At 72.9% G+C, this 55621-nt stretch carries 49 protein-coding genes and 2 pseudogenes (1 of these 51 cut by a window edge); 22 read left to right on the forward strand and 29 right to left on the reverse strand.

What is annotated here, in order from left to right:
• The 4 genes from U8525_RS02335 to U8525_RS02350 all read left to right on the forward strand — a co-directional run.
• The coding region (locus U8525_RS02335; protein WP_374260553.1) for a hypothetical protein at positions 1–2507 on the forward strand (2507 nt) is incomplete at its 5' end.
• Positions 2504–4882: an alpha-2-macroglobulin family protein gene (locus U8525_RS02340; protein WP_374260556.1), complete on the forward strand. Its 2379-nt coding sequence runs from the start codon at positions 2504–2506 to the stop codon at positions 4880–4882. The genes U8525_RS02335 and U8525_RS02340, both read left to right, overlap by 4 nt.
• A 208-nt stretch (positions 4883–5090) precedes the next feature.
• Complete coding sequence (locus tag U8525_RS02345) at positions 5091–6128, forward strand: trypsin-like peptidase domain-containing protein (protein WP_374260558.1); 1038 nt, start codon at positions 5091–5093, stop codon at positions 6126–6128.
• 198 nt (positions 6129–6326) lie between these two features.
• Positions 6327–8669 (forward strand): hypothetical protein, encoded by a 2343-nt coding sequence (locus tag U8525_RS02350; RefSeq protein ID WP_374260560.1) that lies wholly within the window; start codon positions 6327–6329, stop codon positions 8667–8669.
• Positions 8670–8672: 3 nt separating this feature from the next.
• On the opposite strand, the gene U8525_RS02355 is transcribed toward U8525_RS02350, so the two are convergent.
• From U8525_RS02355 to U8525_RS02365, 3 genes are read right to left on the reverse strand one after another with little or no spacing between them, the layout of a single operon-like run.
• A complete protein-coding gene (locus tag U8525_RS02355; RefSeq protein ID WP_374260562.1) occupies positions 8673–9482 on the reverse strand; it encodes an SDR family oxidoreductase in 810 nt (269 codons plus the stop codon).
• A gap of 20 nt (positions 9483–9502) precedes the next feature.
• The gene (locus U8525_RS02360) at positions 9503–10297 is read right to left on the reverse strand and encodes a ZIP family metal transporter (RefSeq protein ID WP_374260565.1); all 795 of its coding nucleotides are present in this window, start codon (positions 10295–10297) and stop codon (positions 9503–9505) included.
• Positions 10279–11058: an alpha/beta fold hydrolase gene (locus U8525_RS02365; RefSeq protein WP_374260567.1), complete on the reverse strand. Its 780-nt coding sequence runs from the start codon at positions 11056–11058 to the stop codon at positions 10279–10281. Before U8525_RS02365 ends, U8525_RS02360 begins: the two co-directional genes overlap by 19 nt.
• 88 nt (positions 11059–11146) lie before the next feature.
• Here U8525_RS02365 and U8525_RS02370 point away from each other — a divergent pair, with 88 nt between their 5' ends.
• Positions 11147–11686 carry a nuclear transport factor 2 family protein gene (locus tag U8525_RS02370; RefSeq protein WP_374260570.1) on the forward strand — a complete coding sequence of 180 codons (540 nt, stop codon included), beginning with the start codon at positions 11147–11149 and terminating at the stop codon, positions 11684–11686.
• 133 nt (positions 11687–11819) lie between these two features.
• Entirely contained in the window at positions 11820–12221 is a 402-nt protein-coding gene (locus U8525_RS02375; protein WP_374260573.1) for a hypothetical protein, read from the forward strand.
• 32 nt (positions 12222–12253) lie between these two features.
• On the opposite strand, the gene U8525_RS02380 is transcribed toward U8525_RS02375, so the two are convergent.
• Positions 12254–13930 carry an amidase gene (locus U8525_RS02380; protein WP_374260575.1) on the reverse strand — a complete coding sequence of 559 codons (1677 nt, stop codon included), beginning with the start codon at positions 13928–13930 and terminating at the stop codon, positions 12254–12256.
• Between the two features lie 237 nt (positions 13931–14167).
• Between U8525_RS02380 and U8525_RS02385 the strand changes: the two genes are divergently transcribed.
• Positions 14168–15298, forward strand: coding sequence for a BMP family protein (locus U8525_RS02385; RefSeq protein WP_374260578.1), 1131 nt, complete (start codon positions 14168–14170; stop codon positions 15296–15298).
• Between the two features lie 319 nt (positions 15299–15617).
• Here the strand turns inward: U8525_RS02385 and U8525_RS02390 are convergent, their stop codons facing one another.
• The gene (locus tag U8525_RS02390) at positions 15618–16145 is read right to left on the reverse strand and encodes a YkgJ family cysteine cluster protein (protein WP_374260581.1); all 528 of its coding nucleotides are present in this window, start codon (positions 16143–16145) and stop codon (positions 15618–15620) included.
• A gap of 269 nt (positions 16146–16414) precedes the next feature.
• Here U8525_RS02390 and U8525_RS02395 point away from each other — a divergent pair, with 269 nt between their 5' ends.
• A complete protein-coding gene (locus U8525_RS02395) occupies positions 16415–18964 on the forward strand; it encodes a hypothetical protein (protein WP_374260584.1) in 2550 nt (849 codons plus the stop codon).
• 33 nt (positions 18965–18997) lie between these two features.
• Here U8525_RS02395 and U8525_RS02400 read toward each other — a convergent pair whose 3' ends face one another.
• The 3 genes from U8525_RS02400 to U8525_RS02410 are packed head-to-tail and all read right to left on the reverse strand — an operon-like array spanning position 18998 to position 20781.
• Positions 18998–19762: a glucose 1-dehydrogenase gene (locus U8525_RS02400; protein ID WP_374260587.1), complete on the reverse strand. Its 765-nt coding sequence runs from the start codon at positions 19760–19762 to the stop codon at positions 18998–19000.
• A gap of 33 nt (positions 19763–19795) precedes the next feature.
• The gene (locus U8525_RS02405) at positions 19796–19939 is read right to left on the reverse strand and encodes a hypothetical protein (RefSeq protein ID WP_374260589.1); all 144 of its coding nucleotides are present in this window, start codon (positions 19937–19939) and stop codon (positions 19796–19798) included.
• 53 nt (positions 19940–19992) lie between these two features.
• Entirely contained in the window at positions 19993–20781 is a 789-nt protein-coding gene (locus tag U8525_RS02410; RefSeq protein WP_374260591.1) for a zinc-dependent alcohol dehydrogenase family protein, read from the reverse strand.
• Positions 20782–21062: 281 nt separating this feature from the next.
• Between U8525_RS02410 and U8525_RS02415 the strand changes: the two genes are divergently transcribed.
• A complete protein-coding gene (locus U8525_RS02415) occupies positions 21063–22139 on the forward strand; it encodes a lysylphosphatidylglycerol synthase domain-containing protein (RefSeq protein ID WP_374260594.1) in 1077 nt (358 codons plus the stop codon).
• On the opposite strand, the gene U8525_RS02420 is transcribed toward U8525_RS02415, so the two are convergent.
• Positions 22136–22423 (reverse strand): LysR substrate-binding domain-containing protein, encoded by a 288-nt coding sequence (locus tag U8525_RS02420; RefSeq protein ID WP_374260595.1) that lies wholly within the window; start codon positions 22421–22423, stop codon positions 22136–22138. The two genes, U8525_RS02415 and U8525_RS02420, sit on opposite strands and share 4 nt — an antisense overlap.
• On the opposite strand from U8525_RS02420, the pseudogene U8525_RS02425 reads away from it, so the two are divergent.
• Positions 22386–22760: pseudogene (locus U8525_RS02425) on the forward strand (SDR family NAD(P)-dependent oxidoreductase); the annotation flags it as partial. The gene U8525_RS02420 and the pseudogene U8525_RS02425 overlap by 38 nt on opposite strands.
• 29 nt (positions 22761–22789) lie before the next feature.
• Complete coding sequence (locus U8525_RS02430) at positions 22790–23794, forward strand: homocysteine S-methyltransferase family protein (protein WP_374260598.1); 1005 nt, start codon at positions 22790–22792, stop codon at positions 23792–23794.
• 291 nt (positions 23795–24085) lie between these two features.
• On the opposite strand, the gene U8525_RS02435 is transcribed toward U8525_RS02430, so the two are convergent.
• Together U8525_RS02435 and U8525_RS02440 are read right to left on the reverse strand one after the other, a co-directional pair.
• On the reverse strand, positions 24086–24505 hold the full coding sequence (locus U8525_RS02435) for a hypothetical protein (RefSeq protein WP_374261511.1): 420 nt from the start codon (positions 24503–24505) through the stop codon (positions 24086–24088).
• 37 nt (positions 24506–24542) lie between these two features.
• Positions 24543–25073, reverse strand: a pseudogene (locus tag U8525_RS02440) (molybdopterin-dependent oxidoreductase); the annotation flags it as partial.
• 217 nt (positions 25074–25290) lie between these two features.
• On the opposite strand from U8525_RS02440, the gene U8525_RS02445 reads away from it, so the two are divergent.
• The 4 genes from U8525_RS02445 to U8525_RS02460 all read left to right on the forward strand — a co-directional run bounded on the left by U8525_RS02445 (position 25291) and on the right by U8525_RS02460 (position 30371).
• On the forward strand, positions 25291–25893 hold the full coding sequence (locus U8525_RS02445; protein ID WP_374260601.1) for a chalcone isomerase family protein: 603 nt from the start codon (positions 25291–25293) through the stop codon (positions 25891–25893).
• A gap of 116 nt (positions 25894–26009) precedes the next feature.
• A complete protein-coding gene (locus U8525_RS02450; RefSeq protein ID WP_374260604.1) occupies positions 26010–26822 on the forward strand; it encodes an OmpA family protein in 813 nt (270 codons plus the stop codon).
• A gap of 32 nt (positions 26823–26854) precedes the next feature.
• A complete protein-coding gene (locus U8525_RS02455; RefSeq protein WP_374260606.1) occupies positions 26855–29473 on the forward strand; it encodes a TonB-dependent receptor domain-containing protein in 2619 nt (872 codons plus the stop codon).
• A 4-nt stretch (positions 29474–29477) separates the two neighbouring features.
• Complete coding sequence (locus U8525_RS02460) at positions 29478–30371, forward strand: hypothetical protein (protein ID WP_374260609.1); 894 nt, start codon at positions 29478–29480, stop codon at positions 30369–30371.
• Positions 30372–30489: 118 nt separating this feature from the next.
• On the opposite strand, the gene U8525_RS02465 is transcribed toward U8525_RS02460, so the two are convergent.
• Positions 30490–31746 carry an Hsp70 family protein gene (locus U8525_RS02465; protein ID WP_374260612.1) on the reverse strand — a complete coding sequence of 419 codons (1257 nt, stop codon included), beginning with the start codon at positions 31744–31746 and terminating at the stop codon, positions 30490–30492.
• A gap of 155 nt (positions 31747–31901) precedes the next feature.
• Between U8525_RS02465 and U8525_RS02470 the strand changes: the two genes are divergently transcribed.
• Complete coding sequence (locus U8525_RS02470; RefSeq protein WP_374260615.1) at positions 31902–32675, forward strand: hypothetical protein; 774 nt, start codon at positions 31902–31904, stop codon at positions 32673–32675.
• A gap of 97 nt (positions 32676–32772) precedes the next feature.
• Here U8525_RS02470 and U8525_RS02475 read toward each other — a convergent pair whose 3' ends face one another.
• The 9 genes from U8525_RS02475 to dps all read right to left on the reverse strand — a co-directional run bounded on the left by U8525_RS02475 (position 32773) and on the right by dps (position 40364).
• A complete protein-coding gene (locus U8525_RS02475; protein WP_374260618.1) occupies positions 32773–33660 on the reverse strand; it encodes an RNA polymerase factor sigma-32 in 888 nt (295 codons plus the stop codon).
• A 584-nt stretch (positions 33661–34244) separates the two neighbouring features.
• Positions 34245–35132, reverse strand: coding sequence for a CHAD domain-containing protein (locus tag U8525_RS02480; RefSeq protein ID WP_374260621.1), 888 nt, complete (start codon positions 35130–35132; stop codon positions 34245–34247).
• A gap of 6 nt (positions 35133–35138) precedes the next feature.
• On the reverse strand, positions 35139–35678 hold the full coding sequence (locus U8525_RS02485; protein WP_374260624.1) for an inorganic diphosphatase: 540 nt from the start codon (positions 35676–35678) through the stop codon (positions 35139–35141).
• Positions 35679–35736: 58 nt separating this feature from the next.
• Positions 35737–36093 (reverse strand): hypothetical protein, encoded by a 357-nt coding sequence (locus tag U8525_RS02490; RefSeq protein WP_374260627.1) that lies wholly within the window; start codon positions 36091–36093, stop codon positions 35737–35739.
• Positions 36094–36144: 51 nt separating this feature from the next.
• Positions 36145–36645, reverse strand: coding sequence for a hypothetical protein (locus U8525_RS02495; RefSeq protein ID WP_374260629.1), 501 nt, complete (start codon positions 36643–36645; stop codon positions 36145–36147).
• A 91-nt stretch (positions 36646–36736) separates the two neighbouring features.
• On the reverse strand, positions 36737–38203 hold the full coding sequence (locus tag U8525_RS02500; RefSeq protein ID WP_374260631.1) for a YdiU family protein: 1467 nt from the start codon (positions 38201–38203) through the stop codon (positions 36737–36739).
• 18 nt (positions 38204–38221) lie between these two features.
• The gene (locus U8525_RS02505; RefSeq protein ID WP_374260633.1) at positions 38222–38839 is read right to left on the reverse strand and encodes a glutathione S-transferase family protein; all 618 of its coding nucleotides are present in this window, start codon (positions 38837–38839) and stop codon (positions 38222–38224) included.
• Entirely contained in the window at positions 38836–39711 is an 876-nt protein-coding gene (locus U8525_RS02510; protein ID WP_374260635.1) for an SDR family oxidoreductase, read from the reverse strand. Before U8525_RS02510 ends, U8525_RS02505 begins: the two co-directional genes overlap by 4 nt.
• A gap of 92 nt (positions 39712–39803) precedes the next feature.
• Positions 39804–40364, reverse strand: a complete 561-nt coding sequence (gene dps / locus U8525_RS02515) for a DNA starvation/stationary phase protection protein Dps (protein ID WP_374260638.1) — start codon at positions 40362–40364, stop codon at positions 39804–39806.
• 291 nt (positions 40365–40655) lie between these two features.
• On the opposite strand from dps, the gene U8525_RS02520 reads away from it, so the two are divergent.
• Positions 40656–41186 (forward strand): DUF4442 domain-containing protein, encoded by a 531-nt coding sequence (locus tag U8525_RS02520; protein WP_374260642.1) that lies wholly within the window; start codon positions 40656–40658, stop codon positions 41184–41186.
• On the opposite strand, the gene U8525_RS02525 is transcribed toward U8525_RS02520, so the two are convergent.
• Positions 41187–42329, reverse strand: coding sequence for an esterase/lipase family protein (locus U8525_RS02525; RefSeq protein WP_374260644.1), 1143 nt, complete (start codon positions 42327–42329; stop codon positions 41187–41189). It abuts the gene before it with no gap.
• Between the two features lie 130 nt (positions 42330–42459).
• On the opposite strand from U8525_RS02525, the gene U8525_RS02530 reads away from it, so the two are divergent.
• On the forward strand, positions 42460–44538 hold the full coding sequence (locus U8525_RS02530; protein WP_374260646.1) for a S46 family peptidase: 2079 nt from the start codon (positions 42460–42462) through the stop codon (positions 44536–44538).
• Positions 44539–44595: 57 nt separating this feature from the next.
• Here U8525_RS02530 and U8525_RS02535 read toward each other — a convergent pair whose 3' ends face one another.
• Positions 44596–45426: a hypothetical protein gene (locus U8525_RS02535; RefSeq protein ID WP_374260648.1), complete on the reverse strand. Its 831-nt coding sequence runs from the start codon at positions 45424–45426 to the stop codon at positions 44596–44598.
• 303 nt (positions 45427–45729) lie between these two features.
• Here U8525_RS02535 and U8525_RS02540 point away from each other — a divergent pair, with 303 nt between their 5' ends.
• The gene (locus U8525_RS02540; protein ID WP_374260650.1) at positions 45730–46341 is read left to right on the forward strand and encodes an adenylate/guanylate cyclase domain-containing protein; all 612 of its coding nucleotides are present in this window, start codon (positions 45730–45732) and stop codon (positions 46339–46341) included.
• Positions 46342–46380: 39 nt separating this feature from the next.
• On the forward strand, positions 46381–47031 hold the full coding sequence (locus tag U8525_RS02545; protein ID WP_374260652.1) for a glutathione S-transferase family protein: 651 nt from the start codon (positions 46381–46383) through the stop codon (positions 47029–47031).
• Between the two features lies 1 nt (position 47032).
• Here the strand turns inward: U8525_RS02545 and U8525_RS02550 are convergent, their stop codons facing one another.
• The 3 genes from U8525_RS02550 to U8525_RS02560 form a co-directional block, all read right to left on the reverse strand.
• Complete coding sequence (locus tag U8525_RS02550) at positions 47033–47641, reverse strand: HAD family hydrolase (protein ID WP_374260655.1); 609 nt, start codon at positions 47639–47641, stop codon at positions 47033–47035.
• Between the two features lie 16 nt (positions 47642–47657).
• Positions 47658–49550 (reverse strand): methyl-accepting chemotaxis protein, encoded by a 1893-nt coding sequence (locus U8525_RS02555; protein ID WP_374260657.1) that lies wholly within the window; start codon positions 49548–49550, stop codon positions 47658–47660.
• Positions 49551–49628: 78 nt separating this feature from the next.
• Complete coding sequence (locus tag U8525_RS02560) at positions 49629–50066, reverse strand: host attachment protein (RefSeq protein WP_374260660.1); 438 nt, start codon at positions 50064–50066, stop codon at positions 49629–49631.
• A 406-nt stretch (positions 50067–50472) separates the two neighbouring features.
• On the opposite strand from U8525_RS02560, the gene U8525_RS02565 reads away from it, so the two are divergent.
• Complete coding sequence (locus tag U8525_RS02565; RefSeq protein ID WP_374260662.1) at positions 50473–51999, forward strand: serine/threonine-protein kinase; 1527 nt, start codon at positions 50473–50475, stop codon at positions 51997–51999.
• Positions 51968–52690 (forward strand): tetratricopeptide repeat protein, encoded by a 723-nt coding sequence (locus U8525_RS02570; protein ID WP_374260664.1) that lies wholly within the window; start codon positions 51968–51970, stop codon positions 52688–52690. Before U8525_RS02565 ends, U8525_RS02570 begins: the two co-directional genes overlap by 32 nt.
• A gap of 270 nt (positions 52691–52960) precedes the next feature.
• Here U8525_RS02570 and U8525_RS02575 read toward each other — a convergent pair whose 3' ends face one another.
• The 3 genes from U8525_RS02575 to U8525_RS02585 all read right to left on the reverse strand — a co-directional run.
• On the reverse strand, positions 52961–53494 hold the full coding sequence (locus U8525_RS02575; protein ID WP_374260667.1) for an FHA domain-containing protein: 534 nt from the start codon (positions 53492–53494) through the stop codon (positions 52961–52963).
• A gap of 89 nt (positions 53495–53583) precedes the next feature.
• Entirely contained in the window at positions 53584–54438 is an 855-nt protein-coding gene (locus U8525_RS02580; RefSeq protein ID WP_374260669.1) for a RimK family alpha-L-glutamate ligase, read from the reverse strand.
• A gap of 75 nt (positions 54439–54513) precedes the next feature.
• Positions 54514–55621, reverse strand: the 3' portion of a protein-coding gene (locus tag U8525_RS02585) for a serine/threonine-protein kinase (protein ID WP_374260672.1). It continues 500 nt past the right edge of the window; the window shows 1108 of its 1608 coding nt (coding positions 501–1608); its start codon lies beyond the right edge, outside the window — the gene reads right to left on this strand; the stop codon is at positions 54514–54516.

Consider the following 55621-nt stretch of genomic DNA (forward strand, 5'->3'; position numbering starts at 1 on the left):
CGGGGACGTGGACGGTGATGGACCCCTCCGGGGAGGTGGTGCTGGAGGAGCGCGCGCCCGCGGGCCCCTGGGGCGTGGTGGCGGGGGACTTCCCGTTGGACCGGGGCGCGGCCACGGGCACGTGGACGGTGTCGTGGACCAGCGGTGGCGCCTCCGGCGGCGCCACCTTCACGGTGGAGCCCTTCACGCTGCCGCGCCTGCGGCTGGAGGCGAAGAGCTCGCGGCCCTTCTGGCGCGCCAACGACGCGCCGGAGGTGACGGGGCAGGTGTCATACGCGTCCGGCGCGCCGGTGGCGGACACGGACGTGACGCTGGCGTGGCGCCACGCGGGCGCGTGGCCTCCGCCGACGGAGTGGCTCCGGGGCGAGCTGCCGACGAAGGCGCGCACGGACGCCGCCGGCCGCTTCCGCGTGACGCTGCCGCGCGTGCCCCAGGACCTGCGCGGGCAGGTCACGCTGAGCGCGAGCCTGGAGGCGAAGGACCCCACGGGCGAGCCGGTGCGCGGCGGCGTGTCGCTCCTGCTGTCCGAGGACGCGCTGGCCGTGTCCTCCGTGACGGAGCTGGAGGACGGGCTGGTGGCGGGCTTCAGCAACCGCGTCTACCTGCGCGCCACCACCGCCTCGGGCCAGGTGCTGCCGGGCGCGGAGGTGACGGTGACGCGCGCGTGGGACCCGCGCGATCCGGGCGTGAGCGCGGTGGCGGACGAGGACGGCGTGGCCGCCTTCCAACTGGACCCGGGCCCCGCGGTGAACGTGGTGGTGCCGCCCTTGCCGGTGCGCGTGCCGCCGCGTCCGCCGCCCGTGTCGCTGCTGTCGTCGAGGAACCTGCTGAGCGCGCAGGCGGGCTCGTCGTCGCTGGAGGATCAGCTCGCGCTGGAGCGGCTGCTGCCCGCGCTGCACCCCTGCGCGCGCTTCGTCCCCGCGAGCGCGACGGTGACGGACTTCGCGGTGCGGGTGGGCGCGTCCGGGCAGGTGCTGGACGTGGCCGGCGCGGACGAAGGGCTGGAGGCGTGCATGGCGTCGGCGCTGCGCGCGAAGGGGCTGCCGGCGGGCGCGGAGCGGATGCTCCAGCTGCGCTTCCAGGTCATGGAGCCGGGCCTGCCCTCGCTGCGGTGGAACACGGTGGTCGCCATGGGGGATGACCAGGGCCTCGGCGAGGGACTGAAGGTCGCCGTGCTGGACGCGCGGACGTGCCTGCCGCCCACCCTGGACCGCGTCGTGGCCGTGCCCGCCGCGCTGACGTGGCGGCGGTGGGCGGACAGGCCGGAGCTGGCGCTGTCGTGGCTGTCGGAGCCCACGGGCGAGGCCGCGCTGCCCGCGGCGACGCTGGCCTGCATGAGGGAGCGCCTGGCCCGCCTCCGCGTTCCGGCCCAGACGCAGGCGGACCTCCAGGCTGGGCGGCGACCGTCGGAGGCGATGGGCGTGGTGCGCTTCAGCGCGCAGCCCGCCTACGGTGGGAGCGGCATGCCCCGCCCGCCCCAGGCCACCACGTTCCTGGGCTATGAGCTGAAGGTCCGGGCGAAGTGGGACGGCCGGGACATGGGGGAGACGAAGCTCGTGCTGCGCCCCGCGCGCCTGCCGCCGCTGCGCCTGCGCGCGACGCCGGTGCTGGCGAAGGCGGGCGAGCCCGTGAAGGTGGAGCTGCTGCGCGGCCCCGGCTTCACGGGCGAGCTGCCCTCGACCCTGGAGCTGGTGGCGGGACCGACGCGGCTCAAGGAGAAGGTGGATCCGGCCACGCGCTCCGCGCGCTTCACGCTGCCCCAGGACTTCGAGGGGTGGGCGGCGGTGGAGGGCGTGGCGGCGACCGCGCGCGTGTACGTGGCGCCGCGCGCGTCGCTGGCGGTGGAGGTGTCGCCGGACAAGCCCGCGTACGCGCCCGGGGAGCTGGCGCACCTCCAGGTCCGCACGCGCGTGGACGGCAGGGACGGCGAGGCGGCGGTGGGTCTCTTCGGCGTGGACGAGACGCTGTCCCAGCTGGCTCCGCTGCCGGACGCGGACGCGCTGGACGGGCTGAGGCCGTCGCCCTCGGTGGCCACGCCGGCCTTCGGCGTGCTGGACGGCCAGGCGCTGGCCATGGGGCGCATCCGGGGCGCGAACGCGGCCGCGGCGGCGCTGCTGCGCGTGACGGCGGTGCCCTCGCTGGAGGACGTGGAGACGCCCGTGACGGCCAGCGCCACCAGCCCCTTCTCGCCGGACGCGGAGCTCACGGAGCCCTTCTACGCGGTGCTGACGGAGCTGCACGCGCGCACGCGCAAGTGGGAGGAGACCGCGCCCGCGGGTGAGACGTTGGACCCCTCGGGGCTCGCGCGGCTGTGGGCGGAGTCCCTGGCCGCGTGCGAGCAGCGCGGGCAGAAGGTGACGGATGCGTTCGGCCGCAAGCTGCGGCTGTCGCGGCTGCCGGAGGACCTGCTGGCCCTGACGGATCCTCGCGCGGTGGTGGTGAACGGAACGCGGTTGCCGGAGGACGTCGTGAACTGGGGCGCGTGGGTCGCCCGGGAGGCGCCATGAAGTCGCGCTCGTGGTTGTCCGGGGCCGTGGGCCTCGCGGTGGGGTTCGTGCTGGGCATCTTGTCGTTCGCGGTGGTGGCGGGGGACCGCGTCCGCAGCCTCATGGGGCAGTCCGCCGCCGCGCTCGCGGGCGATGCAGCGCCCATGACCTTGAGCGCGCCAGGCTACGGCGGGGCGGAGGCCCTGAAGCGCAAGGCGATGAAGAGCTTCGGCGCGTCAAACGCCTATGACGACGAGGGCGGGGCGATGGGGGGCGGGCGGGCCGAGGCCCCGATGGCCGCCGCGCCCGTGGTCGAGGAGCTGGCGGCGCCCCCGGAGCCGGAGCGGGACGAGGCGGCGAAGGACCGCGGCGGCGCCCAGGACGGCGCGGCCGCGCCCACCCGCGCGTGGTTCCCGGAGACGTTCCTCTTCGAGCCGCTGGTGGTGACGGACGCGAGCGGCGCGGCGACGGTGCCGGTGCGCGTGCCGGACCGGCTGACGCAGTGGCGGGTGCTGGCGCTCGCGCACTCGCGCTCTGGCGCGCAGGCGGGGGCGGTGACGTCCTTCGCGGGCACGCTGCCCACCTACGTGGATCCGGTGCTGCCGCCCTTCCTGCGCGCGGGCGACACGGTGCGCCTGCCGGTGCAGGTGGTGAACACCACCGACAAGGCGGTGGAGGCCGCGCTCAAGGTGGACGTGAAGGGCGCGCAGGTGGAGTCCGGCGCGCGCACGGTGCGGGTGCCCGCGCGCGGCAGCGTGGTGGAGCTGGTGACGGTGAAGGCCGCGGGCGCGGGGCCGGTGACGGTGCGCGCGGCGCTGGGGGACACGGACGCGGTGGTGCGCGACTTCGCCGTGTGGGCCACCGGGCAGCCCGTGGTCCAGACGCGCGGCGGCTCGCTGGCGGCGCCGCGCACGCTGTCCCTGGCGGGCCCCTCGGACGCGCAGGCCGGCAGCGAGCGGGTGCGCCTGCAGGTGTACCCGGGCGCGCTGGGCGTGGTGCGCGCGGAGCTGGCGGCGGTGGAGCGCCGGCCGGTGGACGTGGCAGGGGACGCGTACGCGCTGCTGCTCGCAGGCCAGGCGCCGGAGCTGCTGAAGGCGCTGGGCGAGACGGCGGACCCCGCGGCGCTGAAGGCGCTGGCGCTGGTGGCGACGCAGCGGGTGCTCCGCGCGGCGCGGGCGCCGTCGGTGGACGTGGCGACGCGGCTGGCGGAGGGCGCGCTGGCCCACCCGGACAACCCGGTGCTCGCGAGGCTGGGCGAGCGGCTGGTGGCGCAGGTGGCCCAGGCGCAGCGGCCGGACGGCACCTGCCAGGGCGGTGACGGCTGGCCGCTCCAGCGGCTGCTGGTGGCGACGGCGGACTGCGCCCGCACGGTGCGCGCGGCGCAGGGCACCCCGGAGGGCAGGCAGCGCGCGGCGGCCTTCAGCGTGCGCGCGTCCGGCGTCTTCGAGCGCTACCTGCCGCAGGTGAAGGACGGCTACACGGCGGCGGTGCTGCTGGCGGAGGGCGCCGCGGAGGGCAGCGTGGCGGACACCCTGCGCGCCCGCGTGCGCGAGGCGCTCAAGTCCGCGCCGGACGGCACCGCGTGGCTGCCGGTGGAGCCGGACACGGCGCGCGCGGACGGGGAGGTGCCCTCGGAGGCGGAGGCCACGGCGATGGCGGTGCTCGCCCTCCAGGGCGATGCGAAGGCGCCGCTCGCGGACCTGGGCGCCTGGCTGCTCGCGCACTACACGCCGGGCCTGGGCTGGGGGGACGGGCAGGCCAACCGCGTGGGGTTGCGCGCGGCGCTGGTCCTCTTCAAGGACCCGCTGCCGCCCCAGGTGCGCGTGACGGTGGCGCGCGACGGGCAGGTCGTCACGGAGGGCACCTACGACACGAAGGCGCTGCGCGAGGTGCTGGCCCTGGAGGCCGCCGCGCCGGGCTCGGCGGGGACGCACGCGTGGACCGTGCGCGCGGAGCCCGCGGTGCCGGGGCTGGGCTTCTCGCTGGCGCTGTCCGCGGCGGTGCCGTGGAAGAGCGAGGCCCGGGGGGGCCTGCAGCTGGCCGTGACGGGGCCGAAGGAGGCGCGCGTGGGACAGCTGACGAACGTGCGGGTCCAGGTGGGGGCGCCCTCCTCGCTGCCGCTGCGCTTCCAGCAGGACCTGCCCGCGGGCGTGCAGGTGGACCCCGCGAGCCTGGCCGCGCTCGTGGACTCCGGCCAGGTGACCTCCTGGGATGTGAGGGATGGCGCGGTGTCCCTGGACCTTCCGCCCAGGGAGCAGGGTGCGCCGGTGCAGGTGGAGTTCCGCGTGCTGCCCACGCTCGCCGGGACGTTGCAGGCGGGCGCGGCGCGACTGGACGTGCCCGGCCGGCCGGACCTCACCGCGTCGCTGCCGCCCGCCACCTGGGCGGTGCGCTGAGGCCCTCCGGCGCCGTGGGGTCATTCCTCACTCACGGCGCCGGTGCAGGCCCCTTCCGTCCGGCCCGGGGGGCGGGTGGAATGCGCGCCGGGATCGCGGCAGGGGCCCGGCCGCCAGGCGCTTCAGGCCCGGTGCAATCGCGGCCCTCGTGCGTACACTGCTAGGCGCATGGCGGGCGCGGACCGCGCGTGATCGCGAGAGGAAACGGATGGAGCTTGAAGGCTCCGAACAGGAGGAGTTGACCCACGCCCTCCTGGGCGCGTTCACCTCGGTGGAGGAGCTCCACCGGATGGTCGAGGTGAAATGCGGCCGCAGCCTGGTGCCCCCCGTCGAACGGGAGGGGGCGGCGCGGGCCCGGGCGCTCGTGCGCACGGCGGAGGCGGAGGGGTGGACGGACGTGCTGGTGCGCGGCGCGCACGCGGCGGCGCCGGGCCATCCGCGCATCCGCCGGTTCCTGCAGGGCTACCTGTCCTCCGTGCAGCGCAGCGTGTCCGGCAGTGCCCTGGCGCGCATCGTCCAGCAGTCCAGGCTGGCCCTGTCGCCGGCGGCCTGGCGGGACCGGCTGACGACGCTGTCGCGGCGCGTGTGCCGCGTGGAGCTGGAGGGGGGCCGCGCGCTCGGCACGGGCTTCCTGGTGGCGCCGGACGTGGTGCTGACGAACTCGCACGTCATCGAGCACCGGCTGCTGGAGGCGCTGCGCGTGCGCTTCGACCTGAAGGTGCTGCCGGACCGCATCGCGGTGCACCCCGGCCGGGTGTACGCGGTGACGGCGTGCCTGGCGCAGAGCCCGCACAGCCCGGCGGACCTGATGCACCCGCGCCCGCGCGAGGCCACGCGCGACGAGCTGGACTACGCCTTCCTGCAGATCCAGGACGCCCCCGGCGAGGACCGGGTGGGGGACCGGCCGCGCGGGTTCATCCCGCTGGCCCCGCCGTCGCCCACGGCGTTCGAGCCCGGCGCGCTGGCGCTGGTGGTGCAGCACCCGAAGGGCCGGCCCATGCAGGTGGCGCTGGACACGTTCCAGGCGCTCAACCGCTCACACACGCGCGTCACGTACTGCACCAACACGCACCCGGGTTCGTCCGGGTCGCCGTGCTTCACGCCGGACCTGGAGCTGGTGGCGCTGCATCACAGCGGAGACCCGCGCCCCGGCCACGAGTCCGCCGAGGACGACGAGGGCATCCCCCTGGACACCATCCGCTCCAGCCTGTCCTCCAGCGTGCTGCGCCGCCTGGGCTGGGAGTGACGGGGGCGGGCCGCGCTCCTCCAGGACCTGTCCGGCCGTCGGGCCGGTGCGCGCGGCGCGCCGCCCACCGCGAGCCAGGAGGCGGAGGTGCTACACCCCTGTGCCGGGGCCGCGGCGCCGCGCGCCTGGACGTGCATGCAAGCGCGGAGGAGGGGGCTGCTATCGTCCGCGCGCATGAGCCTTCCCGCTCGAAGCCCCATGGCCGCGAAGGTCCTGCGCCCCACGGGCGTGACGCTGGCGTGCGCCATGCTCTGGTTGCTGCCCGTGCTCGCGGGCGCGGCGCCGCGCTTCGGCCTCGCGGGCCTGTCCTCCAGCAACGAGGTGCGCCTGCGCACGTCCACCGCCCACCTGGAGACGGTGCTGCGCGTGGACCTGCTGCCCGACGCCCCGGAGGCGCCGCGCGAGGCGGGCGCGGAGACCACGCGGGTGACGGTGCTGGTGGATCCGCTGCTCGCGGCGGATGGCACGCAGGTGCCGGTGACGGTGCGCGTGGGCACGGAGGAAGGCGCGGCGGAGCAGCCCATCTCCGTGCGGCGGCCGGTGGTGGTGACGCTGTCCGCGGACCTGCCCGCCGCGGGTGACTACCACGGCCGCGTGGTGCTCCTGGGCGACGGCGCGCGGGAGGTCACCCCGCTCCTCGTGCAGCGCGTGGCGTCCGCGCCCACGGTGCAGTTCTACCCGGTGGCCCCCGCGCGCGGCTGGACGCTGGGGCCGTTCTCCGGGAAGGCCACGGTGCGGCTCACCTTCCGGGAGACCTCGGGCGTGGGCGGCGCGGTGGGGCCCGCGGCGGTGGTGCAGCTGGACCGCAAGGCGGGCGGCACCGGGGATGGCACGGCGCCCGTGCAGGCGCAGGACGCGAAGTGGACCTTCCTCGGGCCGGACGGCCAGCCGCAGGGCCCGGGAAAGGAGGGCGCCTTCCAGCTGCCCGCCTACGGCACCGGCCTCCTCAGCCTGGACGTGGGCGACCTGCCGGAGTCCGGCGAGTACACCGGCACCGTGCGGCTGCTCGTGCCGGAGGGCGCGGCGGTGGAGCAGGCCTTCACCGTCTGGGTGAAGACGCCCGCGCTGTTCGGCGCGTTCCTCATCTTCCTGGGCGTGGTGACGTCCGCGGCGGTGCGCTTCTACGTGCAGCGCGTGCGCCCGCGCGTGAACCTGCGCGACCGCGCGGAGGCCGCGCGCCAGAAGCTGCAATCGCTGGTGCCCGCCCGGCCGCTGGAGCAGGAGGCCACCGTGGCCGCGTCGCTGCGCCGCCAGGTGGACGCGCTCCTCGCGGACATCCAGCGCCCCCTGAGCGGGCTCGTCGTGCAGGACTCCGTGCTCGCGCTCTTCGAGGCGCGCCTCCAGCTCTTCTCCCTCTGGTCGGTCCTGCTGCGGCAGCTGGAGGGGCTCAAGGGCGTGGCGCTGCTGGAGGCGGAGCGCAAGCTCAAGGCCGTGGAGACGCTGCTCCAGAATGATCAGGCCACGTCCGCGGACTTCACCGAGCAGGCGCAGCTGCTGCGCACGCTCGACCTGGAGTCGGTGGCCCGCGCGGTGCTGGAGGCGCGGCTGACGGAGCTGGAGCAGCAGTCGCGGACGCTGGCCTCCCAGCGCGGGGATGACCCGGTGAGCCGCCGGCTCCAGGGCGAGCTGCCCCTGTACGTGCTGCGCGCGCGCCAGCAGCTGCCGGGCCCCGACCTGGAGGCGTCGCACCGGCTGGTGGAGACCGCGCGCCAGGCGTTCCTCGAGATCCTCGTGACGGACCTGGAGGACGCCCTCGCCGCGAAGGAGCTGCCCGGCGGCTTCACGCAGGAGGAGTGGGCGGTGCTGCGCCTGCGCGTGGGGGAGCAGCTGGCCCGGGCGCGCGCCCGCGTGCACTCCAGCGTGGACGAGGCGTACCTCTACTACCAGGCCGCCTACGCGCTGTACCTGCGCGAGCTGGTGGACAACATGGGGGAGGCGCTGACGCAGCTCCAGGCGCAGTCCGGCGGGGAGCTGAACGCGAGCGCGGACTGGCGGACGGAGGTGGAGGCGCGGCTGGCGGCGGCGCGCGCCTACCTGGACAAGGGCGAGGCGAACCTGGCCGCGCCGGCGTACCGCGCGGCCCGCGAGGACTTCGCGCGCCACGTCACGGCCCCGCCGCCCGCGATCGCCATGGGCGGCCGGATGGCGCTGGAGCGCGTCCCCACCGCCGTGACGCTGGACCCGTTCTCGCAGCCGCCCGCGGCGCCTCCGTCGCCACCGCCGCTGCCCGGCGGGCCCGCCAGCGGGAACCTCTCTCCGCTGCCGCCGTCGTCCACCAAGGCGAGCACCGACGCGCTGGTGAACCTGGACTGGATCCCCCTGCCGCGCTCGCGCGACCTGTGGAAGGTGGAGCTCGCGGTGCTGGGGATGATGTCCCTCATCGCGGTGCTGCTGGGGCTCCAGGTGCTGGACGTCTTCGCGCCCACGTGGGGCGGCTCCGGCGCGTGGATGACCGCCTTCCTCTGGGGCTTCGGCCTGCACCAGGTGGGCAACGCCACCTTCGACGGCCTGTGGGGCCTGGTGTCGCGGCTGGAGAAGTAGCGCTCAGGCCCTCCCGCCGCGGATGGCGCGCGCGGCCAGCCGGTCCACCAGCGACGGCGCCACCAGCTTGAGCACCTGCCCCACGCGGCCGGCGAGCGTCATCACCAGCTCGCGCTCGCGGCGCTCCATGGCGCGCAGGATGAGCGCCACGCAGGTGTCCACGTCCATGGTAGCGCCGGACTCGTCGCGGGGACTTCGCCCCAGGGGCTGGCCCTCCGGGCCCAGCGCGTGCGCGCGGATGTCCGTGGCCACGAAGCCCGGCGACACCACGAGCACGTCCGTGCCGGTGCCCAACAGCTCGATGCGCAGCGAGTCGAAGAAGCCCTGCATGGCGTGCTTGCTGGCGGCGTAGCCGGTGCGCATGGGCACGCCCGTCTTGCCCGTCAGCGACGACACGGCGACGAGCAACCCCTTGCGCGCCTTGAGGTGCGGCAGCGCGTGGAAGGTGCAGTGCACCGCGCCCAGGTAGTTGATGCGCATGAGGCGCTCGTAGAGGCCCAGGTCCTTCACGTCCTCGAAGCGCGAGTGCATGGTGAGGCCCGCGTTGTTGACGAGCACGTCCACGCCGCCGAACGCCTCCACCGCGCGCTCCACCAGCCGGCGGCACGCCTCCGGGTCGCCCACGTCGGTGGGCACCGCCAGCGCCCTGCCGCCCGAGGCCTCGCACCGCGCCTTCACGCGCTCCAGCGCCTGGGCATCCCGCGCCGCCAGCGCCACGTTCGCGCCCCGGCCGGCCAGGGCCACCGCCAGCGCCTCGCCGATGCCCGCGGAGGCGCCGGTGACAATCACGGTCTTTCCTTGCATGCCGTCCATCCTCTCAGGGGCGCGGCCCTTCAGCCATGGCCTCCCGTGAAGGCCTCCGCGAGGTGCAGCCCGCCGATGAGCAGCAGCCCGCAGAGGAAGCCCACCACGCGCTGGCGCGAGTCCGGGCCCCGGCGCAGCTCCGGCAGCAGGTCCACCGCGCCGATGTAGAGGAACGAGCCTCCGGCGATGGCCAGCACCGTGCCCTGGAGCGACGGCAGGTACCGGGTGCCCAGCAGCACGCCCGCCGCGCCCGCCGCGGCGGTGAGCTGCACCCCCGCCAGCGCGACGAGCGCCCCCGCGCGAGACCAGCCCGCGGCGCGCAGGAGCGCGTAGTCGCCCACCTCCTGCGGCAGCTCGTGGACGATGACGGCGAACGCGGTGGCGAAGCCCGCCTCCGGCGACACGAGGAAGGCCGCCGCCACCGCCGCGCCGTCGCCCACGTTGTGCAGCGCATCCGACGCGAGCAGCGTGGCCGGCAGCGTGGGCGCGCCCGGGTGCGCGTGAGGGCCGTGCGCGTGGCCGGCGGCGGCCTCCGCGTGGTGGTGGTGGTGGCCCAGCGCCCACTCCAGGAGCGCCAGCGCGACGAAGCTGGCGAAGGCCCACGTGAAGGCCGTGTTGCCCCGGGCCTCCACCGCCTCCGGCAGCACCTCCAGGAACACGGCGCTCAACAACGTGCCGGCGGCGAAGGCCACCAGCGCGGGCAGCCGCCGCTGGAGCCAGCGCTCGGACAGCACCCCGCCCGCGAGCCCGGCCAGCCCGTCCAGCCCCACGGCGATGAAGACGAACAGGACGGTGTGCGCTTCCATCAGGTCGCCATCAGCCACGCGAGCACGCCCTGGGGACTGTCCACGTGCACGAAGTGGCCGGCGTCCGGGAGGAGGGCCACGGGACAGCCGCCCTCCTCCAGGCGCCGGGCGCTCTCCTCGGACACGTACCGGCTGCGCCCGCCCCGGAGGCAGCGCAGGGGCGGGTGCACGGGGCGCTCCACGGCGGGCCAGAGGTCCTCGCCGTTGACGCGGCGGTGGAGGCGCTGGAGGGCGTCGCGGTCGAAGCGCCAGCGCACGCCGTCACCGTCCGGCGCGAGGTTCATGAGGAGCCAGTCCGACAGCGACTCGGACAGGCCGTTGCCGGTGAGGCTCGCGCGCAGGGCCTTGCGGCTGTCGGCGCGCGGCGGGGCCTTCAGGAGGATGTCCAGCACGTAGCCGCTCTCCGACAGGTCCAGCGGCACGGGGCCCGGCGCGATGTCGAGCAGCGCCACGCCGCGCACGCGCTCGGAGGCCTCCAGGCTGGCGGCGAGTGACACGCGGCCGCCCAGCGAGTGGCCCACCCAGTCCACGGGGCCCGTGAAGCCCTGGGCGTCGAGCGTGTCCACGACATCGCGCGCGAGCGTGGTCAGGTCCGCGTCCGGGGGCAGGGCGGGCGAGGTGCCGTGGCCGGTGAGGTCGGGCAGCAGGATGCGGCGGCGCGGATCCGCCTTCGTCCACGCGACGGCCAGCGAGCGCAGGTTGCGGCCCGTCCCGAGGAAGCCGTGCAGCATCACCGTGGGCACGTCACCCGCGCCCACCTGGAAACTATCGAGCACCACGCCACCACCACCTTGTGTCGCATGCCTTGACCTGGGGGCATGTCTGCCGCTTCATACCGCGAACCCCCCTTTCGTCGAGGTGAACCCGATGGCATCCGTCACCTGGTTGTTGCTGGCGCTCGGCGCCAACCCCGTCGCGGCGCCGGCCCCGGCCCAGGCGCCGGCCGATCCGAAGGCCGCGGTGGCCAGGGTGCTGGACGACTGGCACCGCGCGGCGGCGGTGGCGAACGAGGCGCGCTACTTCGCGTTCTTCACGCCGGACGCGGTCTTCATGGGCACGGACGGGGGAGAGCGCTGGACGGTGGACCAGTTCCGCGCCTGGGCGAAGCCCTACTTCACGAAGGGCCAGGCCTGGTCGTTCCAGTCGGTGTCCCGCAACGTGTTCTTCTCCAAGGACGGCCAGGTGGCTTGGTTCGACGAGGCGCTGGACACGCCCAACCTGGGCCCCGCGCGCGGCAGCGGCGTGCTGGTGAAGGACGCGTCCGGCTGGAAGATCGCCCAGTACAACCTCTCCGTCCCCATCCCCAACGACCTGATGGGCGAGGTGACGAACCGCATCGCCACCTACTCCAAGGCCAAGGCCGCCACACCGCCCGCGCCGGCGCAGCCTCCGGCGAAGAGGCCCTGACGCTTGCCTGCCTGCGTCAGGGCCCTGATCCATGACAGAACCATGACAAACGCATGGAGGAGCTGAGGCCTTCCGTGACTTCCTACGCTGTAGGTTGGAGTCCTTCGTCGCTCTGTACCGGAGGCCCCAACGCATGCGTGTCATCACCCCCGACCTTCTTGTCGCGGCCGTGACGGAACTCTCCCGGGGATCGAAGCTGGTTCGACTGAAGGACGTGCTGGCGTGGTGTGAGTGGAACGGGGTGGATGCCCAGGGGGACGGCCTGCGGAACCAGGCGCTCTGGGAAGCGGAGCGCGCCGAGGCCCGGGGGCAGCGCCGGCTGCTGAAGTTCAAGAGCGGCGAGTGCAAGCAGTCCCGGCTGGGCTGGGCGCTCATCGCCCATGGCGCCAAGGCGCGGGAGCTGGCCACGGACCTGCGCTGGTGCGAGCAGCTGTGGAATGGCGTGGACTGGGAGTGGCAGGGCGGCGTCGCGCCCGTCCCCGAGCGCCGTCCCAACCGCGTCCGGAGCGTGGAAGAGGCGCCTGCCTCCCTGTGACCCTGGGGCGGCGAGCTCCTGGCGAGGGGGGCTCAGCCCAGGACGCGGACGTGGATGCCCGGCGTGCGGTGCTCCGCCGCGCGCTCCACCACGCGGCCCAGGCGCAGCAGCAGGTGCTCCTCGTAGGGGCGCCCCGTGAGGTGCACGCCCACGGGCAGGCCCGCGCGGTCGAAGCCCGCGGGCACGGAGAGGGCCGGGCAGCCGGTGAGGTTCGCCAGGCGGATGAAGCGCATCAGCGCGTCCACCACCGGCAGGTTCGACTCGCCGGCCGGGAGCGTCGCTTCGGGGATGACGGGCGCGGTGCTCGCCGTCGTCGGCGTGACGAGCACGTCCACGTCCGCCATGAGCGCCAGCAGCTCGCGCGTCAGCCGGTGGCGGTGCCGCAGCGCGTGGATGAGGTCCGTGGCGCGGAAGTGACGCCCCAGCGCCAGGTTGGTGCGCGAGTCGAGCCCGAACACCGACGCGCGCGCCTTCACCTGCGGCAGCATCGCCTCCGCCATCTCGCTCAGGATGATGCAGCTGTGCGTCCAGAGAATGGTGTTCAGGTCCGGCGGGGGGAGCTCCACCACCGTGGCGCCCGCGTCGGTGAGGGCGCGCACGGCCTCGCGGCACCGCGCCACCACGTCCGGCTCCGCGTCCTCGAAGTACGGCGTGCAGATCCCCAGGCGGACGCCCTTCAGCGCGCCGTCCTCGTAGCCTGACAGGTGATGCGGTGGCTGCTGTCGGGCGACGACGTCGTGTCCATCAGGCCCGGCGACAATCGCATACACCGCCGCGACGTCGTCGACGGTGAGGCCCAGGGGCCCTACGTGCGCCACGTTCCAGCACAGCGGCGGCACGCCCGTCTCCGGGATGCGGCCCCACGTGGCCTTGAGCCCGACGATGCCGCACAGCGCGGCGGGGATGCGGATGGAGCCGCCGCCGTCCGCGCCGATGCTCGCCGGACACAGGCCCGCCGCCACCACGGCCCCGGAGCCGCTGGAGCTGCCGCCGGTGATGTGTCCCCGGCTCCACGGGTTGCGCGCGGCGCCGTGGTGCGGGTTCAACCCGATGGGGTTGATGCCAATCTCCTGCATGTTGGCCTTGCCCAGGATGACGGCGCCCGCGGCCTTCAACCGGGCCGCCACCGTGGAGTCGCTCCGGGCCGGCTCGGTGCGGAACGTGGTGCCCAGCGTCGTGGGGAAGCCCGCCACGTCCAGCTCGTCCTTGATGACGACGGGCACGCCGTCGAGCACGCTCCAGGGTGCGCCCTCGCGCAGCCGCTCCGCGGACGCCTCCGCCGCCCGCAGCACCTCCTCCGGCTTGCGGGCGATGAAGAGGCCCAGGCGGTCCGCGCCGCTGTCCATTCGTTCAATCGCTTCATGGACCTTCCGCGTCACGGCCACCGGCTCCGTGCGCCCATCGCGGTAGGCGCGAGCGAACGCCGCGACCGTCTCCCGCTCCGGCGTCACGGCCGACGCGGCGACCGCGCGTGCGGCCTGCTCCAGCGGTGTCTGTGTTTCAGCGGCGGGCGCACCCGGAGGCAGGGGGTACTGGATGGGCGGGGCATCCCCGGCGGTCAGCGCGCGCCATGCTTCGATGCCGCTGTCCCGCATCAGCTTCTCCACCAGCGCGGGGCCCACGCCGCCCCGCTCCAGCGTGTTGACCATGGCCTTGAGGGCCATGCCTGAGAGTCGCGGAGCCTTCACCGGAGCGCGTCGGTAGGTCATGGCGGACAGCCTACCGCCGCGCCGCGTGGGCACGCAGGCCGCGCCCCCATGAAACGCCTCCAGGCGTCATCCAGGGAGGTGGGGTTGCCCAGGCCTTCCCCCGAGCCCGCGTCGAGGCGGGGACGCGGGTCCCTCCGCGCGGCCGTCATCGAGGCCGTGAAGGCGAAGCGCTCCATTGGCATGGATGGCGATGACGCCTGAGGCGCTGGAAGGCCGCGTGATACATTTCGCGGGCTCATGAGCCCGCGCCACCGAATCGCCTCCCTCGCCCTGTGTCTGCTGGCGGCCGCCACCGGCTGCAAGAAGGAGGCGCCGGCCGCGCCCTCCAAGCCCACCATCGGCCTGGTGCTGGGGCTGGGCGGCCGGGGTGACCACGCCTTCAACGACTCCGCCCTGCGCGGGCTGGAGCTGTGGGCGGCGGGGGTGAAGTACGAGAAGGCCGGCTACCAGGAGGCCACCGCGTCCGAGCGGCAGGTCTCGCTGGCCCCGGACCTGTCAGCGCGCGGCTGGGAGATGCTCCCGCTGGGCGTCACGCCGGTGGTGCTCCAGAGCCGCGTGGCGGAGGACTACGAGCCGAACCTCCAACTGCTCGCGGACCAGCGCGTGTCGCTGGCGATGGGCGTGGGCTTCATGCTGGAGAACGCCGTGGAGACGGTGGCCCGGCGCAATCCCTCCCTGCCCTTCCTGCTGGTGGACAGCCCGCTGCTGGACGCACAGGGCAAGGTCATCACGCTGCCCAACGTGCGCACGGTGGTGTTCCGCGAGGAGGAGGGCTGCTTCCTCGCGGGCGCCCTGGCGGGGCTCGTCACGAAGACGGGCCAGGTGGGCATGGTGGGCGGCATGAAGATTCCCCTGGTGCAGCGCTACGAGGCGGGCTTCCGCGCGGGCGTGGCCGCGACGAACCCGGGCGCCACGGTGCGGGTCAACTACACCGGCAGCTTCACCGACTTCGCGTTGGGCAAGCAGGTGGGGCAGGACCTGCTGCTCAAGAACACCGACGTCCTCTTCGCGGCGGCCGGCGTGGACGGCCTGGGCGCCATCCAGGCGGTGAAGGAGGCGCGGGGGGCGGGCAAGGACGTGTCTGTGATTGGCGTGGACTCCGACCCGTCCCACCTGGCGCCGGAGGCGGTGCTGTCCGCCGTCGTGAAGCACGTGGACCTGGTGGTGTACGAGGCCATCCGCGAGCAGCGCCAGGGGCGCTTCCAGGGCGGCAACGTCTCGCTCGGTTTGAAGGAGGGGGGCATGGGGCTGGCGCCCGTGCGGCTGGACTTCCCGGGCAAGGAGGAGGCGCTGCGCACCGTGGAGGCGCTCCGGGCCCTCATCATCTCCGGGGAGCTGAAGGTGCCCACGCAGCCAGAGGCGCGGTAGCCGCCGCGCCCGTTAGAAGAGCGGCCCGTGCGTCTCCACCTCCAGCGGGCCTTCGTTGATGGCCACGCTGAGCCGGCGCAGGAGGTCCAGCTGCTGCTGTTGCGTGAGCAGGGGCACGGACGCCGCCAGCTCGCGCGCCTGGGCACCTCCCCACCGGCGGACGGAGAGGGCCCGGGCTACCCCCTCGTTGCCGCGGGCCCAGGACTTGGCGCTCCTCGGGTCTGACGCGGGGCGCTCCCGGGGGCCGGGGGCCTCGCGGGGCGCGGCACCGCCATGTGGCGAGCAAGGACGTGCTGCTCTTCATGAGGGTGTCGGACGCTCACGGCTCGCGGCGCGCCATCTCCGTGAACCAAGCCGGGAGCGGGCGCGAGGGGCCGCCCAGCCGCGCCACGGCGTCCTCCAGGGCGTCCTGGTTGGCCCAGACGATGTCCCCGTCGCCGTGCCTTCCCACCAGGTCCAGGATGAAGTGGCAGAAGAGGCCGCCGTCGCGCGTGACGGCGAAGCCATACGAGCGACACGCCAGCGGCCGGTGCGCGTAGACGCGGCACGCGCCCGTCTCCCGGTCCAGCAGCGGGCAGGTGTACGGGCGGGCCTCCTGGTGAGCCAGGGCGTCGACGCGCGCGCGGACCTCCTCCAGCGTCTCGGCGGGCAGCTGCTGGAGCCCTTCCTCCAGGTAGCTCCACTCCAGCTGCGTGAGCGGGAGCGGCGCGGCCAGGTGGCGGCAGCAGTGGTCGCACCCCCGGCGGCAGGGCCACCAGTCATGGGTGCCGGAGATGTCCGCCGCGCGCGCCTCCACGCGGGCGTAGACGGCCTCCAACGCGCGGCGTGCTTCGTCGGGCGTGCTCATCGGAGCGTCCTTCTACCGCTCCTCCGGCACCCGCGCATCCATCGCCCAGGTTGGAATGCCATGCGGACGGCCTGGGCATGGCTGGTGGTTGCCCGCTTGTCTCGTTGCTTCGTCCTCGTTGGCGCGAGCGCCGGGGCCCACAGGCTTGAAGGCAAGTCCTGCTCGGACCCGGGCGACCACGGGGCTTTCGACGCGATGCAGGCCGCCCGGAGCCGCTGGGAGGAAGCCGGGCCGTGCGCGACACCCCCAGGCCGGGGTAGACACACGGCATGTCCGCCCCGCTCGACAGCGGCGTGCGCCTGGGCGCCGAGGTGCGCTGCCCCGGGTGCATCCGCTTCATCCCTGCTGATGCCGCGTGCCCCCACTGCCTCTGTGGTGCCATCCCGCCGGAGCGCTATGGCTCCGCGCGGGCGCTGTTCAAGTCTGGCGTGGACCGCTTCGCCCTGGCGGCTCGCACCGCCGCGCTGGAGCCTGCCCAGGTGGCGCTGCTGGAGGCGCGCTACGCACGGCAGTGGGGCGCGGTGCAGCGCCTCGCCGAGGACGCCGTGCGCATCGAGCGCCACCTCGTGCAGCGCGGCTTCGTGCGGGACCTGGAGGACGCTTGGGCGTTGATCCTCCCCATCGAGGACTCGGCCCTGGAGGAGATGCTCGCGCCCTTCAGCCCCATGCCGGACTCGGTCGAGTGGCTGGCGAGCAAGTCTCCGGATCCCACCCTGCGCCTGCTGGCCGCGCTCGCGTGGGTGCACCAGGGCACCTGGTCGCGGGAGGCGCGCTTCTCCGTGAGCAACCAGGTGCTGCACGGCGAGGGCCGCATGGCGGTGGAGGCCATGATCGCGATGACCCGCTGGCGCAACGGCCTCTCTCCGCGCCTGAGCGCCGAGGAGCGCGAGCGGATCCGCGGCCTCGCCCTGGGCGTGCTCCATGTGCCCGAGCTGTCCGCGCGTGCCGCGGTCGCCTGGACCCGGGCGTCGCATGAGGCGCCGCCGGAGCGCGTCTCCGAGGCGCTGCACCAGGGCCTGTATGGCTCCGACCCCGACGTCCGCTTCGAGTGCGCCCTGTGTCTTCGCGACGAGCTGGAGGTCTCCCAGGCGCTGGACTCCTCCGACGCGGACCTCGCCGCCTTCGCACAGCGCACCTTGAGCGCGTGGGGCTCGCGCCGGCTGCTCACGCGGTTGCAGCGGGACGGGGACGCGGCCTTCGCGAAGGAGGTCCTCCACGCGCTCCCCTCGCCGCCTCCGGAGGGCGCCCTGGAGGCGCTGCTCACCGTGTCGCTGCGCACGGTCGGTTCGCTCGCGCGGGAGCTGCTCTCCTTCGCGAAGCAGCGCTCCTTCCGGGAGTGGGGGCTGGAGGACCAGCGGCGCTGGGCCCGCTGGGCGCGCTCGGCGCTGGGGGAGCTGCCCGCGGAGACCGCGCTCGACTTCTTCGCCTGGGCCGCCACGCCTCCCCGCGACGACCCCGAGCCTCCCGAAGAGGAGGAGTCCGAGGCGATGTGGGCCTTCCTGGAGGAGACCGTGCACGCCATCGACCGGGGCACGGCGAAGGACCGCGCCGCGTGCTTCGGCGACTCCGCGTTCGCGCGGTTCCTCCACCACTCGGGGGTGGATGAGCAGCGGCGGCTGAACGACTGGGCGCGCGACCCGCACAGCGGCGAGGCCCTGCTGGAGGCGGTGATCATGTTCCCCTCCCGGGCGCGGCACCTGGGCCTCGTCCCGGAGAGCCGGAGCACGGAGAAGCACCCCGACCCCGGTCACCCCGGCCGGCTGCTGATGGCGGTCTGGGAGGGCCCGGGCCAGCACCTCCTGGTGGCGCCGCTGTCCCGCGTGGTGCGCTCCTGGCGCTCGCTCTCCGGCGGCGAGCTGCTCGTCGAGGCCGTGTGGCGGCGCTTCCAGTCCCATCCCGCCGAGCGCGAGGCCCTGCTCACCGCCTTCGCGGCGTGGCGCGACCGCCTGTGGGAGCACCAGTGCGAGGTGGAGCCGGACGCGCTCGCGCGCTTCCTGACGTGGTGGCGGGTGGATCCGGAAGGCCTCTACCGCCAGACCGAGCAGTTGCTTCGCGACGTCCCGGCGGACGCGCTGCCCCGGCGGCTGCGCGCGCTCTGGGACGCGGCCGAGGAGCGGGTGGGCACGCGCCCGCGCACGGCCTCCCTCTCCGTGTCCAAGGGCGCCATGGCGCTGCGCAACGGCCTGGAGTCCCGCGACGTCCGCGTCCTCGACGTCCTGGACGGAGAGTTGGAGCACTTCGAGGCCTGGCTCCCCGCGTTCGAGGGTCGCGTGCGCTCCACGCCATCCCCGACGGAGGAGTCGAACGTCCACCGCGACTTCCTGGACGACACGCACGACGCGCTGCGGATGATGCGCGAGCGCCGCGAGCGCAGGCGTGAGGACCAGGAGCGCGAGCGGCAGCGTGAAATCGACCGGCAGGTGGCCGAGTCCCGCCGCCGCGACCAGGAGCGCCAGCGGGAGCTCCAGCGCCGCGCCGCCGAGGAGCTCCAGGCCCGGCATGCCGCGGAGCGCGAGCAGCAGGAGACGCTCGCCCGCGTGGAGGCGCAGCAGCTGCTGGTGACGCTCCAGCCCCGCGTGCCGCCCAAGCCCGTGGACCGCGAGGTGGTCTTCCCGGAGTCCGCCTTCCCCACGCTCGTGGACTACGCGCGGATGCTCAAGGCGATGCAGCGGGGTGGGGACGTGATGAAGCTCTTCGACACCCTGGGGCTCACGCCCGTCACCTGGGCCGCGCAGGCGAACGCCTGGGGGCAGGCGATGGTGGGCCGCGTGGAGCTGGGCATGCGCTTCGGGGAGCTGCTGACGGCGCCCTGGGAGTGACTCCCCCGGGCGCCGCCGCGCGGGCCTGACGGGCTACTGCGCGGTGGCGCCGCCGTCGAGGACCAGCTCCGCGCCGGTCATCAGCTTGGACTCGTCCGACGCCAGGTACACCACGGCGTGGGCCACGTCGTCCGGCTCGCCGAAGCGGCCCGCGGGGATGCCCTTGAGCATGCGCGCGCGCGTCTTCTCCGCCTGGCCGCCGGCCTGGGCCAGCGCCTCCACCATGGCGGTCTCCACGTAGCCGGGGTGGATGGAGTTGCAGCGGATGCCATAGCCCTTGTACGCGCAGTGCAGCGCCACGGACTTGGACAGCATGCGCACGGCGGCCTTGCTGGAGCAGTACGCCGGGAACTGCGGCACGCCCACGAGCCCCGCGATGGAGGAGATGTTGATGATGGAGCCCCGGGCCCCGCACTCCCGCATCACGCGGATGCCGTGCTTGCAGCCCAGGAACACGCCGTCCAGGTTGACCGAGTGCACGAACCGCCACTCGTCCAGCGACATCTCCTCCACGTCCTTCACGATGCCCATGCCGGCGTTGTTCACGAGCACGTCCAGCCGCCCGAACCTCTCCACCGTGCGCGCCAGCGCGCTCACCCACTGGTCCTCGCGGGTGACGTCCAGCGGGAGGAAGAGGCCGGCGTCGCCCAGCTCCTCCGCCACCGCGCGGGCCTCGCCCTCGCGCCGGTCGGTGACCACCACCTTCGCGCCCTCGCGCGCGAGCATCCGCGCGGACGCGGCGCCAAGGCCCCCCGCGCCGCCGGTCACCAGGGCCACCTTGCCTTCGACTCGCTTCATGGTCGTCGTTCCTTCACGTGAGCAGCGGGGGCTTCACGCCGCGGGGTTGGGGGTGAGCAGGACCTTCCCATTGCGGCTCGGCTCCAGCGCGCGCTTCACCGCGTCCTGGATGCGCTCCAGCGGGTAGGTGCCGTCCACGGGGGCCTGGAGCTTGCGCTCGGCGACCAGCTCCGCCATGCGCGCGAGCGTGGCGTTCTGCTCCTCGCGCGGAGCGTCGCGCAGCCAGCGCGTCAGCCAGAAGCCGCGCAGGGTGACGTCCTTGAAGATGGAGGCGGCCGCGGACAGCTGGGGCCCTTGCCGCTCATGGCGCCGTAGTTCACCAGCGTGCCGCCGGTGGAGAGGCAGTCGCCCACGCGGCGGCAGGACTCGCCGCCCACCGCGTCGATGCCCAGCCGCACCTTCGCGCCGCCGGTGGCCGCGCGCACCTGCTGGGGCAGCTCGTCCGTGTCCAGCAGCACCACGTCCGCGCCCTGGCCCTTCAGCTCGTCGGCCAGCTCCTGGCGGCGCACGACGTTGACGGTCCTCACGCCCATCACCTGGGCCAGGGTGATGAGGTAGCGGCCCACGGCGGAGTTGGCGGCGTTCTGCACTACCCACTCACCGGGCTGGAGCGTCACGAACTGGCGCAGCATCAGGTAGGCGGTGGGCGGGTTGATGAGCAGCATGCTCGCCTGGAGCAGGTCCAGGCCCGGCGGCACGGGCAACAGCGGCGCGGCGGGCGCGGTGAGGTGGGTGCGCCAGGTGCCCGCGCCCAGCGGGAGGAACACGAGGTCACCCACGGCCACGGCGTTGGAGCCGGACACCTCCACCACGCGGCCCACGCCCTCGTTGCCGGGCGTGGCGGGCAGCTTGGGCAGCACGCCGTACTCGCCGGAGAGGGTGAGCAGGTCGGAGGGGTTGATGGGCGTGGCCAGCACGGCCAGCCGCGCCTCGCCGGGCTTCAGCGGCGCGGGGGGCTCCTCCACCACCTGGACGACGTCGGGGGGCGGCCCGAAGGCCGAGAAGCGCACTGCTTTCATGGCATTGCTCCCGCGCTGTGAAGGCGGTGCCACCCTAACCGCCTTCCGCCCTGCTGCCGAGCGTGCGCTTTCGCGCCACCCGCGGTGTGCATCCGCTGGTGGATGGATGGCCTCCGTCCGCATTCCCGCCCCGAGGACGCGGCGCTCTGTCCACCCGCGGACGCGGGCGAAAGGAGGCTGCCGGCCGTCGGCGATCAGGCCTCGCCATGGCGGCGGGGGCTGCACAGGTTCTGAAATGGACCCCTCGGTGGGGCGGGTGGGGATGGGCGAGGAGGGCGAGTGTGAGCAACGTGCACCACGAAGGGGCGCTGGCCGGGCCGGGAACCGCCGTCGGGGAGGGGCTCTCCTCCCCACCGTGTGTCTGGAGGCGCAGGCTGCTCACGGCGCTCAAACCCCTCTTCGCGCTGGGCGGCCTGGGGATGCTGGGGACCCTGGTGCACAAGGCCGGCGCCGGTGAGCTGAAGACGACGCTCTCCCAGGCGCTGCCGCTGCTCCCCTGGGTGGTGCTCATCGAGCTGGGCCGGCAGACGTGTGACGCCACGGCGACGCGGCTGTCCTATGGCGCGCGTGCGAGGCAGGTGCCGTTGTCGGTGTTGGTGCGAGCGCAGCTGATTGGAACCGCGGTGTCGAGCATGGCGCCCGCGGGCCGCGCGGCAGCGGAGGCGACGAAGGCCACGCTGCTGACGCCGTACACGGGCGGCGCGTCCGCGACGGCGGCGGCGGCCACGTCGCAGTCCGCCTCATTGGGAGCGGGAGGGCTCATCTCCTTTCCGTGCGCGCTGGCGGCGTACCTGATGACGGGGTGGAGCGCGTTCACGGTGGCGATGCTGGTGCACGGTGTCGTGTTGTTGCTCGCGTCGTTGGGCGTGCGCGCGGGGTTGCGGGCGAAGCGGCTGGGCGCGTGGATGCGCAGGCGCTGCGGCAAGTGGGGCACGCACGCGGAGGCCTTCCAGGCATCGGTCTGCGCGGGAGGGCTGTGTCCCTGGCGGCCGGTGCTGGCGTTCCTCGGCAGCCGTGTGCTGCAGGTGATGCAGTACGCGGTGCTGGCGCACGCGGTGGGCATCGACGCGACGGTGGTGCAGGCGCTGTTCACGCAGGGGCTCTACCTGGTGGCGTTGGCGATGGGCTCGCTGGTGCCCGGGCAGGTGGGCGTGACGGACGGGATGTTCTCGCTGGCGGCGGGCGCGATGGGGACGACGGCGGCGAAGGCGATGTCCATCTCGCTGCTCGCGCACACGGTACAGGCGGTGTTCGTGCTGGTGGGGGCGCTCACGCCGCTGGTGTGGCGCGCCAGGGCGAAGGTGACGGCGTCCGCGCCGGTGGTGCCGCCCGTGCTGTCCGCGCCGGTGTATCGCTAGGTCCTGCTCGTCGGGGCCTGGCGCTCGGACGCCTCGCGAATGAGCCAGTCGCGAAACGCCACGAGCTTCGGGAGCGTGGCGCACTCGGGCCGGTAGACGACGTAGTAGGCGAGCACGGAAGGGAACTCGACCTCCGGGAACAGGCGCACGAGCCGTCCGGCCGCGAGGTCGTCGTGCGCCATGATGCTGCGGGCCAGCGCCACGCCCTGTCCGTCGACGGCCGCCCGGAGCACCGACGCGGAGTTGTTGATCCGCATCGGCTCGATGTGGGGCCGGCAGGCCATCCAGGCCACGCTCTCCCCTGCCTATTCGATGGCGAAGGCAGGGCTTCATCCGCTGACGCAGCACCTGGCGATGGAGTTGGCTGGCCATGGCATCCGCGTCAACGCGGTTTCGCCCGCCGTCGTCGAGACCCCCATCTCCGAGGGCTTCATCCCGAAAGAGCAGGTCCCCAGTGCGCTCCAGGAGTTCAACGGCTTCCATCCGCTTGGCCGCGTGGGCCGCGCGGAGGATGTCGCGCGGCCCATTGCCCATCTGTTGTCGAGCGAGGCTTCCTGGGGCACCGGCGCCATCTGGGATGTCGATGGTGGTGTCATGGCTGGGCGCAACAAGTACAACTGACCCTTGCGGTGACTCGGAAGAGGTGAGGCTTGGAGGATGCTGACGATGACGGGAGCGCGCTGATGGGGGGCCTGGCGAACCACGCAGCTTTCCTTCGAGCCCTGCACGCGGCGCCGCGGGTGCTCACCGAGGGCTCGGTGGTCGAGCGCCTGCGCCGCCACCCCGCGGGACTGCTGGACACGCACGTGGCCAATGCGGGCCTCCTCTTCGTTCCGGAGGGACGCGAGGCGCTCGCCGGCATCTATCGCGACTACCGCGACATCGGGCTGCGCCACGGCCTGCCCACGCTCCTCCTCACGCCTACCTGGCGCGCGAACGCGGAGCGCCTCGCGCGCGCGGGCCTCGCCGGCCGCGATGTCTTCGGGGAGGCGGTGAGGCTGCTCGCGGGCGTACGAGCGGAGGTGGGCAGCCGGGGGGAGGACGTCTTCATCGGCGGGCTCGTCGGGTGTCGTGGAGATGCCTACCGGCCCGAGGAGGCGCTCCCACGCGAGGAGGCCGCGGCCTTCCACTCGCCCCACGTGGAGGCGCTCGCGAGCGCCGGGGTGGACTTCCTCGTGGCCCAGGCGCTGCCAGCCCTCTCGGAGGCCGAGGGCCTCGCCCTGGCGATGGCGCGCACGGGGGCGCCATTCCTGTTGAGCTTCGTCCTCCGCCCTACCGGGACGCTGCTCGACGGAACCCCACTGGCCGAGGCCGTGGTACGCATCGACGCCCTGCCTGGAGCGCGCCCGGCCGCGTACATGGTGAATTGCGTCCACCCCGCTGTCTTCCGCGAGGGCCTGACGCGCCAGCGGGCCGCATCACCGGACCTCGGTGCGCGGGTGGTGGGCTTGCAGGCCAATACCTCCCGCCTGTCGCCCGAGGAACTCGATGGGCGCGCGGAGCTCGACAGCGAGTCCCCGGACGCGTTCGCGCGAGAGATGGCCCGAGTCCACACGGAGCTCGGCACGCGCGTGCTCGGCGGGTGTTGTGGCACCGACGAGCGGCACATCGCCGCGCTCGCTCGCGCCCTGAAAGAAGAAGTGCCGCGCGAGTGACGACCAATGCAATCGCATGGCCGTGATGCAGGCGGAGCGGGTTCACGTGGCCCTGCGCTCCGACATCAATCGAACAGGGTCTCCAGGTCCTCGGACCTGGGCCCTGTCTCCCTGAGAAGGTGAGAGCCTACGTGGGGACGCCCTGGCGGCGGCGAACTTCGAAAACCTGTCCGACAGTCGGACAGGTCTTGGAGGGTCGTGGCCGGGAGCCTCTGCTTCGACCGGGTGTCGGCTCGTCAGACCCATTGGGGCCGTGTCGGACCGGCGGTGTACTGCATGGAGGGCTGGGGCTCAGGCCGGCCGGAGCTGGACCGGTGTTCCACTGAAGGCGGCGTTGCCGCTGACCACATCCAGTGCCTGAGCATCCGTGAGGTCGTTGATGCTGGCACCCGCGTGCGCGCTCGCGACCTGTTGGCGGATCCCGGGCCGCTGGTGGCCGTAGCCCGCGAGCGCGGCGACGTGCAACTCCCCGGAGGACTCCGGCAGGCCCCGGACCCGGCTCTTCCAGCGGCCATGGCTGCCAGGGCCAACGCCAAACGCGCGAGGCCCGCCGATGAGGTCGAAGGCCGGCAGGGTGAAGAGGGCGCCGCCCTCGCGGTCCAGGTTGCCGGTGACGATGTTGAGGACGTTGATGAGCCATTGGCAGAGCGAGCCAAAGGTGCGTGTCTCCCTCCAGCACGACCTGCAACAGGGAGAAGAGGGCGAGCGCATCGGTGCCGGGCCGGACGAAGACATGTCGGTCGGCGATGGCCGCTGTCTCCGTGCGACGGGGTTCGATGACGACGAGCCTGCCACCGCGCTCCTGGATGGCGCGCAGCCGCGCCCGCACGTCGGGTGTCGTCATCAGACTGCCATTGGACGCGAGCGGGTTCGCGCCCAGGACGAGCATGTACCGGGTGCGGTCGATGTCCGGGATGGGCACCAGCAGCTGATGGCCAGACATGAGGTGGGCCGCGAGCTGGTGGGGAAGCGGGTCGACGGACGTGGCGGAGAACCGGTTGCGCGTGCGCAGCGCGCGAAGGAGCTGGGGCCCGAACATCATCGCGCCCAGGTTGTGGACGTTGGGATTGCCCAGGTTCGCGCCCACGGCGTTCGGCCCGTGCTCCTTCTGGAGGTCATGAAGCCGCTGGGTGATGTCGCGGAACGCATCCGCCCAGGACACGCGCTCCCAGCCGGAAGCGGTGCGCTTCAGGGGATGGCGGAGCCGGTCGGGGTCCTCGTGCAGGTCGCGCAGCGCCACGGCCTTGGGACAGAGGTGGCCCCGGGAAGAACCCCCCACCCGCGAACAGGAGGCGGGGGCTGATTCTGCCCTGGCCGAAGGCCGCGCACCCGGGCTAAGCCCAGCTCCCCGGGTTTGATGACGCCCTGAGCCATCCGTGCTGTCTACTCGCCGGGCAGGGAGTCACTTGAACCCCCAACAGCCTTGCCTTGGGCCTCCGCTTGCCGTCCAATGGTGCACAAACCAATGATCGCGGCCAGTGGCGGTTTCCTGGAGCATGCACACCGTTGCGATCACCGACTCGGGAAAGCGGGTGAAGGGGAAGGCGATGATGGGGACGGCGTGGAAAATGGGGGCGCGAGGGGTCGCGCTGGGGATGCTCCTGCTGGTGGGCGCTGCCGCCCACGCGGGACAGGCGGGCGGGGTCAACATGCCGGATTCCCTCCAGGTGGAGGGCAAGACGCTGGCGCTCACCCACATGGAGCTGAAGAAGAAGCTCTTCTTCAACATCTACGTGTGGAGCCTCTACATGGAGGAGGAGCCCACCTGCTTCAAGGAGGCCGTGGCCTCCAACAGCCTGAAGCGCCTGCACTTCCGCTTCCTGCGCACCATCACCCGCGAGCAGCTGGTGGGCAGCTTCCGCGAAGGCCTGCGCCAGAACCCGGCCATGCGCCAGGACGCCCTCAGCCAGTCCCTGGAGAAGCTCCTGTCGTCCCTGCATGACGTGCGCAAGGGCGACGACCTCGTCCTCACCTACCTGCCCGGCTCCGGCCTCCACGTCTCCGGCGGCGCGTCCGGCGGCGTCCACATCCCCGGCAAGTCCTTCGCCGACGCCCTCTTCAGCTCCTGGCTGGACACCCACCCCATCTTCCCCAAGTAGGCGCTCGGCCGGCAGGGAGGTTGGGCCTCAAATTGGATGCGCGTTTCTCCTAGGCTGCGGGTCTGAGCGCGGTAGTCTCAGACCCACCAACATCCTTGTCAGGAGGAATCGCACCTATGCGGACACGTCTGGTTCTGGCTGCGCTCGTTGCCCTCTCCACGGGTTGCGTCTCGCAGGGGAAGTTCAACGAGAAGGCCCTGGAGGCGGAGGGGCTGACGAAGAACCTCACGGACGAGAAGGCGGCCCGCGCGGCCGCCGAGGCGAAGGTGAAGGAGCTGGAGGAGAAGCAGGCCGCGCTGGAGCAGGAGAAGACCGCGCTGCAGACGCGCCTGGATGCCTCCGAGAACCGCCTCACCTCCGCCGCGGCCGAGCGCCGCGCCCTGGAGGACAAGAACGCGCAGCTGGCCGCGCTCAACGAAGAGCTGGGGCGCAACGCCAAGAAGCTCGCGCAGGCGAAGGAGGAGCTGGAGAAGAAGAGCGCCGAGTACGAGAGCCTGGCCCAGTCCCTCAAGCAGGAGATCTCCGACGGCAAGATCGAGCTGTCGGAGATGAAGGGCCGGATGACGGTGCAGCTCAAGGACAAGATCCTCTTCGCGTCCGGCTCCGCGCGCGTGGGCAAGGAAGGCCAGGAGGCGCTGGTGAAGATCGCCGACGCGCTCAAGACGGTGAAGGGCCGCATCGTGCGCGTGGAAGGCCACACGGACGACGTGCCCACCGGCGGCGGACAGTTCCCCACCAACTGGGAGCTGAGCCTGGCGCGCGCGATGGCGGTGGTGCGTTCGCTGCAGGACTCGGGCGTGGATCCGACCATGCTTTCCGCGGCGGGTTATGGGCAGTACCAGCCGCTCGTTCCCAATGACACACCGGAGCACAAGAGCCAGAACCGGCGCATCGAGATCGTCCTCGCTCCGAGCCTCGGAGGGCGCTAGGAGGGGGCGCGGGAGAGATCCGCGCACCCTTCATGAGAACGCTCCTCTGCGTCGTCTGTGTATTGCTTGCGTCCGGAGCCGTGGCACAGGCTCCGGATGCAGGGACCCTCGCTGGTGATGCTGGCGTTCCCACGGGCGAGCTGACGAAGCCGCCCGCGCTCCTGCGCCAGGTCGAAGCCGCCTACCCGCCGGACGCCGCCGCCCAGCAGCTCGAGGGCACGGTGGTGATGTTCATCGACATCTCGGAGACGGGCGCCGTCACGAACGTCGAGGTCACCCAGCCCGCGGGCCACGGCTTCGACGAGGCCGCTGTCGAGGCCGTGAAGCAGTTCCAGTTCGAGCCGGCGGAGATCGACCACGTCCCCGCGCCGGTGCGCATCCAGTACGCCTACCAGTTCGTCTTCCGCGCGCCGGAGCCTCCACCGGAGGCCGCGCCGGACGGCGGTGTCCAGGAGCCGCGGGGGCCGGTGAACTTCAGCGGCCGGGCGCTGGAGCGCGGCACGCGCAAGCCGCTGGTGGGCGCGGAGGTGGTGCTCACGGAGCTGGACCGCTCCACCGTCACGGACAGCGAAGGGCGCTTCTCCTTCCGGGGCGTCCCCGTGGGCACGCACCCGGTCATCGTGGTGCTGGGCAACTACGACCGCTTCAAGACGCAGGAGACGATTGAGGCGGGCCAGGAGACGCAGGCCACGTACTACGTGCAGCGGCGCATCTTCAGCCAGTATGAGACGGTGGTCCGCAGCGAGCGCGAGCGCAAGGAGGTGACGCGCACCACCCTCACGGTGGCGGAGGTGCAGCGCGTGCCGGGCACGCAGGGCGACACGCTCAAGGTGGTGCAGAACCTGCCGGGCGTGGCGCGGCCCGCGTTCAACGGCGGCGCGCTGGTCATCCGCGGCACCAGCCCCCAGGAGTCCGGCGTCTTCCTGGACGGCCTGCGCATCCCCATCCTGTATCACTTCGGGGGGCTCACCTCGGTCTACAACTCGGACCTGCTGGAGGCGGTGGACTACCTGCCCGGCAACTTCTCCGCGTACTACGGCGACATCACCGGCGGCGTCATCAACGTGCGCAGCCGCGAGCCCCGGACGGACCGCCTGCACGCCACGGTGGGCCTCAGCGTCATCGAGTCCAACGCGGTGGTGGAGGGCCCCCTCACGGACACGCTGAGCTTCGCCATTGGCGGCCGGCGCTCGTACATCGACCTGGTGCTCAAGGCGGTGCCGTTCGACGACGACAGCCTCCAGGTGGCGCCGCGCTACTACGACGCGCAGGCCAAGCTGGTGTGGAAGCCCAACAGCCGCCACACCTTCACCCTGCAGGGCCTGACGTCGCGCGACCGGCTGGCGCTGCTGCTGGACCAGCCGGCGGACAACGACCCGTCCATCAACGGTGGCCTGGACGTGACGACCGGCTTCAACCAGCTGCGCCTGCGGCACCAGTTCCGCGAGGGCAAGCTGACGCTCGACACGCACGGGCTGATTGGCAACACCCTCCTGGACTTCCAGGTTGGCGAGCGCGGGCTGCGCATCGCGTCCACGGACCTGTACCTGCGGCCCACGGTGGAGTACGCGTTCAACGACCGCGTGACGGTGGCGGGCGGCCTGGACGTGGTGGCGAACCTGGCGAAGGTGACGGCCAGCATCCAGCAGCCGCCGCGCGAGGGCGAGCCGCCGTCGCCGCTCGTCACGGAGGACCTCATCCACATCGATGGGGACTTCACCCAGTACTACCCGTCCGCCTGGGCGGAGGTGCGGTGGCGGCCCCTGGAGAACCTGCTGGTGGTGCCGGGCGTGCGCACGGAGAGCTACGTCTTCACGGACCAGCAGGAGGTGAAGCACACGGTGAACCCGCGGGTCGCGGTGCGCTACGCGCTCACGGAGGCGCTGACGCTGAAGGGCGGCGCGGGCGTCTATCACAGCCCGCCGGTGCAGGATGAGCCGTCGCCGGGGTTCGGCAACCCGGACCTGGGGGCGAAGCGGTCGCTCCAGTACAGCGTGGGCGCGGAGTGGCAGGCGCGGCCGGAGTGGTTCGTGGGCAGCGAGGTCTTCTACAACGACCTGGATGACCTCATCGTCCGCTCGAGCGCGCGCGTCGAGCGGGACGGCGAGTCCGTGCCGGAGAACCTGAAGAACGGCGGCGTGGGGCGCATCTACGGCTTCGAGCTGCTCATCCGCCGCGCGCTGACGGACCGGCTGTTTGGCTGGATTGCGTACACGCTCAGCCGCAGCGAGCGCCGGGACGCGCCGGGGGCGCGCTGGCGCAAGTTCGACAACGACCAGACGCACGTGCTGACGGCCATCGCCAGCTACAAGCTGCCGAGGGGCTGGGAGGTGGGCGCGCGGTTCCGCTTCGCGTCCGGCAACCCGACGACGCCGGTGCTGGGGGCGAAGCGCGACGACACGACGGACGTGTTCATCCCGTACTACGGGCGGGTCAACTCGCAGCGGCTGCCGTCGTTCAACCAGCTGGACCTCCGCGTGGACAAGAACCTCGTCTTCGACACCTGGAACCTGGACCTCTACCTGGACCTGACGAACGCGTACAACAACCAGTCGGTCGAGGGCGTGGCCTACAACTACAACTACTCTCAGCGCGAGTTCTTCAAGGGCCTGCCCATCCTGCCCGTGCTCGGCCTGAAGGGGGCGTTCTGACGCCATGCGCACTCCCGTCCTCTTGTCTGTCATTGCGTTGCTGGGGTCGAGCGCGTGCACGGGCTCCAACTTCGAGGAGCCCAGCGAGGTTCGCCGCGTGCGGGTGCTCGGCATCAAGGCGGAGCCGGCGGAGCTGGCGTTGGAGCCGAACGCCTCCACGCCGCCGCCGCCGGTGACGTTCAGCGCGCTGGCGGTGACGCCGGACGCGCGTCCGGTGGTGGTGACGTACGCGCTGTGCCGGCCGGACGTGAATCCCTACGGGGACGTGGCGTGTCCCGGGGACAGCGGGGTGCCGCTGCGGGACGGCGTGCTGTCGTTGAGCGACCCGGCGGTGCAGGCGCTGCTCATCGCGTCGTTCCAGGCGGCCACGGGGAGCACGGGCGGCGGGGACGGGGGGACGTTCGACTTCAACGACCCGCAGGTGCAGCAGGTGTTGCAGGCGGGGCTGCCGCTGTTCGTGGGGTACGAGGCGACGGACGGCAGCGGGACGCCGGAGGGCGTGGAGCGGGGCGTGCGGCGCATCACGCTGCGCTCGACGGACGCGCCCAACCAGAACCCGGTGATGCAGGACGTGCTGTGGGACGACGCGCCGCTGTCCGGGCCGCTGCCGCTGGGCGCGGAGGTGACGTTCACGCCGGTGTTGGGGGCGGGGAGCGAGGAGACCTACGCCACGGCGGACGGGACGCAGACGGAGCAGATCTTCTTCAGCTGGTTCGCGACGGGCGAGGGCGAGGTGGGCTCATTCCGCTCGCTGGAGCCGGTGGACGGCAAGCCCGGCGACCCGACGACGACGTACACGACGTCCGCGACGCCGGAGCGCATCACCCTCTGGGTGGTGGCCCGCGATGGCCGCGGAGGCACGGACTGGACGACGCGCACGGTGGACGTGGGGCCTTGAGGGCCGAATCCTGCGGCGCAGCGTGGGCGCGGAACCGGAGGCCCCGCCGTCGCCTCTGGGGGGGAATGCAGGCGCCCTGGAGGGGCTTCCGTCGGATGGCGGCAGCCCCTGACCGGCTTCACCCCGTCAGCGACGCGGACGCGCGTCCCAGGCCCTCCGCCACGGAGGTGAAGGCGTCCGCCGTGCGCACGCGCTCCGCTCCGAAGCGCTTCACGTACAGCTCCCGCACCGCCGGAATCTGCGACGAGCCTCCCGTCAGGAAGACCGCGTCAATGTCCCGGGCCTCCGGGTGCTTCGCCAACAGCCCCTCCGTGCACTGCGACAGCTCCTCCAGCAACACTCGGCTCGCGGACTCGAACTCCGCGCGCGTCATCGGCTCGTGCAGGCGGATGCGCGCCTCGTCGAAGTCGATGGTCGCCACGTCCTCGCTCGACAGCTTCACCTTCGCCGCTTCAATGGACCGGAACAGCCGGTAGCCCAGGTTGTCCATCACCAGGTCGTAGAGCGCCTGGATCTCCGCGGGGTGGTCGCTCGTGTCGAGCATCACCTCCAGCAGCTCCTGCGTGGACTTCTCCCGGATGAACGACATCTCGTGCCAGTTGAGCAGCTTCGCCAGCACGTGCTGCGGAATGGGCAGCCGCTTGTGGCTGAAGCCCTTCACCCTGTACGTGGACCCCGCGCCGAACCTGGGCAACAGCTTGTGCCGCATGATCTCCGCGTCGAACCGGTCCCCGCCGATGCGCACGCCCGTGGACCCCACCACGTCCGGCCTGCGGTCCAGGTTCCCCCGCCGCGACGGCCCCAGCCGCATCAACGTCAGGTCCGTCGTGCCGGCGCCGAAGTCCGCCACCAGCACCAGCTCGTCCTTCCGCAGCCGCGCCTCGTACGCGAGCGCCGCCGCGATGGGCTCGATCAGGAACTGCACCTGCGTGAAGCCCGCCAGCTCCGCCGCCTTGCGCAGGCGCTTCTCCGCCAGCGCGTCCGCCTCCGGGTCCGGCGTGAAGACCGCCGGCCGGCCCAGCACCACGGACGTGGGCGGCTCGCCCAGGTGGGCCCCGGCCGCCTCGCGCACGCGGCGCAGCAGGATGGCCACCAGGTCCTCGATGGTGTACGTGCGCCCCTTCACCTGCGTGGCCCGGAAGGACGAGCTGTGCAGGAAGGACTTCACGGACTGGATGAACCGCCCGTTGTTGTCCTCCAGGTAGCGCTGGATGGCGTCCGCGCCCGTGAACACCTCGCGCTCGTCCTCCGCGAAGAAGAGCACGGAGCGGAACAGCCGGGGCTCCGGGGTGTGGGGCTGCAGCGGCAGCACGGTGCCGTCCGGCAGGGCCAGGGCGGTGTTGCTGGTTCCGAAGTCGAGTCCGCAGGCGCGCATGGGGGGGCGCCCCTTATCGCCATTCCCCCGGACGCGGTAGCCCCAAAGTGACCGCCGCAGGGCGAGCGGATGGGCGAGCGCCCGCAGTCCACCGGCTTGGCGCCCCACGGGCCACCGCCATCTTTGTCCTGTCCTCTCTTTGACAGGAGAACCCCATGAAATCGCGCGCAGCATGGCTCGGCGCCGGCGTCGTCGCACTCGCGGTGAGCACCACCGCCTGCCAGGACGGAGACCGCTCTCGCCAGACCGCCACGGACAACAGCCCGGGACAGCAGGTGGCCCAGGCCCAGGCCCAGTCGGAGAAGGCCTTCGACGACGCGCGCGACGCGCAGAAGGAGGCCTCCAGCCAGCAGCGCGAGGCCGCCTGCGCCCAGGAGGACTTGCAGCGCAAGCAGCAGGAGCTCCAGGAGGCCCAGGCCAGGGCCCAGAAGGAGTCCCAGGAGGCCCAGGCCAGCCAGCAGCAGGCGCAGGCGCGCACGCAGCAGGCCCAGGCCGTGGCCCAGCAGGCCCAGGCCAGCGCGTTGGCGGCCCAGCGACAGGCGCAGCAGGGCTTCGCCACCCAGCAGCAGCAGGCCTCCAACGAGAGCGCCGCGGCCAGCCAGCAGCAGGCCGCGAACGCGAGCACCGCCACGCAGGAGCAGCAGATCTCCGGCGACGTGCTCAGCGCGAGCGCCCAGGAGGTGCTGGTGAGCCAGCGCGGCGAGCCCCAGCTGCGCCTGAAGGTGGGCCCCGGCACGCAGGTGCAGGTGGACGGCCGGGCCGCGAGCGCCTCGGACATCCAGGAAGGCGCGCAGGTCCGCGCCTCCTACCGCACGGACGCGCGCACCGGCGAGCCGCAGGCGCTGCGCATCGACGCCACCTCCCGCGCCCAGCCGGCCACGCCCGCGCCGGTGGAGAGCGGCGAGTCCTCGCCCGGCGTGCCCCGGTAGCCGCGACGCCGGACATGCCACGGCCCCGTGCCTTCGCGCTTCCCCACGCGAGGGTCCGGGGCCGTGCCGTGTCGCAGCCTTGCAGGGCGCCTTCGCGTTACGCGGCCAGCTCGGCCTGGTCCAGGCCGGCCTCGGCCATCAGGCTCGCCAGCTCCGCCTTCAGCTTGTCCTTGGCGCGGATCTCCAACTGGCGGGCGCGCTCGCGGGAGAAGCCGAAGTGCTCGCCCAGCTCGCTCAGGGTCATCTCCGAGTCGCTCATCACGCGCTGCTCGATGATGAAGCGCTCGCGCGGGTCCAGGCGCATCAGCGCGCGCTGCACCAGCGTGCGGGTGAGGCCCGCCTGCTGCCGGTCCGCGACCTCGTCCGCGTGGGAGGCCGACTCGGACTCCACGAAGTCCAGGTGCGTGGCGTCGCCGTCCTCGCCCACCGGCGCGTCCAGGGACAGGTCCCGGCCGCCCATGCGCTGCTCCATCTCGCGCACCTCCGTGGGCTTCACGTTCAGCTTCTTGGCGATCTCGTCCGCGTTGACGATCTGCCCCTCGCCGGCGCCCAGCTTCTCCAGCTCGCGGCGCGTGCGGGCCAGGCTGAAGAACAGCCGGCGCTGCGCCTGCGTCGTGCCCAGCTTCACCAGGCTCCAGTTGCGCAGCACGTAGTTCTGGATGTACGCGCGGATCCACCACACCGCGTAGGAGATGAGGCGGATGCCCTTCTCCGGGTCGAACTTCTGCACCGCCTTCATCAGGCCGATGTTCGCCTCCTGGATGAGGTCGGACATCTTCAGGCCGTAGGAGCGGTACTCGTAGGCCACCTTCACCACGAAGCGCAGGTTGCTCGTCACCAGCCGGTGGCCCGCGGACAGGTCGCCCGCGCGGAAGGCGCGCGACAGCGTCTGCTCCTCCTGCGGGTTCAGCAGCGGGTACTGGTTGATCTCCGAGAGGTACGTGGAGAGCGAGTCGGCGGAGGAGAAGGAGTTGGAAGCCTGCATGGGGGTCTCTCTCGGGGAAGAGGGCGGTGTGTGCGACCGCCGTTTGCTGCGACGGGGAGACCTTTAGCAACGCACGGGCCAATGCCAGCCGATAGGCAACCTCAATGATTCCAGGCCGTTGCGCGAAACAGCTTCAATGCTTAGGGCGGAACCCGGCACTTTTTACAGCGCGGGGTCCCGACACTTCTTCCGGGTGCCCCGCAGGGAGGGTTGCCAGCCCTGCGACCCGGGCACAGGGCGGATCACATCCCGCAGGGATGTGGGCAGGCCCCGGCCCCCAGGCCTGGGGACCGGGGCGGCGGGGGGCCGTCAGGCGCGGCCGTCAGGGCGTGGTGGGCCGGGAGACGGAGCCCACGTCCACCTCGTGGGTAAGGGGCTGGCAGGGGCCGGTCCCTCCGGCCAGCAGGTCGGCCTTCCAGCAGCGCTGGTGGCCGGGCGCGGCGAGGCAATGACAAGCATGGCGCTCCCGGCCGCGAGGGCCAGGAGGCGAGAGGGCTTCGAGCACAAGGACAGACTCCCTGGCTGGAGTGGGTTCAGGAATGTCTGTCATGGCTTGTCGGGATGACATCTTCATCCGGAGCGCGTCAGGTCAAGGCCTTGCGCAGGCGTCTGGGAATGGCCTCCGCGTTCCAGCGCTGCACCTCGCGGGCGATCTCGGCGGACTGCTCCGCGCGCTCGTCGCGGACCCGGGGCAGGAGCTCCCGCGCGGCCTTGCGCTGGCCGGGCGGGGCTTCGGCGGCGGCGCGCTCGAACAGCTCCAGGCGCACGTCCGCGTCGTGCAGCGCTCCCAGGCCGTCCTGCAGGGGCACCAGGACCTCCAGCAGCGCGCTCACGGTGCGGCGGAAGGCGGGCTGGAAGATCTCCAGCTCATAGCGCAGCTTCTTCAGGTCCTTGCGCAGGGCGTGCGCGGAGGCGGCGTCGGGCGCGTCCGCGTAGCGCTCCAGGCGCTTCTCCACGCGGCGCAGGCGCCAGCGCAGGTGGCTGCGCACGCGCTTGCTGGCGAAGCGGTGGGGGTCCTCCAGCGTGTCCAGCTTCTTCAGGAGGCGCGGCACGGTGCGGTCCGTCCAGCGCTCCAGCGCCCTGCGCAGGGTCTTCTCCTTGGCCTCCAGGCCGGACAGGTGGGATTCACGCAGGCTGGCCAGCGCCCTGCCCGCGTCCCTCTTCCCCTTCGCGGCGGCGTTCAGCCAGCGGTCCTGGACGTGGAGATCCCTGACGTCGCCCAGCGCGTCCTGGAGGCGCTTCACGTCCGCCTCCAGCCGGGTGAGCTTGCCGGTGGCCTGGAACACCTGGAGCGCGGCGCGCAGGCGGCGGGTGGCCACGCGCATGTCGTGCACGCCGTCCTCGTCCAGCGCTCCGTCCAGCAGGCTCTCCGGGGTGCGCGCGTCGGCGAGCCGGCCGGCGAGGATGCGGCGGGCGGCGTCGCCCAGCGCGGTGTCGGGGCCCAGGCCCCGGATGGGAGTGGGGTGCGGCATGGGGCGTCAGTCCTCCGGGTGGGCGTACTGCTGGACCATGCGCTCCGCGGCGTCCGGGCCGTCCCAGCCGAGGATGCGCGCGTCCTTGTCCGCGAAGTGCACCACCGCGAGGAAGAAGTGCTCCAGCTCCTCGCGCTCGCGCTGGGACAGGTCCTGGTAGGAGTGGAGGTCGTCGGAGCGGGTGGCGTTCACCGGCACGACGAGCAGGCGGTCATTGCGCTCGCGCTCGCCGTTCTTCGCGCCCCGCGGCTTCTGGTCCACCAGGAGCACGCCCAGCGGCCGGCAGGGCAGCACGACGCCCGGCCAGGTAGGCACGTCCCAGTACACCAGCGCGTCCAGCGGATCCCCGTCCGGGCCCTTCGTGCTGGGGATGAAGCCCCAGTCGAACGGGTAGCGGAACCCGCGCGTCAGCGGCCGGGACAGGGTGAAGGCCTGGAGCTTCGAGTCGTATTTCAGCTTCACCGTCGAACCGCGGGGCGACTCGACGACGACGTGCAGCGCATCCTGGAAGCCGCGCAGCGGCAGGCGGGTGAAGTCGGTGGCCATCAGCCTTCAGGCTGGGGTCGCCCTTCTGTCTCCGGCAAGTGCCCTCCTGCCGCGGCTTTCACTCGCGAACCCTGGCGCGGCGCCGCAGCTCCCAGCAGCCCGGACACAGCGGCATCGCCTCCTGGCGGACGCGGTGCTCACACCGCGGGCACATGAACGCGCCGCAACGGAAGCACGTCCGGTTCGCGGCGATGTCCTCGTGTCGCGCGCAGACGGCGCGGGCCGGCGCGCCGCTTACGTCCAGGCCGCCCCCGTCATCCCAGGCGGGCGGGTGCAGCCCGGCCAGGAGGTGGCCCGCGATGGCATGCGCGGCGGGGCCGTTGGGGATGACGAGCGAGAGGGTGTCCTGCTCGATGCAGACCGGTGGCAGGTCGAAGGCGTTGAGCTCGCCAGCAGGGATGTCGACGGGATGCATCGCGGGGGCTTGTAGTCCACCGCGCGCGATGCACGCCAGCCACCGCCCGCGCTAATGCAGGGGCGGGCCCAGGGGCGGCGCCGGCTGACGGCGCGCCACCAGCCTCCGCGTGGCGCGCGCCGCGGCCAGGCCCCCCAGCGTGTACCAGGCCACGGTGAGCAGCGACGTGGACGGGCGGGCCCGGGACGGCTTGCGACCCAGCCCCAGCCTGGGGGGCAGCACCACCGCGCCCAGCCCGGCGAGCAGGCCCAGCGTCGCGCCGCGCAGGTAGGGGCGCCGGGGGCGTCCCAGCGCCACGAGCGAGAAGTAGAGGCCGTTGGACAGCAGGTCCCCCGCCAGCGTCTGGCGGTGCAACTGGCGCCCCTTCGCCGGCTCGCCGCCGAGGAAGCGGACGCCCTTCTCCAGGGAGCGCATGCCCAGCACGTCCATGCGCGGCGGGTGCTTCAACACGCGCCGGGCGCTCTCGTGCACCAGCGTGAGCGCGGTGGCGCCGACGAGGCCGGGACCCAGGGCACGGAACACGATGCGGGGCGGAGCAGGAGGTTCGATCATGCCTCCCAAGCTAGGCACCGCGCGCACGGGGTTCCCGCCCGCGTCCGCCTGCCCGCCCGCCCACCTGCCGGTGCTCCGCCGGGCCCGCGCGTCAGGAGCTGCAGCTCACCACCAGGTGCCGTCCCCACGCGGGCGGCGAGGCCGCGAAGGCCTCCTGGCCGGGGTGCTCGTCGAAGGGCGCGGACACCAGCGCGAGCACGCGGTCCACCTCCGCGAAGTCCCCCTCCTGGGCCCGGGAGATGGCCTGCTGCGCCACCCAGTTGCGCAGGACGTACTTCGGGTTGACGCGGTCCAGGCGCGCGTGGCGCTCCGCGTCCTCGCTGCCCTCGGACTCCAGCCGCGCGCGGTAGCGCTCGGCCCACCCGTCGAAGCCCTCCGGCGGCAGGAAGTGGTCGCGGAGCGCGTCGTTGCGGGCGCCGGGGCTGGAGTCGAACCGGTTCAGCGCGCGGAAGAAGCGCGTGTAGTCCACGCGCGAGCCGGCCATCAGCGCGAACAGGTCCTCCAGGAGCGAGCGGTCCTCGTCGCGGGCCTCCCGCAGGCCCAGCTTCTCGCGCATGCGCGCGAGGAAGTGCCGCGTGAACGTGGGCTGGAAGAGGGTCAGCGTGGCGCGCGCCTCGTCCTCGGTGATGAGCGTGAGCAGCGCCTCGCCCAGGCAGGCCAGGTTCCACAGCGCGACGCGCGGCTGCTGGTCGAACGCGTAGCGGCCCTGGTGGTCGGAGTGGTTGCAGATGAAGCCGGGGTCGAAGTCGTCCAGGAACCCATAGGGACCGTAGTCCAGCGTGAGCCCCAGGATGGACATGTTGTCCGTGTTCATCACGCCGTGCGCGAAGCCCACCGCCTGCCAGCGCGCGACGAGCGCCGCGGTCCGCTCCACCACCTCCGCGAAGAAGCGCGCGTGGCGGCCCTCCTGGCCCGCCAGGTGCGGGAAGTGCGCGGCGATGACGTGGTCCGCCAGCGTGGCCACGTGGCCGGGCTGCTCCGTGTGGTGGAAGAACTCGAAGGTGCCGAAGCGCACGTGCGATGGGGCCAGGCGCACCAGCATGGCGCCGGTCTCCACCTCCTCGCGGTACACGGGCGCGCGGCTGCCCAGGACGCACAGGGCCCGGGTGGTGGGGATGCCCAGCGCGTGCAGGGCCTCGCCGGCCAGGTACTCGCGGAGGGTGGAGCGCAGCACCGCGCGCCCGTCACCGCCGCGCGAGAAGGGCGTGGGCCCGCCGCCCTTCAGGTGCAGGTCCCACCTGCCGCCGTCCGGGGCGCGCACCTCGCCCAGGAGCAGCGCGCGGCCGTCTCCCAGGCGCGGCACGTACACGCCGAACTGGTGCCCCGCGTACACCATGGCCAGGGGCTCCATGCCGGGCAGCGGCGTGGCCCCGCCGAACACGCGCGCGAACTCCGGGCGCCCCGCCTCCGCCGCGTCCAGGCCCAGCAGCCGCAGGGCCGCCGGGTTCACGCTCACCACGTGCGCGTCCGCGAAGGGCGCGGGCGCCACCCGGGCGGCGAACCCGGGGGGCAGGCGGGCGTAGGTGTTGTCGAAGACGAGCTGTTCGAGCGAGGCCATGGATGGAGACAACCCCCGTCAGGGGATCTGCATGCCCCGCTGGACCGCGGGGCGGCTGCCCACGCGGTGCAGGTACTGGAGGAGGTTGGGCGTGTCGGTGAAGAGCTCCGGGAAGAGCTCCCGCGTGGTCTTCAGCCAGGGGTACGTGGCGATGTCCGCGATGGAGTAGGTGGTGGCCAGGGAGTCGCGCGACGCCAGGTGCCGCTCCAGCACGCCGAGGAGGCGCTTCGCCTCCGTCTGGAAGCGGTCGATGGCGTAGGGCACCTTCGTGGAGGCGAAGCGCCCGAAGTGGTTGAGCTGGCCCAGCATGGGGCCCACGCCGCCCATCTGGAACATCAGCCACTGCGTCACCTCCGCCTTGCCGCGCGGATCCGTGGGCATCAGCGCGCCCGTCTTCTCCGCCAGGTACAGCAGGATGGCGCCGGACTCGAAGAGGGCCAGGGGCCGGCCCCCCGGCGCGTCGTGGTCCACGATGGCCGGGATCTTGTTGTTGGGGCTGATGGCCAGGAACTCGGGCTTGAACTGCTCGCCCTTGGAGATGTCCACCGGGTGCGTCTTGTACGGGATGCCCAGCTCCTCCAGGGCGATGGAGACCTTGCGGCCGTTGGGCGTCTTGAACGTGTACAGGTCGATCATGCCTTCACTCCGGTGAGCTGCTCGCTCACCTGCCAGAGCCGCTCCGCGAGCGCGTCGTCCCGGGCGGGGGCCGACGGCTTCGCCTTGCGGCATTTGATGAAGTACTCGCCGCTCACGCCCGCCACCTCCGGAGACGACGCCAGGTAGATGGACGTCCTCGCGCCCTTCTCGGGGGAGAGCATGAAGGGCGCGCTCAGCTGGATGAGGTGCTTGAAGAAGCCCTGGCTGTTGCGCCCGAAGCCCGTGCGCACCACGCCGGGGTGCAGCGCGTTCGCGGTGACCTGGGTGCCCGCGAGCCGCTTCGTCAGCCCGCGCGAGAAGAGGATGTTGCTGAGCTTGGCGTTGCCGTAGACGCGGATGCCGTCGTAGCGGCGCCGCTCCGTCTGCGGATCCTCCAGGAAGTCCGGGGACGCCAGGCGGTGGCCCTCCGAGGACACGTTGATGATGCGCGCCGGCCCGCTGGCCACCAGCAGGTCGCGCAAGAGGTGCGTGAGGAGGAAGTGGGACAGGTGGTTCGTGGCGAACGTGGCCTCGTAGCCGTCCACGGTCACCTGGCGCCGGTCGATGATGAGGCCCGCGTTGTTGAGGAGCACGTCCAGCCGCCCGTGGCGCTCGCGGAACGCCCGGGCCAGGTCGCGCACGGACTGGAGGGAGGACAGGTCCGCGAGCAGCGCCTCCACCCGGGCGTCGGGGGCGGCCTCGCGCACCGCGGCGACCGTGGCCGCCGTGCGGGCCCCGTCCCTGCCGGAGAGCACCAGCGTGGCCCCCCGTCGCGCCAGCGCCTTCGCCGTCTCCTGGCCGATGCCGCCGGTGGCGCCGGTGATGAGGCACACCTTGCCGTCGAGTCGGTCTTCGGGAAGCCCTGCCGCCATGGGACGCGCCCTCCTGGAATCCGAGGACGCGTTCTATACGCTCCCCACCCTCCCCGCGCAGGAGAACCTGCCGGGGAGGAGGGCGGCCCGCGTCAGGTGGAGGCCTGGCTGATGTCCTCGGCGGGGCGGCCCCGGCGGTTGCCGCCGCGGGTGGGCGTGATGCCCGGGCGCGCGTCGCCGTTGAGGTGGCTCTCCAGGAACCAGAGGTCCTCTTCCGTCTCGCCCAGGGTCTGGGTGAGGAGGTCCGCGGTGATGGGGTCGTTCAGTTCGTCGGACCGGTGGATGCCGTCGCGCAGGCTGGTGGCGTAGCGGCTCACGCGATCCACGAGCGCGCGGATGTGGGCCTCGCCGTCCACGGCCTGGAGGTCGTATTCCGGCAGCTGGCTGTTGTTGCTGGCCAGGCGGATGGTGCCCTGGGCGTAGCCGCCCAGCGCGCCCGCGCGCTCGGCGTAGGAGTCCGCGTGCTTGCGCACGTGCTTGGCCACGTCGTCGAAGAGCAGGTGGCGGCTGTAGAAGTGCGTGCCCCGGATGTTCCAGTGCGCCTGCTTCACCTGCCAGTGCAGGTCGATGGCGTTGGCGAGCAGCGTGTTGAGCAGGTCGGTGAGCTCCTCGCGCGCGTCCTGGGGAAGGTTCACGTGGCTGGTCGAGTACATGGTCCTGGTCCCTCGCTGGTGGTTTGCGCGCGGCAGACCGTCGGCATGACGTCTCGGCGCTCCCCACAGGGTGGGGATGGCGCGAGCCCTTGGCCACGGCGCGGCGCGCGCTGCCTGGCCGCACGGCTGGCCCGGAGGGCGGGCGGCCAGGCGGCCCCGCCCCGCGTCGGGAGCGGTCAGCCGGGCGGCGCCCCCCGTGGCGGCGCGCTCGCCGGACCCCGCCGTACCGTCCGGGCCCCGCCTTCACCCAGGCGGCCCATGCCCCTCCGCCGGAAGCGGCGGGTGGCTAGGATGGCCGCGGACCGTCAGAAGGGAAGGGTGGAGGACCGGATGTTCGCGTTGGAGCTGGTGGAGAGGTTGCGGCGGGTGTCGCCGGGCGCGGCGAACGCGCTGACGACGCTCGCGGTGAAGAACATCGTCCCGCTGGCGGCGGCCATGGGCTACCGCGTGGACGAGGTGACGGACGCGCGCGTGAAGGCGACGGTGCCGCTGGACCGCAAGACGAAGAACCACGTGGGCAGCGTGTACCTGGGCGCCCAGGTGACGGTGATGGAGCTGACGATGGGCGTGATGCTCTTCCGCCGCTTCCCACCGGGCCAGTACAAGATGCTGGTCAACCGCATGGAGGTCGCCTTCCACGCGAAGGCGAGGTCGGCGGTGAGCGCGGTGTGCGAGCCCTCGGAGGAGCTGCTCGCGAAGCTCGCGTCGGAGCTGCGCGCGACGGGCGACAAGGCGGAGGCGTGGATCCCGGTGCGCCTCTTCGGCACGGACGGGCAGTGCGTCGCCGAGTCGCGCTTCCTGGCCGTGTTCAAGCGCGGGTAGCTAGCGCTGCGGCTCCTCCTCCAGGAGGAAGTCGCCGATGGTCCTCCACATCGCCTCGAACTGGGGGCGGCGGAAGCCGGAGCCGGAGATGAGCCAGTCCACGTGCGGGGGCTGGTGCGCCGGCTGGTCGAAGTGGCCAATGGCATCCAGGTGGTCCGCGCGCACGGCGGTCAGCACGCGGCCGTACACCTGGGAGCGCGTGGGCACGATGCCGTCGCACGCGGTGGGGCCGGGCATGGCGCCGTAGGCCTGCACCAGCGCCGCCGTCTGCGCGGGCGTGTGCAGGGGCAGCTGCGTGAGCGGCATCCGCTGCGTCTGGCTGTAGACGAACGCGTAGATGGTGTGCGTGAGCTGCGCGTACGGGTCCAGCCCCGCCGCCAGCCGCGTGCGCAGGGACGGCGGCCGGGCCTGCGTCACCACGGAGCCGTAGCGCACGCCGGGCCGGTCATGCGTGCCGCCGTTGAACAGGTCGATGCCCTCCGGCGTGAGCTGCGGGATGAGCGACGTGTCGCGCCCCACCTCCCAGAGGAACTTCGCCACCGCGTCGCGCCGCTCGCTGGAGAAGTCCCCCAGCAGCTGGTCGAAGAGCTGATCCAGCAGCGTGGCCTTCCAGCCCAGCTGATCATCCACCCGCGCCATCAGGTGCCCGAAGCGGAACACCACGCTCAAGGGCAGCCGGCCGAAGCGCAGCACGTACATGGTGAACAGCGACAGGAGCTTCAGCAGTTGCTGGCCGAAGAGGCCCAGGAAGAATGTGGCCAGCGGCGTGCCCGCGTGGGGCGTGGACAGCGTCACCACGCTGCGGACGCGGCGCGCGAAGGGCTCCAGCTCCAGCGAGTCCGACACCTGCGCGCCGGGGCTGACGAACAGGCGGGCATCCAGGCCGCCGGTGGAGTGGCCCACCAGGTGGATGGGGCCGTCGTCCCCGGAGGCCGTCTCGCTCACGGCCTTGAGCAGATCCGCCGTGCGCTGGCGGATGGAGGCCGTGGGGTGGGAGACGATCGTCACCACCTCCGCGTCGACTCCCCGGCGGGCGAGGTCCTGCTTGAGGAACTCGAACGCGTGGCCGAAGTAGAGGAGCTCGCCCAGGTTGGTGAAGCCGAAGAATCCGGGGACGAGGTAGACGTGGTGCTTCACGGACATGGGCCCACCAGCATACCCCACGCCCCTGGGATGGGCTTGGAATACCCGGCCTCCCACGCGGTTGACGCGCACCCGGCCGCGTTGACAATTCCGACCGTCCGTTTCCCCTACCCACGAAGGAAGACTCCCCGTGTACCGCAGACTGTTCGCGCTTGGCCTGCTGTGGACCCTCCCCGCCGCGGCGGAAGAGGGCATGTGGACCTACGACGCCTTTCCCTCCGCGCAGGTGAAGAAGGCCCATGGCTTCGAGCCGACCCAGGCCTGGCTGGACAAGGTGCGCCTGGGCTCGGTGCGGCTCGCGGGCGGCTGCTCCGCCAGCTTCGTGTCGCCGGACGGCCTGGTGATGACGAACCACCACTGCGTGCGCGGCTGCATCGAGGACCTGACGACCGCGAAGGACGACCTGCTGGCGAAGGGCTTCCAGGCGAGGACGGCGAAGGAGGAGCGCCGCTGTCCCAAGATTGAAGCCAACCAGCTGGTGGAGATGACGGACGTCACCGAGCGGATGAACGCGGCGACGAGGGGCCTGTCCGGCGCGGCCTTCAACACCGCGCTCAAGAAGGAGATGGCCGCGGTGGAGGCCGCGTGCACCACCGGCACGGACGTGCGGTGCGACGTGGTGACGCTCTACAACGGCGGCAAGTACCAGCTCTACAAGTACCGCCGCTTCCAGGACGTGCGGCTCGTCTTCGCGCCGGAGTTCTCCATGGCGGCGTTCGGCGGGGACGCGGACAACTTCAACTTCCCGCGCTACGGCTACGACGTGTCCTTCGTGCGCGTGTGGGAGGGCGACGCGCCGGCCAGGAGCCCGGACTACCTGCCGTGGGCGAAGGAGGGCGCGAAGGAGGGAGACCTGGTCTTCGTCTCCGGCCACCCGGGCGGCACGGAGCGCAAGAGCACGGTGGCGGAGCTGGAGTTCCAGCGCGACGTGGCGCTGCCCCAGACGCTGCTCCAACTGGCGGAGATGCGGGGCGCGCTGCGCGAGTTCACCAGCTCCTCGGCCGAGCGCTACCGCGTGGCGCGCTCCAGCCTGCGCGGCGTGGAGAACGGGCTGAAGGCGCTGAAGGGCCGGCAGGAGACGCTGGCGGACCCCGCGGTGCTCGCGCGCAAGCGGCAGGAGGAGGCGGAGCTGAGGAGGCGCATCGACGCCAACCCCCAGGCGAAGGCGCTGACGCAGGGCATGTGGGAGGAGACGGCGCAGGCGCTGGACGCGTGGCGCCGGATGATGAACGACTACCGCATGAAGGGCGCGGGGGACGCGTTCCGCTCCGACCTGTTCTCCTACGCGCAGGCGCTGGTGCGCGCGGCGGACGAGCTGCCCAAGCCCAACGGAGAGCGCCTGCGCGAGTACACCGACGGCCAGCTGCCGGCGCTGAAGCAGCGGCTGCTGCGCGAGGCGCCCATCCCGGCGGAGCTGGAGGCGCTGACGCTGACGTTCGGCTTCAACAAGCTGCGCGAGACGCTGGGCGCGGATGACCCGTTCGTGCGCCTGGTGCTGGAGAAGGAGGCCCCGGCGGACCTGGCGAAGGCGCTGGTGCGCGGCTCGAAGCTGGGCGACGTGAAGGTGCGCAAGGCGCTGCTGGAGGGTGGCAAGGCGGCGGTGGACGCGTCGAAGGACCCGATGCTCATCCTGGCGCGCAAGGTGGACGCGGAGACGCGCGCGTCGCGCAAGCGCTACGAGGACACGGTGGAGGCGGTGCTCAAGCGCAACGGCGAGCGGCTGGCGAAGGCGTACCTGCTGGTGAACGGCACGGCGGGCGCGCCGGACGCGACCTTCACGCTGCGGCTCAACTACGGGCAGGTGAAGGGCTGGGATGACAACGGCAAGGCGGTGCCGGCGCTGACCACGTTCGGCGGGGCATACGGGCGCGACACGGGCAAGGAGCCCTTCAAGCTGCCGGCGCCGTGGGTGAAGGCGAAGGGGAAGGTGCCGGACGCGACGCCGCTGGACATGGCGACGACCAACGACATCATCGGCGGCAACTCCGGCTCGCCGGTGGTGAACCGGGACGGGCAGGTGGTGGGGCTCATCTTCGACGGCAACCTGCCGTCGCTGGGCGGCCGCTACCTCTACGTGCCGGAGACGAACCGCGCGGTGGCGGTGCACGGTGACGGCATCATGGCCGCGCTGGAGCACGTGTACGGCGCCACCCGCGTGGTCAACGAGCTGAAGGGCGCGCAGGCGGCGTCCGCGGCGCCGGCGCGCTGAGGCTCCGGGCCCGATGCGCCCCGAACCTGTCCGACGGTCGGACAGGTTCGGGAGGGCTCACCGGCCCTGGGGCTTCCGGGCGTGGACCGCCGGGGCGGCACGGCTCAGCAGGCCCTCCGCCTCCAGCGCGGCGCGCACGGCGGGGATGCTGCCGCGGTGCTCCTTGAAGCGCTGGAGGAACAGGCACACCCATCGCGCCGACGGAGCCCGCGTCCCCCAGTCGCGGCCCGCGGTGCCCCAGGGGGGCTGCTTCATGGCGTCCAGGAAGGGAAGGACGTCGTGCGCCCCCAGCAGCGGGCGGTGCGGCGGAAGGGCCGCGCTCCAGGGCTGGCGGCCGCGAGACGCGGCGGACCGGGTGTGGCACTCGCGCAGGAAGCGATTGAAGGTGCGATGGCCCTCGGGCTCCATCAGGAGCGCTCGCAGCAGCTGGGCCTGCTCTCCCCAGTCCAGCGGCCGCGCCTCGCGACGCAGCCAGGGGCGCGCGCGCCACGCGTCGAGGAGGGGGTCCCGGAACGCGAGCGCGCCCTCCAGGTGGCCGAGCGCGTGCTCGCCGATGACGCCTCGGGGCAGCAGGCTCCGCACGTGGCTCAGGCGATCCTCCCGCCGCATCCCGCGCGTGCGAGCGGTGGCCCAGCGGACGAACGGCATCGTCTTGTCGCCGCCGCGCCGCCACCACACCTCCATGCGGAGCTCCGGCCGCTCCCACGGCGCGAAGGAGGGCAGGTCGCGCTCCATGTCCCCGAACCGCAGCCACTCCACCAGCTCCTGGCGGGCCTCCTTGCGGGCCGCGCGGTGGATGCGCGCCCGCGCGTCGCGCGCGGCCTCCCGGTGCTTCGACGGCAGCAGCGAGCGCGCCATCTGCCGGACCTTCTCGTCTGAGTGGATCATCGCCCGCGGGCCCTCCGTGGCCGGCGGGGACGTGGCGCGCACCCATCACCTGACGCGCACTGGACGTCTCCCTCCGCATCGCGTCGGGTGCAAGACAACCGTGAGCCAGGACCTCCCAGGTGCTTGGTGCGTTGCGTCAGGAGCTCACTACGTTGAGGGCGCGGACCTGGATCCGCCTCTGTCTTCGCGCGGTTGCGTTCCCCGGAGCGTCTCCGTTCGGGCGCCTCCCGGGGTGGTTGGGAGCTGGCGCCCGTCGTGCGGTAGCATCACGAGCGTCTCAGCCGGGGGGAGGGAGGATGCACGATGGTGGTGGAGGCTCCGGAGCCCCGGAAGATGTCGGCCATCATGTTCACGGACATGGAGGCCCCCGCAGGTCAACGCTGGCGGGATGAGTCGCTACAGCAAGCGCTGCACGAGGAGCACGGCCAGCTGGTGCGCGGGCTGCTCGCGCGCCACGGCGGCCGCGAGGTGAAGCGCATGGAGGAGGGCGGCTTCCTCCTGGAGTTCGAGTCCGGCCCGCCCGCGGTGGCGTTCGCGCTGGAGTGGCGCGCCGCCGTGGACGCGCGCAACCGCGCCGTGCCCACCGAGCAGCGCATGTCCGTTCGCGCGGGCGCGCACCTGGGCATGGTGGTGCACCGTGACGGCGACGTGTTCGGCGAGGGCGTCAACCTGGCGGCCCGCATCGAGTCCCTGGCGCGCCCGGGCACCGTCTACGTCAGCGAGACCGTGGCCGCGCAGTTGGAAGGCCGGCTGAAGGCGCCGCCCGTGAGGCTGGGCCGCAACGAGCTGAAGAACATCCGGCTGCCGGTGGCGGTGTTCCGCATCGACTCGCCGTCGGAGGGCCGCGACGAGCGCGCGCTCCTGTCGCGTGTGCGTTCACTGCTGGGCCGTAGGCGCGCGCCCGCGAACGGTTGAGGGTGGGGGGCCGGCCGCGCGGCGGTAAGGTGCCGCGCCATGTCCGAGCTCACCCTGGTCGTTGGTTCCAAGAACTACTCCTCGTGGTCGCTGCGCCCCTACCTGGCCCTGGCCCACACCGGCCAGCCTTTCCAGGAGGTGCTGGTGCCGCTGGACACGCCGGAGACGGCGGCGCTCATCGCCCTGCACTCGCCCAGCGGCCGGGTGCCGGTGCTCAAGCACGGGGACACGTTGGTGTGGGACTCGCTGTCCATCTGCGAGTACCTGGCGGAGGCCTTCCCGGAGGCGCGGCTGTGGCCCGCGGACCGGGTGGCGCGCGCGCTGGCGCGCTCGGTGACGTCGGAGATGCACTCGGGCTTCCAGGCGCTGCGCGCGAACCTCCCGATGAACATCTCCGCGCGCAAGGCGGCGCCGGGGATGGACGCGCCGGGCGTGCACGCGGACATCGCGCGCATCCAGGCGCTGTGGGCGGGCTGCCGCGAGCGCTACGGCCAGGGCGGGCCCTTCCTCTTCGGCGCCTTCTCCATCGCGGACGCGTTCTACGCGCCCGTCGTCACCCGCTTCGTCACCTACGGCGTCCCGTTCCGCCCGGAGAACACCGCGTACCGCGACGCGGTGCTGGGCCTGCCGGCGATGCGCAAGTGGACGGAGGCCGCCCGGGGCGAGCCGGAGGTCGCGCGCTACCGGTAGCTCACAGCCCCAGCGACTTCAGCTGCGCGTCGAACGCGGGCGCGTCCGTGAAGACGTACCCGCGCAGGCCCAGCGCGCGGGCCGCGTCCACGAACTCCGGCAGGTCGTCGAAGAAGGCGGCCTCGTGCGGCGCGCAGCCCGCCTGCTGGAGCGCCAGCTGGTAGATGGCCGGCTCCGGCTTCACGTGCCCCACCTCGCAGCTCATCACCAGCGCGTCGAAGCGCTGAAGCAGCGGCAGCCGGGGCTTCAGGAAGGCCACGTGCAGCGCGTTGGTGTTGGACACCAGCACCCGCTTCACCCGCCCGGCGAGCCCCTCCACGCGCGGCAGCACCGCGTCGTGCACGGTGAAGTGGCTGCTCCACAGGGGCGCGAACTCCTCCATGGGCAGGTCCACGCCCAAGGCGCCGCAGACGTCCCGGCGGATGCCCTCCGCGTCCAGGAGGCCCCGGTTCGCCGCGGTCCACCCCGCGCCGGTGAGCCGCCTCGCGGCCTCCCGCGGGTCCAGCCCCGCCCGCGCCGCCAGCCTGGCGAACAGCCGCGCGTTGTCGTGGAACACCAGCACGTTGCCCAGGTCCAGCAGCACGGCCTTCACGGCGGGGAGGTCGGACACGGGAGGCTCCCGGTGCTCAGATGCGGTAGGCGCGCGCGACGCCTTCCATCTGGCTGGCGACGTCCTGCAGCCGCTTCGCCGCGCCGGTGGTGGACTTCAGGCTGGCCTGCGTCTCCGTCATCATGGAGGACAGGTCCGTCACCGCGCTGAAGATCTGCGCGATGCCCGCGTTCTGCTGGTTCACCGCCCCGGCGATCTGCCGCGCCGCCGCGGCGTTGTCCTGGACGATGGTGGCCAGCTCCTTCAGGTGCTCGCCGCTGGTGCGCACCTGCTCCAGCCCCTCCGCGACGCTGGAGTGGCTCTGCTCCGTCATCTTCGCCGTGGAGATGATGGCGTGGCCCAGGTCCCCCAGGATGTCGCGCACCTTCTCCGTGGCCTGGATGGACTGGTCCGCCAGGTTGCGGATCTCCCGCGCCACCACGCTGAAGCCCTTGCCGTGCTCGCCGGAGCGCACCGCCTCGATGGCCGCGTTGAGCGCGAGCATGTTGGACTGGTCCGCCAGGTCCTTCACCGTCTGGGTGATGCCGCCAATCTGCTGCGTGCGCTCGTTGAGCTGCACGATGCGCATGGCCATCTCCCCGGACTGCTCGTGCAGCCCCTGGAAGCCGCCCAGGCTGTCGCGGATGGCGACCTCGCCCGCGCGGCCCACCTCCTCCGCGCGCGCCGCCACGCCCAGCACCGCCTCCGCCTTCTCCGCGGCCAGCAGCGACGTCTGCTTGATCTCCTGCGCCGTCACCTGCGTCTCCTGGAGCGCGGCGGCCTGGCGGGCCACGTTGCGCTCCTGGACCTCGGAGGCGAGGTTGAGCTCCGCCACGGTCTCGCTGAGGACGTGGGTGCCCTCCTGGAGGCTGGTGGCCGTCTCGCGCAGGTTCTTCATCATCTGCCCGAAGGCCTGGGTGAGCTCGCCCACCTCGTCCCGCCCCGCCGTCACCTCCATCACCTGCGTGAGGTCGCCCTCCTTCACCACGCGGCGGACCACCTCGCTGAGCGCGCGCAGCGGCCGGGTGATGCCGCGCGCCAGCACCCACGAGCCCACGCCCACCGCCGCCACGAAGAGGGCGGCCAGCCCCAGCACCAGCTGGCGCATCTGGTTGAGGGGCGCGTAGGCCTCGTCCGGGTCCACCTGGGCGATGAACCTCCACCCGTCCCCCACGTCGCGCACCTCCGAGCCGTTCACCGCGACCACCTCCACGCGGCCCGCGTCGTCGTGCCCGCTCGGGCGCGTGTCGAACAGCGTCCGGCCGTCCGCGCCCCGCAGCTCCAGGGAGAAGCTCGCGTGGCCGCGGCGCTGGGCGCGGGCGAGCGCGGGCTTCACCAGCTCCCCCACCTGGCCCCAGTCGAACGCGGCGAGCAGCACGCCCAGCCGCTGGCCGCGCTCGTCCATCACCGGCACCGCGAGGGGCAGCACGTGCACGCTGTAGATGGGGTCCTCCACCTCCACGCCCTCCGCGGTGGTGGTGCCGGCCTGCGCCTTCTGGAACCACGGCGCCTGGCGCACCGCCTCCGCGCCCCCGGCGTACGCGTCGCGCAGCGCGGGCGTGCTGGCGGAGACCGCCACGCCGTCGTCGCTGAAGAGCACGATGCCGTTGAGCGTGAGGTAGCGCCGCTGCAGGAGCGACAGCATGGCGTCGCTCGCGGCGGGGTCCTTCGTGCGCAGCGCCTGGCGCAGGACCGGGTCCTCCGCCCAGCTGTGAGCGCTCGACTCGCGCTCCGCCAGGGTGGACTCCAGGAGGTCCTTGAACCCCTCGGCCTCCATGCGCAGCGAGGCGTCGATCTGCGCCTCCGTCTGCTGGCGCATCAGCCGGTCCTGCAAGCCGGTCAGCGCCAGGAGCGGCACGCACGACACGAGGGTCATGTACAGCAGCAGCCGCCCACGCAGCGTCAGGGACGGCAGGATGAAAGAAGGCATGGCACGCCGGCGCGAAGAAGAGGACCCGGGTTCCTATACCAGAACCCGGGCCCCGAACCCCCCTGGCCGACGGGCCGCCTACAGCACGGGCACCCGGTCGGGCAGGTCCCGCGCGGGCAGGCTGGAGTAGTCCGCGTCCAGGTCCAGCCGTACCCGCTGCTTCACGCGCGTGCTGAGCAGCCTCCGGAGCTGACCCAGGAAGCCCGGCGGCGCCGCGATGACCAACTGGTCGAAGGCGTGCGTGTCCACGCCCCGGTCCAGGTGCGCGGACAGCTCGCGCGCGAAGCGCTCGTGCTCCAGCTGGCGCCGGCCGTCCGGCTCGTTCTCTGGCACCGGACCGTGCAGCGTGCCCGCGTTGGGGTTGTCCGCCTGGTTGAACAGGTCGCTGGACCTGGCTCGGCTCTCGTCGTGCTGGAACTGCTCGATGAGGTCCCACTTCTCCGCCTTCGCGTCCGTGGCGAAGAGCCGGGCCCGACTCGCGTTGGCCACCAGGATCCAGAGCCTCTTGTCCGCCATCTTCACGCCTCCTTGTCTCTTGAGGGATGCGGACCCCCGCAGGCCCCGGCAAGCTTCCCCCAGCGAGCCGACTCCCCGTCGCGCGGAGGCCAGGCGGCCCGGCCTCCGCCCCCTTCCTGACAGGGAACACTCCCCGTGCCCCCCGGTGCCTGACGACCTCCGCCCACGTTGACCCGCCGCATGCGAGCGGCGACCATCGTGCGCGGGGGAATTGGATGGGAGTCGGTTGTATGGAGAAGTATTTCATTGTCCTTGGACGGGAGGTGCGCGGTCGCCGCACATGCCACCTGTCCACGCGGCGCACGGCGGGTGAAGCGTCACGTGCCGAAAGTTTTTCCGTCTCGCGCGCGATAGATGCCCTCCCCTGGGTTGCAGGGTGGCTCGACCATGGAAACCTGATCCCCCCATGGGCACCGACGACCTCCTTGCGCTCACAGTCCTGTCCGAACCGGGTGACGCCGTGACCGACAGCGGCGGAGCCCCGGTCGCGATGGCGCCGACCGGACAGGAGGCCCAGGAAGGGGCGGTGCTGGGCAACTACCAGTTGGAGAAGCTCCTGGGCGAAGGCTCCATGGGCCGGGTCTTCCAGGCGCGGCACGTGCGGCTGGGGCGCCAGGTGGCGCTCAAGGTGCTCAAGCCGGAGCACGCGCGGGACAGCTCGTTCGTGCAGCGCTTCTTCCAGGAGGCGCGCACCGTCAATCAGATCAACCACGAGCACATCGTGGAGGTCTTCGACTTCGTGGACGAGTCGCCCGACGGGTACGTCTACTGCGTGATGGAGCTGTTGCGCGGGCGGAGCCTGGCGGAGCTGCTGAAGGAGGAGGGCCTGACGCTGGAGCGCGTGCAGCGCATGGGCGTGCAGGTGTGCGCGGCGCTGGGCGCGGCCCACCAGGTGGGCGTGGTGCACCGGGACATCAAGCCGGACAACCTCTTCATCACGCAGCGCTCCGGGCATCAGGACTTCGTGAAGGTGCTGGACTTCGGCGTGGCGAAGCTCATCACCGCGCAGACGGGCGTGAGCCTCACCGGCACGCTGGACGGGACCATCATCGGCACGCCGGCGTACATGGCGCCGGAGCAGGCCGCGGGGCTGCCGGTGGACGCGCGCGCGGACATCTACGCGGTGGGCAACATCCTCTACGAGATGCTCTCCGGGCACCCGCCCTTCCAGGCGCCGGCCTTCGGGCAGCTGGTGGTGCAGATCATCACCCAGCCGCCGCCGCCCCTGCCCACGCACCTGCCGTCGGGCGAGCGCGTGCCGCCGGAGCTGGCGGAGCTGGTGATGCGCTGCCTGGCGAAGGAGCCGGAAGGACGGCCCCAGCAGCTGGCGGAGGTCACCACGGCGCTCCTCCTGATGCCCACCGCGCCGGCCGCGCCCGCGCGCACGGAGGTGGTGGCGGAGGAGGCGGAGCGGCCCACCCAGCGCATGCGGGTGCCGGGCCTCCTGCGCGACCGGCGGCTCCAGGTGTCGGCGGGGCTGGTGGCGCTCGCGCTGGTGTCCGGCGTCACCACGTGGACGGGGCTTCACTCGATGCGCGCCCCGCGGGCGGAGGAGGCCCCGGCGGCCGCCGCTGTCGCCGCCACGGGGGCTCCGGTCGCGGGCGCACCGGGCTCGGCGGACGCGGTGACGCTCACGGTGCACTCGTCGCCGCCGGGCGCCAGGGTGGTGCGCGTGGACACCGGCGAGGAGCTGGGCACCACGCCGCTGACGAAGGCGCTGAGCCGCAAGGCGGTGCCGCCGCAGCTGCGCGTGGAGCTGGCCGGCTACGTTCCGCTGGAGCGGGCGGTGGAGCTGAAGCAGGATGGCGCCGCCGCGGAGCTGTCCGTGCCGCTCGTGAAGGCGAGCGCCGGGCCCCGCCGCGCTCCCTCGCGCACGCCGGCCCGCAAGGGAGGAAGTCGGGATGCGGTCATCGATCCATTCGCGCCGCACTGAGCACAAGGCCCTGGGCCTGGTGCTCGCGCTCGCGCTGGGGACGCCGCTCCCGGCGGTGGCGGCGGATGCGACGGCCGCCGCCGCGGAGAGCCAGGCGCGGGAGCGGTTCTCCGAGGGCAACCTGGCGTACGACCTGGGCGAGTTCGACCGGGCGCTCAAGTCCTTCAGCGAGGCGTACCGCCTCAAGCCGCTGCCCGCGTTCCTCTTCAACATCGCGCAGTGCCACCGGCAGCTGAAGAACCCGTCGCGCGCGGCCTTCTTCTACCGGCGCTACCTGTCGCTGTCGGAGGGGGAGCCGGCGAACGCGGACGTGGTGCGCGAGCTCATCGCGGAGATGGACGCCCAGGTGCGCGTCCAGGAGGCGCAGCGCCGGGAGCGCGAGCGCTTCGCCCGGGACCGCGAGCTGCAGCGCGCGAGGGAGCAGGCCGCGCTGGCGGAGGCCCGCGCCAACGAGGCGAGGCTCGCCGCGAATTCGTCCTCCGCGCCTGGGCGGGATGGGGCCTCCCAGGCCCTGGCCATTCAGGTGCCGGACGCGTCCGTGGAGACGGAGGCGGGCGCCTCCAAGCCGTGGACGCGCCGCTGGTATGTCTGGGCGGGCGTGGGCGCGGCGGCGCTGCTCGCGGGCGGCGCCGTGTGGCTCGCCACGGCGCCGGAGCCCCGGGACACGACGCTCGGCACCGTGGGGCGGTAGGCGCCGCGCCCGGGGTGCTGCCGCGGCGGAGCGCCTGTGGGCGCGACGCGGCGGTGGAGCCCCGCGCCAGCGCGTCCCGGTCGCGGGGGCGGCGCGTGCTCGGCGGTCAGCCTGGTGGCGGCGGAGACGTGCGCCTGCCTCCGCGCCGCGCGCCTCGGGGGCGGCGCGTGCTCGGCGGTCAGCCTGGTGGCGGCGGAGACGTGCGCCCGCCTCCGCGCCGCGCGCCTCGGGGGCGGAGGCGGCGCGTGCTCGGTGCCGGCCTGGCTGCCTTCAGCGCTGCGGCGGCGCGGCGGCCTGGGCCAGCACCTGCGCGGCGATGCGGCCGATGCGGGCGTGGAACGACGGCGCGTCGTGGAAGGTGAGGCGCACGTCGCCTACCTTCAACTCGTCGCCCGTCGCCAGGAGGCGCGGCTGCTCTGCCTCCAGCGCCTCTCCGTTCACCGTCACCGGCTGGGACTGCGCCAGCCGCTCCACCTGCCAGCCGCCGTCCGGCGTGGGGTGCAGCGCCAGCTGGTCTCGCGACACCGTGGCGTCATTCACCACGAAGGTGTTTTGCGACGCGCGCCCCAGCTTCAGGGGGCCCCGGTCCGCCACCCCCATCAGCTCGAAGCACAGCGCGTCGCCCGCGGGCAGGCAGTCGCGCAGGTCCATCATGGGCAGCCGCGTGGCCGCCACGTTCTGCTCGTCGGGGACGTTCCACGCGCCCGCCTCCCACACCAACCACGCGTGCGGGTACTTGGCGTTGAACTTCTCCTGGAGTGCCATGTGCTGCCGGATGAGCAGCGAGAGCAACAGGGCTCGCATGCCTCAGTCATAACTCCATCCGCCGCTTCCGTGTCGCCCCAGCGGCCATCCAGGTGTCCACGATTGGGCGAATGGGCCGTCCACCGAGGCTACAACCGCGCCACGACGGCCTCCGCCAGCCGCTCCGCCGCGCCCGGATCCATGGGCAGGAAGAGGCACGGCTCCGTCACCTCCACCTCCTGAAGCCGGGTGCGCCCCTCGTTGTCCGTGGCCACGTCCACGCGCGCGTACAGCAGCCGCGCGCCCCCGGACGCCTCCAGCACCTCGTGCGCCACCCGGCGCTCCAGCGGGTCCTCCGGCGTGAAGCCGCGCGGCTCCGTGAAGCCCCGGGGCGCGGTGGACAGCGTGGGCGGGCGGCGCACCGCGTGGCTGAAGACGCCGTTGAAGAAGATGTAGGAGCGCTCGCCCTCCGTCTCGAAGGCGCGCAGGTAGGGCTGCACCATCACGTCGCCCTCCTTCGCCAGCAGGGCCACCTGGGCGCTCGCGTCGTCCCACTGCTCGCGCCGGAAGACGAAGACCTTGAGCCCGCCCGCGGCCACCGCGGGCTTGAGCACCACCGCGTCCCAGCCGCGCTCGCGCGCCGTCGCCGCCACGTCCAGCGTTCCGCCGGGCGGCACCCAGACGGTGGGCGTCAGCGGCAGGCCGCGCGCCTCCATCGCCTTCAGGTAGCCCTTGTGCGTGTTCCACCGGAGCACGTCCGCCGGGTTGAACAGCCGCGTGACGCTCCCCACGCGGTCCGCCCACGCGACGAACTCCTCGCGGCGCAGGTGGCTGTCCCAGGCGTTGCGCACCACCGCCGCGCGGACGCGGCTCCAGTCCACCGCGGGGTCGTCCCAGATGACCGGCTGCGCGTCCAGGCCCAGCGCGCGCAGCGCGGGCACCAGCGGCGCGTCCAGCGGGTACAGCTGCGGCAGTCCGGCGTAGGTGATGACGGCGATGTCCAAGGTGGAGGGCTCCGGGTGGAGGAAACGCGCCGCGTTCTAACGCGCTCCCCCGCCCCGCGCATCCACGCCCCCGGGTCAGGCCAGGCGCGCCAGGGGCTGCTTCCCCGCGGCCGCCTTCTCCACGGTCTGCTGCGTCAGCTGCTCCGCCAGCGCCTTCGCCTCGCGCGCCACCCGCCCCAGCTCCCCCTGGCCGTGGGGGAACGGGGCCGCGGGGCCCTCCAGCGCCAGGAGCTGCTGCCGCAGCGCCGCGCCGTGGGGCGTGCGCTTCGCCGGGTCCTTCTGGAGCAGCTGCATGACGATGAGGTCCAGCGCCAGCGGCACCGCGGGGTTGAGCTGCGAGGGCGGGACGACCTCCTGGTCCACCGCCGCGCGCAGGAGCATCTCCTCCGAGTGGCCGCTCAGCGCGCGCTGGCCGGTGAGGGCCTCGTGCAGCGTGAGCCCCAGGGCGAAGAGGTCCGCCCTCCCGTCGATGTCCTGGCCCAGGGCCTGCTCCGGCGCCATGTAGCCCAGCTTGCCGCGCACGCTGCCGGCCACCGTCAGGTGCGCGCGGGCCGCGTCGCGCGCGATGCCGAAGTCCGACAGCTTCACCTCGCCAATGCGCGACACCAGGATGTTGGGCGGGTTCAGGTCGCGGTGCACCAGCCGCAGGGGCACGCCGTCCGCGCTGGTGCGCCGGTGCAGGTAGTCCAGCGCGGACGCCAGCTCCGCGGCCAGGAACGTCGCGGCGGCCAGGGGCAGCGGCCGGCGGTTCCGCGGGTGGAGCAGCGCGCTCAGGGGCAGCCCGTCCACGTACTCCATGGCCAGGAAGTAGGTGCCGCCGTGGCGGCCCAGGTCGAACACCTGGACGATGTTGGGGTGGTAGAGCGACGAGCACAGCTCCGCCTCGCGCCGGAACATCGTCACGAAGGCCGCGTCGTCCGCGTAGGACGGCAGGATGCGCTTCAGGGCCACCTGCTTCTCGAAGCCGCCCTCCGGCGAGTACGTGGCCCGGTACACCTCCGCCATGCCGCCCGCGCCCAGCCGCTCGTGCAGCACGTACTTGCCCATGACCTCCTGCTCGCGCAGCGCCGCGAGCGCGCTCCGGGTGCGCTCCAGGAAGTGCCGCGCCAGCGTCGCCGTCAGCGCGCCCGTGGCCACGAAGAAGAACGCGCGCACGCAGATGAACAGCGGCGCCAGGGTGACC

It is taken from the genome of Corallococcus sp. RDP092CA, assembly GCF_041903675.1.
Lineage (GTDB): Bacteria > Myxococcota > Myxococcia > Myxococcales > Myxococcaceae > Corallococcus.

What these genes read in the sequence shown, in the direction of transcription:
- U8525_RS02340 (WP_374260556.1), top strand. Translation starts at nt 2,504, where the DNA reads ATGAAGTCGCGCTCGTGGTTGTCCGGGGCCGTGGGCCTCGCGGTGGGG.
- U8525_RS02345 (WP_374260558.1), top strand. Translation starts at nt 5,091, where the DNA reads ATGGAGCTTGAAGGCTCCGAACAGGAGGAGTTGACCCACGCCCTCCTG.
- U8525_RS02350 (WP_374260560.1), top strand. Translation starts at nt 6,327, where the DNA reads ATGGCCGCGAAGGTCCTGCGCCCCACGGGCGTGACGCTGGCGTGCGCC.
- U8525_RS02355 (WP_374260562.1), bottom strand. Translation starts at nt 9,482, where the DNA reads ATGGACGGCATGCAAGGAAAGACCGTGATTGTCACCGGCGCCTCCGCG.
- U8525_RS02370 (WP_374260570.1), top strand. Translation starts at nt 11,147, where the DNA reads ATGGCATCCGTCACCTGGTTGTTGCTGGCGCTCGGCGCCAACCCCGTC.
- U8525_RS02375 (WP_374260573.1), top strand. Translation starts at nt 11,820, where the DNA reads ATGCGTGTCATCACCCCCGACCTTCTTGTCGCGGCCGTGACGGAACTC.
- U8525_RS02380 (WP_374260575.1), bottom strand. Translation starts at nt 13,930, where the DNA reads ATGACCTACCGACGCGCTCCGGTGAAGGCTCCGCGACTCTCAGGCATG.
- U8525_RS02385 (WP_374260578.1), top strand. Translation starts at nt 14,168, where the DNA reads ATGAGCCCGCGCCACCGAATCGCCTCCCTCGCCCTGTGTCTGCTGGCG.
- U8525_RS02390 (WP_374260581.1), bottom strand. Translation starts at nt 16,145, where the DNA reads ATGAGCACGCCCGACGAAGCACGCCGCGCGTTGGAGGCCGTCTACGCC.
- U8525_RS02395 (WP_374260584.1), top strand. Translation starts at nt 16,415, where the DNA reads ATGTCCGCCCCGCTCGACAGCGGCGTGCGCCTGGGCGCCGAGGTGCGC.
- U8525_RS02400 (WP_374260587.1), bottom strand. Translation starts at nt 19,762, where the DNA reads ATGAAGCGAGTCGAAGGCAAGGTGGCCCTGGTGACCGGCGGCGCGGGG.
- U8525_RS02405 (WP_374260589.1), bottom strand. Translation starts at nt 19,939, where the DNA reads ATGGCGGAGCTGGTCGCCGAGCGCAAGCTCCAGGCCCCCGTGGACGGC.
- U8525_RS02410 (WP_374260591.1), bottom strand. Translation starts at nt 20,781, where the DNA reads ATGAAAGCAGTGCGCTTCTCGGCCTTCGGGCCGCCCCCCGACGTCGTC.
- U8525_RS02420 (WP_374260595.1), bottom strand. Translation starts at nt 22,423, where the DNA reads ATGGCCTGCCGGCCCCACATCGAGCCGATGCGGATCAACAACTCCGCG.
- U8525_RS02435 (WP_374261511.1), bottom strand. Translation starts at nt 24,505, where the DNA reads ATGCGCTCGCCCTCTTCTCCCTGTTGCAGGTCGTGCTGGAGGGAGACA.
- U8525_RS02445 (WP_374260601.1), top strand. Translation starts at nt 25,291, where the DNA reads ATGCACACCGTTGCGATCACCGACTCGGGAAAGCGGGTGAAGGGGAAG.
- U8525_RS02450 (WP_374260604.1), top strand. Translation starts at nt 26,010, where the DNA reads ATGCGGACACGTCTGGTTCTGGCTGCGCTCGTTGCCCTCTCCACGGGT.
- U8525_RS02455 (WP_374260606.1), top strand. Translation starts at nt 26,855, where the DNA reads ATGAGAACGCTCCTCTGCGTCGTCTGTGTATTGCTTGCGTCCGGAGCC.
- U8525_RS02460 (WP_374260609.1), top strand. Translation starts at nt 29,478, where the DNA reads ATGCGCACTCCCGTCCTCTTGTCTGTCATTGCGTTGCTGGGGTCGAGC.
- U8525_RS02465 (WP_374260612.1), bottom strand. Translation starts at nt 31,746, where the DNA reads ATGCGCGCCTGCGGACTCGACTTCGGAACCAGCAACACCGCCCTGGCC.
- U8525_RS02470 (WP_374260615.1), top strand. Translation starts at nt 31,902, where the DNA reads ATGAAATCGCGCGCAGCATGGCTCGGCGCCGGCGTCGTCGCACTCGCG.
- U8525_RS02475 (WP_374260618.1), bottom strand. Translation starts at nt 33,660, where the DNA reads ATGCAGGCTTCCAACTCCTTCTCCTCCGCCGACTCGCTCTCCACGTAC.
- U8525_RS02480 (WP_374260621.1), bottom strand. Translation starts at nt 35,132, where the DNA reads ATGCCGCACCCCACTCCCATCCGGGGCCTGGGCCCCGACACCGCGCTG.
- U8525_RS02485 (WP_374260624.1), bottom strand. Translation starts at nt 35,678, where the DNA reads ATGGCCACCGACTTCACCCGCCTGCCGCTGCGCGGCTTCCAGGATGCG.
- U8525_RS02490 (WP_374260627.1), bottom strand. Translation starts at nt 36,093, where the DNA reads ATGCATCCCGTCGACATCCCTGCTGGCGAGCTCAACGCCTTCGACCTG.
- U8525_RS02495 (WP_374260629.1), bottom strand. Translation starts at nt 36,645, where the DNA reads ATGATCGAACCTCCTGCTCCGCCCCGCATCGTGTTCCGTGCCCTGGGT.
- U8525_RS02500 (WP_374260631.1), bottom strand. Translation starts at nt 38,203, where the DNA reads ATGGCCTCGCTCGAACAGCTCGTCTTCGACAACACCTACGCCCGCCTG.
- U8525_RS02505 (WP_374260633.1), bottom strand. Translation starts at nt 38,839, where the DNA reads ATGATCGACCTGTACACGTTCAAGACGCCCAACGGCCGCAAGGTCTCC.
- U8525_RS02510 (WP_374260635.1), bottom strand. Translation starts at nt 39,711, where the DNA reads ATGGCGGCAGGGCTTCCCGAAGACCGACTCGACGGCAAGGTGTGCCTC.
- dps (WP_374260638.1), bottom strand. Translation starts at nt 40,364, where the DNA reads ATGTACTCGACCAGCCACGTGAACCTTCCCCAGGACGCGCGCGAGGAG.
- U8525_RS02520 (WP_374260642.1), top strand. Translation starts at nt 40,656, where the DNA reads ATGGCCGCGGACCGTCAGAAGGGAAGGGTGGAGGACCGGATGTTCGCG.
- U8525_RS02525 (WP_374260644.1), bottom strand. Translation starts at nt 42,329, where the DNA reads ATGTCCGTGAAGCACCACGTCTACCTCGTCCCCGGATTCTTCGGCTTC.
- U8525_RS02535 (WP_374260648.1), bottom strand. Translation starts at nt 45,426, where the DNA reads ATGATCCACTCAGACGAGAAGGTCCGGCAGATGGCGCGCTCGCTGCTG.
- U8525_RS02540 (WP_374260650.1), top strand. Translation starts at nt 45,730, where the DNA reads ATGGTGGTGGAGGCTCCGGAGCCCCGGAAGATGTCGGCCATCATGTTC.
- U8525_RS02545 (WP_374260652.1), top strand. Translation starts at nt 46,381, where the DNA reads ATGTCCGAGCTCACCCTGGTCGTTGGTTCCAAGAACTACTCCTCGTGG.
- U8525_RS02555 (WP_374260657.1), bottom strand. Translation starts at nt 49,550, where the DNA reads ATGCCTTCTTTCATCCTGCCGTCCCTGACGCTGCGTGGGCGGCTGCTG.
- U8525_RS02560 (WP_374260660.1), bottom strand. Translation starts at nt 50,066, where the DNA reads ATGGCGGACAAGAGGCTCTGGATCCTGGTGGCCAACGCGAGTCGGGCC.
- U8525_RS02565 (WP_374260662.1), top strand. Translation starts at nt 50,473, where the DNA reads ATGGGCACCGACGACCTCCTTGCGCTCACAGTCCTGTCCGAACCGGGT.
- U8525_RS02570 (WP_374260664.1), top strand. Translation starts at nt 51,968, where the DNA reads ATGCGGTCATCGATCCATTCGCGCCGCACTGAGCACAAGGCCCTGGGC.
- U8525_RS02575 (WP_374260667.1), bottom strand. Translation starts at nt 53,494, where the DNA reads ATGCGAGCCCTGTTGCTCTCGCTGCTCATCCGGCAGCACATGGCACTC.